At 72.4% G+C, this 57,203-nt stretch carries 47 protein-coding genes and 3 pseudogenes (1 of these 50 running past the window's edge); 30 read left to right on the top strand and 20 right to left on the bottom strand.

All coding sequences use genetic code 11. The features are described 5' to 3' along the window. A protein-coding gene (locus ACFSL4_RS06515) for a carbohydrate ABC transporter permease (protein WP_381079475.1) crosses the window boundary here: on the top strand, positions 1-195 show its 3' end. It extends 666 nt beyond the left edge of the window; 195 of the gene's 861 nt are visible here — the last part of the coding sequence; the start codon falls outside the window, past its left edge; it ends in the stop codon at positions 193-195. A gap of 9 nt (positions 196-204) precedes the next feature. After that, positions 205-1,698, top strand: a complete 1,494-nt coding sequence (locus ACFSL4_RS06510) for a glycoside hydrolase family 3 protein (RefSeq protein ID WP_381079473.1) — start codon at positions 205-207, stop codon at positions 1,696-1,698. A gap of 25 nt (positions 1,699-1,723) precedes the next feature. Here ACFSL4_RS06510 and nagB read toward each other — a convergent pair whose 3' ends face one another. Then, positions 1,724-2,509, bottom strand: a complete 786-nt coding sequence (nagB, locus tag ACFSL4_RS06505) for a glucosamine-6-phosphate deaminase (RefSeq protein WP_381079471.1) — start codon at positions 2,507-2,509, stop codon at positions 1,724-1,726. 265 nt (positions 2,510-2,774) lie between these two features. Here nagB and ACFSL4_RS06500 point away from each other — a divergent pair. Beyond that, positions 2,775-3,383: pseudogene (locus tag ACFSL4_RS06500) on the top strand (TetR/AcrR family transcriptional regulator); the annotation flags it as partial. Between the two features lie 501 nt (positions 3,384-3,884). Next, entirely contained in the window at positions 3,885-5,360 is a 1,476-nt protein-coding gene (locus ACFSL4_RS06495) for a sensor histidine kinase (protein ID WP_381079469.1), read from the top strand. 192 nt (positions 5,361-5,552) lie between these two features. On the opposite strand, the gene ACFSL4_RS06490 is transcribed toward ACFSL4_RS06495, so the two are convergent. Then, positions 5,553-5,810, bottom strand: a complete 258-nt coding sequence (locus ACFSL4_RS06490; RefSeq protein ID WP_003992873.1) for a WhiB family transcriptional regulator — start codon at positions 5,808-5,810, stop codon at positions 5,553-5,555. 319 nt (positions 5,811-6,129) lie between these two features. Then, positions 6,130-7,098 (bottom strand): diacylglycerol/lipid kinase family protein, encoded by a 969-nt coding sequence (locus ACFSL4_RS06485; protein WP_381079467.1) that lies wholly within the window; start codon positions 7,096-7,098, stop codon positions 6,130-6,132. A 137-nt stretch (positions 7,099-7,235) separates the two neighbouring features. Here ACFSL4_RS06485 and ACFSL4_RS06480 point away from each other — a divergent pair, with 137 nt between their 5' ends. After that, the gene (locus ACFSL4_RS06480) at positions 7,236-7,685 is read left to right on the top strand and encodes a hypothetical protein (protein WP_381079465.1); all 450 of its coding nucleotides are present in this window, start codon (positions 7,236-7,238) and stop codon (positions 7,683-7,685) included. Between the two features lie 65 nt (positions 7,686-7,750). Here the strand turns inward: ACFSL4_RS06480 and ACFSL4_RS06475 are convergent, their stop codons facing one another. From ACFSL4_RS06475 to ACFSL4_RS06465, 3 genes are all read right to left on the bottom strand, one after another. Further along, positions 7,751-8,893, bottom strand: a complete 1,143-nt coding sequence (locus ACFSL4_RS06475) for an RNA polymerase sigma factor SigF (RefSeq protein WP_381079463.1) — start codon at positions 8,891-8,893, stop codon at positions 7,751-7,753. Continuing rightward, positions 8,890-9,303, bottom strand: coding sequence for an ATP-binding protein (locus tag ACFSL4_RS06470; RefSeq protein WP_055492491.1), 414 nt, complete (start codon positions 9,301-9,303; stop codon positions 8,890-8,892). Before ACFSL4_RS06470 ends, ACFSL4_RS06475 begins: the two co-directional genes overlap by 4 nt. A gap of 269 nt (positions 9,304-9,572) precedes the next feature. Further along, a complete protein-coding gene (locus ACFSL4_RS06465; RefSeq protein ID WP_381079461.1) occupies positions 9,573-9,833 on the bottom strand; it encodes a UBP-type zinc finger domain-containing protein in 261 nt (86 codons plus the stop codon). Positions 9,834-9,895: 62 nt separating this feature from the next. On the opposite strand from ACFSL4_RS06465, the gene ACFSL4_RS06460 reads away from it, so the two are divergent. After that, positions 9,896-11,488 (top strand): Na+/H+ antiporter, encoded by a 1,593-nt coding sequence (locus ACFSL4_RS06460; protein WP_381079459.1) that lies wholly within the window; start codon positions 9,896-9,898, stop codon positions 11,486-11,488. 18 nt (positions 11,489-11,506) lie between these two features. Here the strand turns inward: ACFSL4_RS06460 and ACFSL4_RS06455 are convergent, their stop codons facing one another. Both ACFSL4_RS06455 and ACFSL4_RS06450 read right to left on the bottom strand, forming a co-directional pair. Then, a complete protein-coding gene (locus ACFSL4_RS06455) occupies positions 11,507-12,430 on the bottom strand; it encodes a 1-aminocyclopropane-1-carboxylate deaminase/D-cysteine desulfhydrase (protein ID WP_381079457.1) in 924 nt (307 codons plus the stop codon). Between the two features lie 45 nt (positions 12,431-12,475). After that, a pseudogene (locus ACFSL4_RS06450) lies at positions 12,476-12,652 on the bottom strand (N-acetylmuramoyl-L-alanine amidase); the annotation flags it as partial. A gap of 401 nt (positions 12,653-13,053) precedes the next feature. Here ACFSL4_RS06450 and ACFSL4_RS06445 point away from each other — a divergent pair. From ACFSL4_RS06445 to ACFSL4_RS06430, 4 genes are all read left to right on the top strand, one after another. Further along, positions 13,054-14,460 carry a family 2B encapsulin nanocompartment shell protein gene (locus ACFSL4_RS06445; protein WP_381079455.1) on the top strand — a complete coding sequence of 469 codons (1,407 nt, stop codon included), beginning with the start codon at positions 13,054-13,056 and terminating at the stop codon, positions 14,458-14,460. Positions 14,461-14,586: 126 nt separating this feature from the next. Further along, entirely contained in the window at positions 14,587-15,711 is a 1,125-nt protein-coding gene (locus ACFSL4_RS06440) for a family 2 encapsulin nanocompartment cargo protein polyprenyl transferase (RefSeq protein ID WP_381079453.1), read from the top strand. 204 nt (positions 15,712-15,915) lie between these two features. Further along, positions 15,916-16,515 carry a GNAT family N-acetyltransferase gene (locus ACFSL4_RS06435; protein WP_381079451.1) on the top strand — a complete coding sequence of 200 codons (600 nt, stop codon included), beginning with the start codon at positions 15,916-15,918 and terminating at the stop codon, positions 16,513-16,515. Positions 16,516-16,564: 49 nt separating this feature from the next. Further along, positions 16,565-16,828, top strand: coding sequence for a hypothetical protein (locus ACFSL4_RS06430; protein ID WP_381079449.1), 264 nt, complete (start codon positions 16,565-16,567; stop codon positions 16,826-16,828). A gap of 420 nt (positions 16,829-17,248) precedes the next feature. Here the strand turns inward: ACFSL4_RS06430 and ACFSL4_RS06425 are convergent, their stop codons facing one another. The 4 genes from ACFSL4_RS06425 to sodN form a co-directional block, all read right to left on the bottom strand. Beyond that, positions 17,249-17,998 carry a VOC family protein gene (locus ACFSL4_RS06425; RefSeq protein WP_381079447.1) on the bottom strand — a complete coding sequence of 250 codons (750 nt, stop codon included), beginning with the start codon at positions 17,996-17,998 and terminating at the stop codon, positions 17,249-17,251. Between the two features lie 108 nt (positions 17,999-18,106). Further along, the gene (locus ACFSL4_RS06420) at positions 18,107-18,523 is read right to left on the bottom strand and encodes a VOC family protein (protein ID WP_381079445.1); all 417 of its coding nucleotides are present in this window, start codon (positions 18,521-18,523) and stop codon (positions 18,107-18,109) included. Positions 18,524-18,532: 9 nt separating this feature from the next. Continuing rightward, positions 18,533-18,964, bottom strand: a complete 432-nt coding sequence (locus ACFSL4_RS06415; RefSeq protein ID WP_381079443.1) for a helix-turn-helix transcriptional regulator — start codon at positions 18,962-18,964, stop codon at positions 18,533-18,535. Between the two features lie 218 nt (positions 18,965-19,182). Then, entirely contained in the window at positions 19,183-19,578 is a 396-nt protein-coding gene (gene sodN / locus ACFSL4_RS06410) for a superoxide dismutase, Ni (RefSeq protein ID WP_381079441.1), read from the bottom strand. A 145-nt stretch (positions 19,579-19,723) separates the two neighbouring features. Between sodN and sodX the strand changes: the two genes are divergently transcribed. Continuing rightward, positions 19,724-20,158: a nickel-type superoxide dismutase maturation protease gene (sodX, locus tag ACFSL4_RS06405; protein WP_381079557.1), complete on the top strand. Its 435-nt coding sequence runs from the start codon at positions 19,724-19,726 to the stop codon at positions 20,156-20,158. On the opposite strand, the gene ACFSL4_RS06400 is transcribed toward sodX, so the two are convergent. Beyond that, positions 20,041-20,691, bottom strand: coding sequence for a CGNR zinc finger domain-containing protein (locus tag ACFSL4_RS06400; protein ID WP_381079439.1), 651 nt, complete (start codon positions 20,689-20,691; stop codon positions 20,041-20,043). The genes sodX and ACFSL4_RS06400 overlap by 118 nt on opposite strands. A gap of 101 nt (positions 20,692-20,792) precedes the next feature. On the opposite strand from ACFSL4_RS06400, the gene ACFSL4_RS06395 reads away from it, so the two are divergent. Continuing rightward, positions 20,793-21,560, top strand: coding sequence for a methyltransferase domain-containing protein (locus ACFSL4_RS06395; protein WP_381079437.1), 768 nt, complete (start codon positions 20,793-20,795; stop codon positions 21,558-21,560). 147 nt (positions 21,561-21,707) lie between these two features. Here ACFSL4_RS06395 and ACFSL4_RS06390 read toward each other — a convergent pair whose 3' ends face one another. From ACFSL4_RS06390 to ACFSL4_RS06380, 3 genes are read right to left on the bottom strand one after another with little or no spacing between them, the layout of a single operon-like run. Beyond that, entirely contained in the window at positions 21,708-22,460 is a 753-nt protein-coding gene (locus tag ACFSL4_RS06390) for an amino acid ABC transporter ATP-binding protein (protein ID WP_381079555.1), read from the bottom strand. A 50-nt stretch (positions 22,461-22,510) separates the two neighbouring features. Then, positions 22,511-23,449 (bottom strand): amino acid ABC transporter permease, encoded by a 939-nt coding sequence (locus tag ACFSL4_RS06385; RefSeq protein ID WP_381079435.1) that lies wholly within the window; start codon positions 23,447-23,449, stop codon positions 22,511-22,513. Between the two features lie 32 nt (positions 23,450-23,481). Beyond that, positions 23,482-24,441 carry an ABC transporter substrate-binding protein gene (locus tag ACFSL4_RS06380; RefSeq protein ID WP_381079433.1) on the bottom strand — a complete coding sequence of 320 codons (960 nt, stop codon included), beginning with the start codon at positions 24,439-24,441 and terminating at the stop codon, positions 23,482-23,484. Between the two features lie 561 nt (positions 24,442-25,002). Between ACFSL4_RS06380 and ACFSL4_RS06375 the strand changes: the two genes are divergently transcribed. The 4 genes and pseudogenes from ACFSL4_RS06375 to ACFSL4_RS06360 all read left to right on the top strand — a co-directional run. After that, a complete protein-coding gene (locus ACFSL4_RS06375; protein WP_381079431.1) occupies positions 25,003-26,226 on the top strand; it encodes an NAD(P)-dependent malic enzyme in 1,224 nt (407 codons plus the stop codon). A 306-nt stretch (positions 26,227-26,532) separates the two neighbouring features. Continuing rightward, positions 26,533-27,498 carry a zinc-binding dehydrogenase gene (locus ACFSL4_RS06370; protein ID WP_381079429.1) on the top strand — a complete coding sequence of 322 codons (966 nt, stop codon included), beginning with the start codon at positions 26,533-26,535 and terminating at the stop codon, positions 27,496-27,498. A 144-nt stretch (positions 27,499-27,642) separates the two neighbouring features. Continuing rightward, the gene (locus tag ACFSL4_RS06365) at positions 27,643-27,852 is read left to right on the top strand and encodes a helix-turn-helix domain-containing protein (RefSeq protein WP_003997975.1); all 210 of its coding nucleotides are present in this window, start codon (positions 27,643-27,645) and stop codon (positions 27,850-27,852) included. Between the two features lie 6 nt (positions 27,853-27,858). Then, positions 27,859-28,017: pseudogene (locus tag ACFSL4_RS06360) on the top strand (Clp protease N-terminal domain-containing protein); the annotation flags it as partial. Between the two features lie 22 nt (positions 28,018-28,039). Here the strand turns inward: ACFSL4_RS06360 and ACFSL4_RS06355 are convergent. Both ACFSL4_RS06355 and ACFSL4_RS06350 read right to left on the bottom strand, forming a co-directional pair. Further along, complete coding sequence (locus tag ACFSL4_RS06355) at positions 28,040-29,086, bottom strand: PadR family transcriptional regulator (protein WP_381079427.1); 1,047 nt, start codon at positions 29,084-29,086, stop codon at positions 28,040-28,042. Position 29,087: 1 nt separating this feature from the next. Then, positions 29,088-30,050: a DUF4097 family beta strand repeat-containing protein gene (locus ACFSL4_RS06350; protein WP_381079425.1), complete on the bottom strand. Its 963-nt coding sequence runs from the start codon at positions 30,048-30,050 to the stop codon at positions 29,088-29,090. A 233-nt stretch (positions 30,051-30,283) separates the two neighbouring features. Here ACFSL4_RS06350 and ACFSL4_RS06345 point away from each other — a divergent pair, with 233 nt between their 5' ends. Then, positions 30,284-31,120, top strand: a complete 837-nt coding sequence (locus ACFSL4_RS06345) for a hypothetical protein (protein ID WP_381079423.1) — start codon at positions 30,284-30,286, stop codon at positions 31,118-31,120. A gap of 44 nt (positions 31,121-31,164) precedes the next feature. Here ACFSL4_RS06345 and ACFSL4_RS06340 read toward each other — a convergent pair whose 3' ends face one another. Next, complete coding sequence (locus tag ACFSL4_RS06340) at positions 31,165-31,344, bottom strand: DUF6104 family protein (RefSeq protein ID WP_381079421.1); 180 nt, start codon at positions 31,342-31,344, stop codon at positions 31,165-31,167. A 176-nt stretch (positions 31,345-31,520) separates the two neighbouring features. Between ACFSL4_RS06340 and ACFSL4_RS06335 the strand changes: the two genes are divergently transcribed. The 13 genes from ACFSL4_RS06335 (at position 31,521) to fxsT (ACFSL4_RS06275) (ending at position 53,587) form a co-directional block, all read left to right on the top strand. Then, positions 31,521-32,024 (top strand): CU044_2847 family protein, encoded by a 504-nt coding sequence (locus tag ACFSL4_RS06335; RefSeq protein ID WP_381079419.1) that lies wholly within the window; start codon positions 31,521-31,523, stop codon positions 32,022-32,024. After that, on the top strand, positions 32,021-34,285 hold the full coding sequence (locus ACFSL4_RS06330; RefSeq protein ID WP_381079417.1) for a VMAP-C domain-containing protein: 2,265 nt from the start codon (positions 32,021-32,023) through the stop codon (positions 34,283-34,285). The genes ACFSL4_RS06335 and ACFSL4_RS06330 overlap by 4 nt, the downstream gene beginning before the upstream one ends. Positions 34,286-34,540: 255 nt before the next feature. Next, the gene (locus tag ACFSL4_RS06325; protein ID WP_381079415.1) at positions 34,541-35,566 is read left to right on the top strand and encodes an AAA family ATPase; all 1,026 of its coding nucleotides are present in this window, start codon (positions 34,541-34,543) and stop codon (positions 35,564-35,566) included. Positions 35,567-35,573: 7 nt separating this feature from the next. Continuing rightward, a complete protein-coding gene (locus ACFSL4_RS06320; RefSeq protein ID WP_381079413.1) occupies positions 35,574-39,062 on the top strand; it encodes an SAV_2336 N-terminal domain-related protein in 3,489 nt (1,162 codons plus the stop codon). Between the two features lie 29 nt (positions 39,063-39,091). Then, the gene (fxsA, locus tag ACFSL4_RS06315; protein WP_381079411.1) at positions 39,092-39,286 is read left to right on the top strand and encodes an FxSxx-COOH cyclophane-containing RiPP peptide; all 195 of its coding nucleotides are present in this window, start codon (positions 39,092-39,094) and stop codon (positions 39,284-39,286) included. A 181-nt stretch (positions 39,287-39,467) separates the two neighbouring features. After that, on the top strand, positions 39,468-40,664 hold the full coding sequence (locus ACFSL4_RS06310) for an FxsB family cyclophane-forming radical SAM/SPASM peptide maturase (protein ID WP_381079409.1): 1,197 nt from the start codon (positions 39,468-39,470) through the stop codon (positions 40,662-40,664). Further along, the gene (locus ACFSL4_RS06305) at positions 40,661-42,235 is read left to right on the top strand and encodes an aKG-HExxH-type peptide beta-hydroxylase (protein ID WP_381079407.1); all 1,575 of its coding nucleotides are present in this window, start codon (positions 40,661-40,663) and stop codon (positions 42,233-42,235) included. The genes ACFSL4_RS06310 and ACFSL4_RS06305 overlap by 4 nt, the downstream gene beginning before the upstream one ends. A gap of 136 nt (positions 42,236-42,371) precedes the next feature. After that, on the top strand, positions 42,372-45,383 hold the full coding sequence (fxsT, locus tag ACFSL4_RS06300) for an FxSxx-COOH system tetratricopeptide repeat protein (RefSeq protein ID WP_381079405.1): 3,012 nt from the start codon (positions 42,372-42,374) through the stop codon (positions 45,381-45,383). A 105-nt stretch (positions 45,384-45,488) separates the two neighbouring features. After that, complete coding sequence (locus ACFSL4_RS06295; RefSeq protein ID WP_381079403.1) at positions 45,489-45,899, top strand: CU044_2847 family protein; 411 nt, start codon at positions 45,489-45,491, stop codon at positions 45,897-45,899. After that, a complete protein-coding gene (locus ACFSL4_RS06290; protein ID WP_381079401.1) occupies positions 45,896-46,840 on the top strand; it encodes an AAA family ATPase in 945 nt (314 codons plus the stop codon). Before ACFSL4_RS06295 ends, ACFSL4_RS06290 begins: the two co-directional genes overlap by 4 nt. An 18-nt stretch (positions 46,841-46,858) precedes the next feature. Continuing rightward, complete coding sequence (locus tag ACFSL4_RS06285) at positions 46,859-48,775, top strand: magnesium chelatase (protein WP_381079399.1); 1,917 nt, start codon at positions 46,859-46,861, stop codon at positions 48,773-48,775. Next, positions 48,765-50,081, top strand: coding sequence for a CHAT domain-containing protein (locus ACFSL4_RS06280; protein WP_381079397.1), 1,317 nt, complete (start codon positions 48,765-48,767; stop codon positions 50,079-50,081). Before ACFSL4_RS06285 ends, ACFSL4_RS06280 begins: the two co-directional genes overlap by 11 nt. Before the next feature lie 20 nt (positions 50,082-50,101). Then, the gene (gene fxsT, locus ACFSL4_RS06275) at positions 50,102-53,587 is read left to right on the top strand and encodes an FxSxx-COOH system tetratricopeptide repeat protein (RefSeq protein WP_417820253.1); all 3,486 of its coding nucleotides are present in this window, start codon (positions 50,102-50,104) and stop codon (positions 53,585-53,587) included. Positions 53,588-53,678: 91 nt separating this feature from the next. Here fxsT (ACFSL4_RS06275) and ACFSL4_RS06270 read toward each other — a convergent pair. After that, on the bottom strand, positions 53,679-57,203 hold a 3,525-nt coding region (locus ACFSL4_RS06270; RefSeq protein ID WP_381079393.1), incomplete at its 5' end, for a multifunctional oxoglutarate decarboxylase/oxoglutarate dehydrogenase thiamine pyrophosphate-binding subunit/dihydrolipoyllysine-residue succinyltransferase subunit.

Genomic DNA, 57,203 nt, shown 5'->3' with positions numbered 1-57,203 from the left:
TACGCCCTGATGCTGATGAGCCAGCAGAACCAGACCGCGACCGTCTGGCTGGGTAACTTCACCACCAAGCACGGCACCGAGTACGCCCCGATGATGGCCGGTTCCACGATGATGGCGGTGCCGATCGTCGTCCTCTTCCTCCTCGTCCAGCGCAAGATGGCCGCGGGCCTCACCGCGGGCGCCGTGAAGGGATAACGCCACCCGATGACGACATTCGCCAGCGGTACCGAGACCCTCACGCGAGACGCGCTGACGGTCCTCCAGCCCGGCTTCACCGGCACCACCGCCCCCGACTGGCTGCTGCGCCGCCTCGGCGAGGGGCTGGCGTCGGTGGGCCTGTTCGGCCGGAACATCGCCTCGCGCGAACAGCTCGCCGCCCTGACCGCGCAGCTGCGCGCCGAACGCGACGACGTGCTCGTCGCGATCGACGAGGAGGGAGGCGACGTCACGCGCCTGGAGGTGAGGACCGGGTCGTCCTTCCCCGGCAACCACGCCTTGGGCGCGGTGGACGATGCGCAGCTGACCCGCCGGGTGGCGCACGAACTCGGTCGCCGCCTCGCGGAGTGCGGGGTGAACCTGAACTGGGCGCCCTCGGCCGATGTGAACTCCAATCCCGCGAACCCGGTGATCGGCGTACGGTCCTTCGGAGCCGACACCGCGCTGGTGGCCCGGCACACCGCCGCGTACGTCACCGGCCTGCAGTCCGCCGGTGTCGCCGCCTGCACCAAGCACTTCCCGGGGCACGGCGACACCGCCGTGGACTCGCACCACGCGCTGCCGCGCATCGACGCGGGGCCGCCGGTGCTCCAGGAGCGCGAACTGACGCCGTTCCGCGCGGCGATCGCCGCCGGCACGCGCGCGGTGATGAGCGCGCACATCCTGGTGCCGGCCCTGGACCCGGACCTCCCCGCCACGCTGTCCCGGAAGGTGCTGACCGAGCTGCTGCGCGGCGAACTCGGCTACGACGGCCTGATCGTCACCGACGGCATGGAGATGCGGGCGATCGCCGGGACCTACGGCATCGAACGCGGCAGCGTGCTCGCCATCGCGGCCGGCGCGGACGCGATCTGCGTGGGCGGCGGCCTCGCGGACGACGAGACGGTACGGCGGCTGCGGGACGCCCTGGTCACGGCCGTCCGCTCCGGGGAACTGGCCGAGGAGCGGCTCGCGGACGCGGCGGAACGCGTGCGGGTGCTGGCGCGGTGGACGGCCGCGGCGCGGCCGCAGGAAGCCGCACCGCAGCCGGCCGCCGGCACCGACGTCGGCCTGGTCGCGGCCCGGCGCGCACTGACGGTCACCGGCGCGGAGGGCTTCGTCCCGCTCGGCGAACCGCCGTACGTCGCCGCCCTCACCCCCACCGCGAACATCGCGGTGGGCGACGAGACCCCCTGGGGCGTCGCCGCGGAACTGCTCCGCCTGCTGCCCGGCACGGAGACGGGCAGCTTCGCGGGGCAGGAGGCCGGGCGGGCCGCGCTGGACGCCGCTGGTGGGCGGCGGATCGTCGCGGTGGTCCGGGACGAGCACCGCCACGCCTGGATGGCCTCGGCTCTCGACACACTCCTTGCGGAACGCCCCGACACGATCGTGGTCGAGATGGGTGTTCCACAGTCCGCACCCCGCGGCGCCCTGCACATCGCCACGCACGGTGCGGCGCGGGTGTGCGGGCGGGCGGCAGCCGAGGTCCTCGCGGGCGCGTAGCCGGCCGCGAGGACCCGGGCGGACCCTAGATGTCCTGCCAGTCGGGCTTGTGGGCGTAGGTGTGCCGGAAGTAGTCGGCGAGCTTCAGCTCGGCGGCGGCGGCCTCGTCGACGACGACCGTGGCGTGCGGGTGGAGCTGCAGCGCGGAGGCCGGGCACACCGCCGCGACGGGGCCCTCGACCGTCGCGGCGACCGCGTCCGCCTTGCTCTCGCCGGTCGCGAGGAGCACGAGGTGCCGGGCCTCCAGGATGGTTCCGATGCCCTGCGTGATCACATGGTGGGGCACCTGGTCGATGTCGCCGCCGAAGAAGCGCGCATTGTCGATGCGGGTCTGCTCGGTCAGCGTCTTGATCCGAGTCCGGGAGGCGAGCGAGGAGCACGGCTCGTTGAACCCGATATGGCCGTCGGTCCCGATTCCGAGCAGCTGGAGGTCCACGCCGCCGGCCGCGGCCAGCGCCTTGTCGTACGCCTCGCAGGCGGCAGGCACGTCCCGCGCGGTGCCGTCGGGGCCCATGAACGCGTCCATGCCGATGCCGAGCGGCTCCAGCACCTGGCGCCTGAGCACCGAGCGGTACGACTCCGGATGGTCGGCCGGCAGCCCCGCGTATTCGTCGAGCTGAGCGATCCGTGCCCGCGAGGTGTCCACGGCACCGGAGCGCACCCGGGCCGCCAGCGCCTCGTACACGGGCAGCGGGGTCGAGCCGGTGGCCACTCCGAGCAGGGCGTCGGGCGTGCGCCGGAGCAGGTGCGCCATGGCCTCGGCTATGAGCTCGCCACCCGCAGTGGCGTCCGGAACGATGACAACTTCCACGCTGGGCCTGCCGATCTGAAGAGGGGCTCGCCTGGGAACCGAACGGGAGCATGTGGTATAGACCAATCTAGCAGAGGTGGTCCTCCCGGTGGAGTGCCAGGTGCGTGGGCGAACGGCCCGTCGCGTCCACCCGGCCGTGCCGTCCTGCTCGTGCGCACACCCATGGCGATGCCCCTCCGCATTCCCTGGCGATCGATACGGAAAAGAAAAAGAGCGTGGTGCGGGAGGGAGTGTTTTCTCTAGCGGCCGCCATAAAATCCGCCCCATGGTGAACCGCCAGGGGAAGGAAGCCCGGCCGCGGGGCCGGCCCCGCTCCTTCGACCGTGCGACCGCGCTGGAGAAGGCCGTCCTCGCGTTCTGGGAGCACGGCTACGAGGCCACGTCCGTCTCCGACCTCACCCACGCGATGGGTATCGGCGCCCCCAGCCTGTACGCGGCCTTCGGCGACAAGCGGTCGCTGTTCGAGGAGGCCGTCCGCGTCTACGGCGACCGGTACGGCTCCTTCAGTGACCGTGCCCTGGCCGAGGAGCCCACGGCGCGTGGCGCCGTCGAGCGCATACTCCGCGAGGCGGCCGACGTCTACACCGCCCCCGGTCACCCGCACGGCTGCCTCGTCCTCCACGCCGCGACCAACTGCGCGACCCCCGAAGTCGAGGAGTCCCTGCGCGCCCGGCGCAACGCCGCCATCGCGGCCTTCGAGGGCCGTATCAGGGCCGGCATCGCCACGGGAGAGCTGTCCGGGGACGCCGACGCCGGCGCGCTCGCCCGGTGCGTCGGCGCGGTCCTCCAGGGGATGTCCCAGCAGGCGCGCGACGGAGCGAGCCGGGAGGAGCTGGAGGCACTCGCGGACATCGCGATGGCGTTCTGGCCACGAGCCGCAGCCGAAGCGGGCTACGCTTCTGCGGACGGGCCGTCCGTGGCATCCGGTGAAGAGCGGACAACAAACATCCGCCGACACATGGACACACGCGGCCGGACGCTGGAACATGGTCCACGAGGTGTGGTCTAGTCCATCGCGCTCGACAGCTCGACAGACAGGTACATCAAGCAAGGCGTCCGTCTCGCGACGACGAGGAGGACGCGACATACGAGCCTCCGCCTTCCCCGCACAGGAGGGCGGACCGAGGAACCGGTGCTCTCTGCCCTGACTGCCCCGGCTCCTCGACCTTCGGCCGACCGGGACCGCACACCCCACGGCCGTTGCTGCTCCGGGCTGCGGTGCCGGGAGGGTTGAGGGTCCCTCCCAGGCGCCGCGGCCCGCGGGTGTTTCCGGCCCGGTGCGGGGGCGCCGGGCGAAGCCGCCCGAGGTTCCGGGCAACGGCCCCGTTCCCGCTGATTTCGAGCGCTGTCCGAACGCCCAGGTACCCTCGCAGACGTGCCCTCCATGAACGAACTGGTCCACCAGCACACCGCCCTCAGCGACTCCGACCTGGAGTGGCTGCACCTGCTGGTGTCGGAGTGGCAGCTGCTCTCCGACCTCTCCTTCGCCGACCTGGTCCTGTGGGTGCCCACGCGCGACGGCACGCGGTATGTGTCGGTGGCCCAGATGCGCCCCAACACCGGCCCCACCTCGTACCAGGACGACATGGTCGGCCACCTCGTCCCGCGCGGCCGCCGCCCGATGCTGGACGTGGCCTTGGACGAGGGCCGGATCGTGCGGGAGGGAGACCCCGAGTGGCGCGAGGAGGTCCCCGTCCGGGTCGAGTCCATCCCCGTGCGGCGCGAGGGGCGTGTGCTCGGCGTCATCGCGCGCAACACCAACCTGCTGACCGTGCGTACCCCGAGCCGCCTGGAGCTGACCTACCTCCAGAGCGCCTCCGACCTCGCCCAGATGATCGCGGCGGGCGCCTTCCCGTTTCCCGACCAGCAGGTCGACATGGACGCTCTGCCGCGCGTCGGCGACGGGCTGGTCCGGCTGGACGCGGACGGCATCGTCCAGTACGCCTCGCCGAACGCGCTGTCGGCCTACCATCGCCTGGGCCTCGCCGCCGACCTCGTCGGTCAGTACCTGGGCAGGACCACCGCGGAACTGGCACCGTCCCGGGGGCCGGTCGACGAGGCGCTCGCCAAGGTCGCCAGCGGCTGGGCCCCGCGTGAGTTCGAGATCGAGGCCAACGACGGTGTGATCCAGTTCCGCACGATCCCGCTCAAGCCCAAGGGCACGCGCATCGGTTCGCTCGTCCTGCTCCGGGACGTCACCGAACTGCGGCGCCGTGAGCGTGAGTTGATCACCAAGGACGCGACCATCCGGGAGATCCACCACCGGGTGAAGAACAACCTCCAGACGGTCGCCGCCCTGCTCAGGCTGCAGGCCCGGCGCATCGAGTCCGAGCGGGGACGGGAGGCGCTCGAAGAGGCGGTGCGGCGGGTCGGCTCGATCGCCATCGTCCATGAGACGCTGTCCCAGAATCTGGACGAACGCGTGGAGTTCGACGAGATCGCCGACCGGGTGCTCGCAATGGTCGCCGAGATCTCGCCCGGCAAGGTCACCGGCCGGCGCAGCGGCCGCTTCGGCATCCTCGACGCCGAGGTCGCGACCCCGCTGTCCATGGTCCTGACCGAGGTCCTGCAGAACGCCCTCGAACACGGCTTCCGCCCGGGGGACACCGGGACGGTCGAGGTCGCGGCGGTCCGCGGCGGCACCACCAAGGAGGCCCGGCTCCTGGTCACCGTCCAGGACGACGGGGTGGGCCTGCCCGAGGGCTTCGACCCGCGCACCTCGGGCAATCTCGGGCTGCAGATCGTGCGGACCCTGGTGGAGGGCGAGTTGGGCGGCACATTCGACATGGTCCCGGCCGCGGAGGGCGGAACGCGGGTGATCCTGGACATTCCGGTGCAGTCCCACAAGTGAGGCCCGGGGCTCGCAGAAAGGAGCGCGGGCGCACCGCACAGCAATGAGCCCCGGACCACAAGTGGTCCGGGGCTAAAGCTCGTTGCCAGCTGTTGCCAGCGCGGCGGGGGTACTGCGCGCTGCGGCTCGGGGGCGGGAGATGCGTACTCGCTGTACGCGCCGCCAAGCTCAGGCTCGTACGGGGCGGGTGTGTCAGGCGGAGGCCTGACGGGCCCGGTTGCGAGCGGCGCGGCGCTTCATGGCGCGGCGCTCGTCCTCGCTGAGACCACCCCAGACGCCGGAGTCCTGGCCGGACTCGAGCGCCCACTGCAGGCACTGCTCGATAACGGGGCAGCGACGGCAGACGGCCTTGGCTTCCTCGATCTGCAGCAGCGCGGGACCGGTGTTGCCGATGGGGAAGAAGAGCTCAGGGTCTTCCTCGCGGCAAACGGCGTTGTGACGCCAGTCCATGGCTGCTACCTCTCCTTGATATTACGTGCAGATTGCTTGTGAATGTGAACGCTTTCACGAATCCCCCGACAAGTGAAGGGCCTATCGCCAGGCTCGCTGACGTGGTCCTGTGAATTGAGGAGGGGTTCGGGCTCTCTGCGGAGGCCAGTGGTGCGGGCTGTCCCGAGCGCCACGTAGAGACTCGCAAACCTCAGCGGCGGATACAACCCCTTCAAGAAAGTTTTTTTTGATTCCTTGGTGTCGACTAGGTCACAGCCGTACTTCCAAGGGGTGGACCCTGGCCTAAACGTTCGACTGAAAGGACTTTAGCGCCTTCCACTCACACAATCACACGCAGTGCACGGTGTACGCCTGTGAACGTCACGCTTGTGCGCAGTCCGAGGTGGTCGCCGTCCATCTGCAGGGGCAGCCGCACCTTCGAATGCAAGGTGAACCCGGCCAGGTCGTGGAGCGAGACCACATGCTTGCCGTGGGGGCCGCGCTCGGGGGACGAAGTGAGCAACTGTGTGGCATACCGGGCGACCGAGGCCGTCGACATACGGCTCAGCGCCATGACGTCCAGTCCGGTGTCGAACGAGGCCCTGGGTGACGCGTACACCGGACGGTTCCCGAGGAACGTCCATGGCGCCGTGTTGCAGATTATGGACAGCACGAGACCGGTGACCGGCTCCTCGCCGGGCCGGTCCAGGGTGATCGTGCCGTGTCTGCGGTGAGGTTCGTCCAGAAACTGGCGTACCACCTGGCGCAGATACAGCGCATGGGTCGACCGCCTGCCCTGCTCCCGCTGCTGCTCGACCCGGCCCACGACCCCCGCGTCGAATCCGAGCCCGGCGGTGAAGGTGAACCAGCGGGAGGGCACCGCCTCGTCCTCCGTGCCCGGGGTGCCGGCGGCGAGACCGAGGCCGACCGTGCGCTCGCGGTTCTCGCGCAGGGCGTCGAGGATCACGCCGGTGGCCTCCACGGCGTCGTTGGGCAGGCCGAGGGCGCGGGCGAAGACGTTGGTGGAGCCGCCGGGGACGACGGCGAGGCGGGGCAGCCGGTCGGGGTCGGGGCCGCGGTGCAGCAGGCCGTTCACGACCTCGTTGACCGTACCGTCGCCTCCGAGGGCCACGACCAGGTCGATGTCCTCGCTGTCCGCGGCCTGGCGGCCGAGGTCCCGGGCGTGTCCGCGGTACTGCGTGGTCACCGCCTCAAGCTTCATCTCGCTCGCCAGCGCGTGGGTCAAGACGTCACGGGTACGTGCGCTTGTGGTGGTTGCCGCCGGATTGACCACGAGAAGTCCACGCATGGGGTGCAGCGTACCTACTGAGGGGTACCGGACCCAGACCGAGGTAGGGATCGGGTAAGAGACCCGACGGCGGTGTTGGCCGCTGGGACGGTGCCGGGGTCCGCGGCGGCCGCCGGGGCGGGGGCTACCCTTCAGGGGTGAGCGCTGAGCAGAACCCCACCCCTGAGACCTCCGACGCCGAGCCCCGTCCCGCGCGGCTGACCGCCGCGGCGGCGCTGGCCGGCCTGGAGGGGCTCGCCCTGGTCGTGGGCGGCGTCTGGATGTGCGCCCTGGGCCTCACGGGATCCCCGGACGACCGCGGCCAGGCCGTCACCGGCGGCATCACCCTGATCGTGCTCGCGCTGCTGCCCCTGCTGGCCGCGCGCGGCCTGCTGCGGAGGCGCGGCTGGAGCCGGGGGCCCGCCGTGATCACCCAGATCCTGGCCCTGCCGGTGGCCTACAACCTGCTGCAGGCCGACAGCCTGGCGATCCCGGGGGGCATCGCGCTGGCGGCCGTCGCGGTGGCGGCCCTGGTGCTCCTGGTGAATCCGGCGACGACGCGGGCGCTCGGCATCCGGGGCCCCGGGGGCGTACAGGACCAGAAGTAGGCGCGCCGCACGCCGGCGGGGCCTCCGGCCGGGGCGACCGCCATCCCGGTCGCCCGTTGCCGCTCCTACTCCTCGACCAGCAGCTTCTCCCGCAACTGCGCCAGTGTCCGGGCCAGCAGGCGCGACACATGCATCTGTGAGATGCCGACCTCCTGCGCGATCTGGGACTGGGTCATGTTGCCGAAGAAGCGCAGGAGCAGAATCCGCTTCTCGCGCGGGGGAAGGTCCTCCAGCAGCGGCTTGAGCGACTCCCGGTACTCCACGCCCTCCAGCGCCTCGTCCTCGGCGCCGAGCGTGTCGGCGACGGCCGGGGACTCGTCGTCCGTGTCGGGGACGTCCAGGGACAGCGTCGAGTACGCGTTGGCGGACTCCAGGCCCTCCAGGACCTCCTCCTCCGAGATGGCCAGCTTCTGGGCCAGCTCGTGGACCGTCGGGGAGCGGCCGTGCTGCTGGGACAGCTCGGCCGTGGCCGTCGTCAGGGCCAGGCGCAGCTCCTGCAGCCGCCGCGGCACCCGCACGGCCCAGCCCTTGTCGCGGAAGTGGCGCTTGATCTCGCCGACGACCGTCGGTGTCGCGTACGTGGAGAACTCGACACCGCGATCGGGGTCGAAGCGGTCGACCGACTTGATCAGCCCGATGGTGGCGACCTGCGTCAGATCGTCCAGCGGCTCACCCCGGTTGCGGAAGCGGCGCGCGAGGTGCTCGACGAGCGGCAGGTGCATGCGGACCAGCTGGTTGCGCAGCTCCGCGTACTCCGGGCTGCCCTCCCTCAGCTTGCGCAGCTCGACGAACATGGACCGCGCCCCGCTGCGGTCCTGTGGGTCGTGCTGTGCGCCGGCCGGCACACTCTGCTCAGCGTTTCGCTCGTGCTCGCTCATCGTCCCGCCCGTCACCTTTCCCCGCTCGCTCGGCTCCGCGCGAGCGGGGAAGGCCCCACTTCCTCCGGAGGACGTGCTCCGCGAGGCACCGTCCGCATCCCCTCGTCCCCCGTCCCGGACGGAGACCGTCCCGTCCGTGCCGGGCGGTCCCGCCTGCGCGGACGCCACGATCGCCGAGGTGTCGTCCTCCGGGTGCGGACGCGCCTGCTCGGGGATGCCGTCCATGCCGTCGGCCATGCGCCGCGACCCGCCCGGGCCGACGGCGTTCCCGCCGGAAAGTTCCCGTGTGCCGCGCTCTTCGTCCCGCACCGGCCCGTCCCCGTTCGTCACGCCGGCCCGGGTCCCGCGCCGCGCTGTTTGTAGAGACTGATGGACACGGTCTTGTCGTCGGCGACCGCGGAGGAGACCTTGCCGGCCAGGGCCGACAGGACGGTCCAGGCGAAGGTGTCCCGCGAAGGGGCGTGACCGTCCGTGGTCGGCGCCGCGACCGTGACCTCCAGCGAGTCGTCGATGAGCCGGAAGACGCAGCTGAGCACTGAGCCGGGCACGGCCTGCTGCAGCAGGATCGCGCACGCCTCGTCCACCGCGATACGCAGGTCCTCGATCTCGTCGAGGGTGAAGTCCAAACGGGCCGCGAGACCGGCCGTGGCCGTACGCAGCACCGACAGGTAGGCACCCGCTGCCGGCAGCCGGACTTCCACGAAGTCCTGGGTCGCGGGCTCGCCTGCGATCTGGGACACCCTCACCTCCAAGGTGGTACAAGCTCGTTCGGGGCCGGGGTCGCCCCCGGGGTAACGCCCTACGTGGTTCAGCGGTGACGCTATCGCGCTCCCTCGTGTCCTGTCCTCGGGACCCCGCCCCTTGCTGTCACTCATAGTAAACCCATGGATACGCACAGTGGCTAGAGGTCTGCGGGCCCAATTGGGAAGAGCGCGCGCCGCTTTGACGTACCCAGGCGCCGGACCGTCGAACCGTGCGGGTCCAGGGTCACACGCGTACGGGTCCAGGGTCACACGAGTACATGGTCGACGAAGCACCAGCGCCAGTTCTCCCCCGGCTCGAAAGTGCGCATCACCGGGTGGCCGCTCTCCTTGTGGTGCGCCGTCGCATGGCGCAGGGGCGAGGAGTCGCAGCAGCCCACGTGCCCGCACTCCAGGCACAGCCGCAGCTGTACCGGGTGCGCGCCGACGGCGAGGCACTCCAGGCACCTCTCGCTCCGGGGCTCGGGCTCCGGGTGCGGGAGCACCTCGACGTGCGTGCACTGTTTCATGATTGCCAGGTTACGACGGGTCCGCGGGAAGCTGCGCGAGGACGAGGGGCGGGCGGAAGAGGATGACCATACTGCCACTGTTGTTGCTGGTCGCGGGCAGCGCCGCGGTCGCCGGTGCCGCGCGGCGCATCCCCGTGCCCGCGCCGCTGCTGCTCGTCGCGGCGGGGCTCGCGGTCTCCTACCTGCCCGGGGTGCCCGAGTACGCCCTGGACCCCGAGGTCGTCCTGCCGCTCGTGCTGCCCCCGCTGTTGTACACGGCGGCCACCGACAGCTCGTACCTCGACCTGCGGGCGCAGCTGCGCCCGGTGGCCCTGCTGTCCGTGGGGTACGTGCTGTTCGCGACGCTGGCCGTGGGGTGGGCGGCCTACCTGCTCGTGCCGGGGCTGCCGCTGACCGCGGCACTGGTACTGGGCGCGGTGGTCGCGCCGCCGGACGCCGTCGCGGCGACGGCGGTCGCCCGGCGGGTGGGGCTGCCGTCGCGGATCACCACCATCCTTCAGGGGGAGTCGCTGGTGAACGACGCGACCGCGATCACCGCCTACAAGGTCGCACTGGCGGCGGCGGTCGGTGAGGGCGCGACCTGGGTGGGCGGGGTGCGGGAGTTCCTGCTCGCGGCGGTCGGCGGGGTGGCCGTGGGTCTGCTGCTGATGGTGCCGATCCACTGGCTGCGCACCCATCTGAAGGAGGCGCTGCTGCAGAACACCCTCTCCCTGCTGATCCCGTTCGCCGCGTACGGGATCGCGGAGTGGGCGCACGCCTCCGGGGTGCTCGCCGTGGTCGTCGTCGCCCTCTACCTCGGCCACCACAACTGGCAGGTGGACTTCGCGACCCGGCTCCAGGAGGAGGCGGTGTGGAAGATGGTGGCGTTCCTGCTGGAGTCCGCGGTGTTCGCCCTCATCGGGCTGCAGCTGCCGGTCGTCCTGAAGGGGCTGGGGGAGTACGAGGGCACACGCGCGGCCTGGTACGCGATGGCCGTGTTCCTCGTGGTCGTCGCGTCGCGGTTCGTCTGGGTGTACCCGGCGGCCTTCCTGCCGCGCCTGCTGTCGGCGCGCATCCGGGAGCGGGAGGAAGCCACCTGGAAGGGGCCGTTCGTCATCGGCTGGGCGGGCATGCGGGGTGTGGTCTCGCTCGCGATCGCCTTCTCGATCCCGCGGACCGTGCACGGCGGCGGCGCCTTCCCGCACCGCAACGTGATCCTGTTCCTGACCTTCACCACGGTGATCGGCACGCTGGTCGTGCAGGGACTGAGCCTGCCCCCGCTGATCCGGCTGCTGCGCCTGCCGGGGCGTGACGCCCAGGCCGAGACCCTCGCCGAGGCGAACGCCCAGGCACAGGCGTCCCGGGTCGCCGAGCGCCGCCTCGACGAGCTCCTCGACGACGAGCGCAACACACTGCCGCCCCCGCTGGCGGACCGTCTGCGCACGGTCCTCGAACGCCGCCGCAACGCGGTCTGGGAACGCCTGGGCGCGGTGAACCCGGTTACCGGCGAGACGGCCGACGACACCTACCGCCGGTTGTCCCGCGAGATGATCGGCGCCGAACGGGAGGTGTTCGTGAGACTGCGCGACCACCGCTACATCGACGACGAGATGCTCCGCACACTGCTGAGACGGCTGGACCTGGAGGAGGCGGCGGCCTACCGGGAGACGGCGTGAGGCCGACCGGGGCGGCCGTCAGGGGAACGGCCTCCCGGTGACCACGGCGGCCAGCGCCGTTCCCGGAGGGAACGCCCCCTCCTCGGTCAGGGCGACAAGTCCGTACAGCAGCTTGGCGACATAGAGATGTTCCACCGGCAGGCCGTGGCGGGACTCGAAGTCGGACGCGAAGGCTTCGAGTTCGGGCGTCGTACGGGCGTAGCCGCCGAAGTGGAAGCGGGTGTCCAGACTCCACTCGCCCCGGCGGCCGCCGAAGGCCCGGGCCTGCAGGGCGGCCGTGTCGCGGGCCAGGAAGTCGCCCTTGAGGACCGGGATGCCCAGGGCCCGCTGGTCCGGGGCCAGGCCCGCCGCCAGGCCCGCCAGCGTGCCCCCGGTGCCGCAGGCCACGGCGACCACGTCCGCCCGGCCGCGCAGTTCCTCACCGAGCGCGCGGCAGCCGCGTACGGCGTCGGCGTTGCTGCCGCCCTCCGGCACCACATACGCCTCCTCGGCGTCCGCCGCGCGCAGGACGGCGGCCACGGTCGCCGGGTCCGACCTGCGGCGGTACGTCGATCTGTCGACGAAGTGCAGCCGCATCCCATCGGCGGCACACCGGGCCAGGGACGGGTTGAGCGGGCGGTCGGCAAGTTCCTGGCCGCGGACCACACCGATGGTGTCCAGGCCCAGGAGCCGGCCGGCCGCGGCCGTCGCCCGCAGATGGTTGGAGTACGCGCCGCCGAAGGTGAGCAGCGGGCGGCCGGCCGCGGCGCGCAGGTTCGGGACGAGCTTGCGCCACTTGTTGCCGACCAGGTCCGGATGGATCAGGTCGTCGCGCTTGAGCAGCAGCCGTACACCGTGCCGCGCGAAGCGCCCGTCCTCGACGGCCCGCAACGGCGATGGCAGGCGCGGCGCCAGCGTGGCCGGGTCGAACGCCTCGGGGCGCGGCACATCGGGACGGGTCACGCCCTCATTGTCGGACACCGCGGCGGCGCGCACGCCGGCGGCGGGTCACTTCAGGCGGTCCCGGACCCGGCCCTCCGGCCGGGCCGTCGTGGAGCCCCTCGGGTCCGCCCTGCCCGGCCGCCACTCCCGGTGGCCGGTGACCGAGCGCTCCGTCCAGCGGTGATGGCGGCACACGGCCGCGTTCACCCGCTCGATCGCGTCGAGCCGGCCGGCGGGGCAGGGCTGTGGTGCCGTCAGTCGCCGGCCTCGACGAGGGTGGCACCCTCCGCCCGCAACCGGCCTGGGAACGTGCCCGCGGACACGGGTGGGGCCACGGCCGCCTCCTTCGCGCGCCGCGACGGCCACCGGCCGCGGCCGCCTCCACGACGGGTTGTACCGGCGTCCGATTCGCCCGAACTCCTGTTCGCGCGATGTGTGAGCGGAACCGGCCGACGGAGGATGGTCCGACGATCGGTGCGGCGACGGGGCGGTGGTGGTCCACCCCGGTCCGGCCGCTCGGCGAGCGCCCCAGTCTGCCCGGACCGGCCTTGATCCATTCCCGCTCTTTTGGGTAATGGCACAGGCACGTTCTGTGATGGAAGCTTTCCCGTGCAGGTCAACGCATGATCGGGAGGGGAATACCGATGTCGGTAGGCGAAGACGTCCGCGCGGAGGACAACAGGCCGCAGCAGAGCCTCGGCACCGCGGCCGCGCGGAAGCTGGCCACCACCACCAAGTCCGCGCCCCAGATGCAGGAGATCAGCTCGCGCTGGTTGCTGCGGATGCTGCCGTGGGTGGACGTGCAGGGCGGTACGTACCGAGTGAACCGCCGCCTGACCTACACGGTGGGCGACGGCCGGGTCACCTTCGTGAAGACCGGCGACCAGGTCGCGGTCGTCCCGGCGGAGCTGGCCGAGCTGCCCGCCCTGCGCGCCTACGACGACCCGGAGGTGCTGGAGGAGCTCGCCCGGCGGTGCCAGCAGCGCAGGTTCGCGCCCGGGGACGTTCTCGCCGAGTTCGGCAGCCGGGCCGACGAGGTGTTCCTGCTCGCGCACGGCAAGGTCGAGAAGATCGGCACGGGCCCCTACGGGGACGACGCGGTGCTCGGCGTCCTGGCCGACGGCGCCTACTTCGGCGACCGGGCCCTGCTCGACCCGGACGCCATCTGGGAGTACACGGCGCGCGCGGTCACCGCCTGTACGGTGCTCACCCTTCCCCGCCGGGACGTCGACCAGGTGGCGGCACGGGCCGGGTCCCTGAGCGAACACCTCCAGAGCCGTCGCTCGGTCCCGGCGCAGCCGGCCAACAGATACGGCGAGAAGGCGATCGAGCTGGCCGCGGGCCACACCGGTGAGCCGGACGTCCCGCACACCTTCGTCGACTACGAGGCCGCGCCCCGCGAGTACGAACTGAGCATCGCCCAGACCGTCCTGCGCATCCACACACGTGTGGCCGACCTCTACAACCAGCCGATGAACCAGACCGAGCACCAGCTCAGGCTGACGACGGAGGCACTGAGGGAACGTCAGGAGCACGAGCTCGTCAACCACCCCGAGTTCGGACTGCTCCACAACTGCGAGTACGACCAGCGGCTCCAGCCGCACGACGGCGTACCGGGCCCGGACGACATGGACGAACTGCTCAGCAGGCGGCGCGGCACCAAGCTGTTCCTCGCGCATCCGCGCGCGATCGCCGCCTTCGGCCGTGAACTCAACAGGCGCGGACTCGTCCCGGAGACCGTCGACATCGGCGGCAACCGCATCCCCACCTGGCGCGGAGTCCCCATCTTCCCCTGCAACAAGATCCCGGTCAGCGAGGCCCGTACGAGCTCGATCATCGCCATGCGGACCGGAGAGGAGGACCAGGGCGTCGTCGGACTCAGGCAGTCCGGCATTCCGGACGAGATCGAGCCGAGCCTGTCCGTGCGCTTCATGGGCATCAACGAGCAGGCCGTCATCAGTTACCTGGTGACGGCCTACTACTCGGCCGCAGTCCTGGTGCCCGACGCGCTGGGGGTCCTGGAGAACGTCGAGATCGGCCGCTGGAGGTGACCCCGCACAGCGGCACGCCGTGTTCCCGCCCGCCGGCGCGGGTACACCCTGGGGGTACGCGCCCAACAGCAGCAAAGGCGTCACCGTCCGCAGACTCTTCGTCCGCAGACTCTTCGAGGCGGTCCCATGGGTGAGTTCACGTCAGAACAGAAGCAGGGCCCGATCCTGGAGGGGCCCAGACCGGCAGTCCCAGGCAGACGCCGGGGCCGGGTCCCTGGCCCGGCGGCACCGCTCGACGGGCACGAGGCCGCGGCGATCCTGGAGCGCACCCGTGCCGCGGTCGACCCGGAGTTGCGCCGGGCCGTCGACTCGCTGCCCGGCTCGATGCGCCGGATCGCGCGGTACCACTTCGGCTGGGAGCACGCGGACGGCACACCGGCCGTCGGAAACGCGGGCAAGGCGATACGTCCCGCGCTCGTCCTGACCGCGGCCCGAGCGCTCGGCGGACGGGGGGTGGCCGCCGTACGGGCCGCCGTGGCCGTCGAACTCGTCCACAACTTCACCCTGCTGCACGACGACGTGATGGACCGGGACACCACCCGCAGACACCGGCCCACCGCCTGGACCGTGTTCGGCGACACCGACGCGATCCTCGCGGGGGACGCGCTGCAGGCACTGGCCCAGCGGCTGCTCGCCGAGGACCCGCACCCGGCGTCGGGTGCGGCCGCCGCCCGGCTCGCGGCCTGCGTGGTCGAACTGTGCGCCGGGCAGCAGGCGGACACGGCCATGGAGCGGCGCGGCCCGCACGAGGTCACCCTGGACGAGGTGCTCGCCATGGCCGAGGCGAAGACGGGCGCACTGCTCGGCTGCGCCTGCGCCCTCGGCGCGCTGTACGCCGGAGCGGACGAGGCGGACGTCGAGGCACTGGACGCGTTCGGCCGCGAGCTGGGGCTCGCCTTCCAGCTCATCGACGATGTGATCGGGATCTGGGGCGACCCGCGCCGCACCGGCAAGCCGGCCGGGGCGGACCTCATGGCCCGCAAGAAGTCACTGCCCGTGGTCGCCGCGCTCGCCGCCGGCACTCCGGCGGCCGCCGACCTGGCCGAGCTCTACCGGAGTCCGTACGACGAGGGGGACCTGGAGCGCACGGTCCTTGCCGTGGAGCGGGCGGGCGGCCGGGCCTGGGCGCAGTCCCAGGCCGACGGCCGGATCGGCCGGGCGATGCGGGAGCTGTTCCGTGCGGTCTCCGACCCCGAGGCGGCGGGCGGTCTGCTGGCCCTGGCGCAGTTCGTGACCCGGCGCAGCACCTGACCGGGCGACAGACCCCGGAGCCCCGGGCCCGCGCGGCTCCTGACCCCGCACGGGCCCGGCGGCTCCGGCCGGGCGGGCCCCGCACATCCCCACCATGTGCGGGTCCCGCCCCTTCCGTACCCGTACCGCCCCCCGGCCGGGCGCGTTCCGGTTAGGCTGCAACCGGCTTACCCGGCACATCAGTTGACGCGAAGGGGCAGGCGGATGGGCGTGGCGATCCGGGCGGCGGACGAGGGCGACCGCGAGCTGGTCGTCCGGCTGCTGGACGAGGCGTTCCAGGACGACCCGGTCAGCAGCTGGATCTTTCCGGGCGAGGAGCACCGGCGCACGACTCACCACCGGCTGATGGCCGCGTTCACCGACACCGTGCTCGCCGAGGGACGCATCGACGTGACGGAGGACGGCACGGCCTGCGCGCTGTGGCTGTCCATGCCCGCCGCCGGGCAGTCCCAGGAGGAGGATGGGGACGAGGAGGCGGTGCGGCTGCGCGAGGCGGTCGACCCGTCGAACGAACGCGTGGAGCGGATCGTCCGGCTGCTCGCGGGGTCCCACCCCGTGGACCGCGCCCACGAATACCTCTGGATGATCGGCGTGGCACCGCGCCACCAGGGCGGCGGTCTGGGCGCCGCTCTCATCCGGCACGTCCTCGACCGCTGCGACCGCGAGCGCCTGCCCGCCTACCTGGACGCGAGCAGCGCCCGCAGCGTCAGGCTCTACGAACGCCTAGGCTTCGCCTCCACGGGACGCACCCTCGACCTCCCGGACGGCCCCAAGATGTGGCCGATGTGGCGCGAGCCGCGCTGATCCCGCAGCCTGGGGCGCGCCGGACCCCGCACCGTCCTACCCTGAAGGCATGGGCGGCAAGGAGCATGTCTGCCCGTCGTGCGGGCAGCCCGTCGGCACGGTCGTGCGGCGCCACAAGACGCTGGGCGCCTTCGTCCCCGTATGGCGCCCAGGACCCTGCCGGGACCCCCGGTGCCCGGGGTACCGGGAGCAGGCGCGTGCAGAGGCACCCCGGAACGATCGCGAGAGGGAACACTCCACGACGTCCGGCACGGCCTCCAACGCCACGTCCGATGGCCCGTCCCACGCCGAAGTCAGGCGTGAGGAGCCCTGAGACGACAGCAATCGAGACCGTGGGCCGACGGCGTGCCCGGACTTCCTCCGCGCCGCGTGTGGCGGCGGGCGGCCGCCATGCGGAGAAGCGTGGGACGCCGTCGTGTAGGACGCGCGGTCCCGCCGTGGGCCGGCGGTCGTGTACGGCGCGGAGCTGCCGCAGCAGGGCGTCTCGGGAAGCCGGCGGGAGGCCGGGCCGCCGTCTGCCCAGGCCGTCTGGCCGCGTCTAGGGGGTGTTTCGAAAGTCCCGCACAGCACCCACGGCGCCGGGGACGCTCCCCCAGGCTCTTCGAGCAGGGGGCACCCGCACTCGCCGCACCGGCCGAAACCCCGAGTACGTCCAGTACGAGGGCTTTCGTCCGGCACGCCGAGAGCACGCACCGGACACCGCGGGCACCGCACAGGACTTTCGAAACACCCCCTAGCCGGGCAGGCCACCGGTCCACGGGTCGCGGCTCGTCAGGCAGTACGTGCCGCCCGCCGGGTCGCGCATCACGGTCCAGTGGGCGCCCTGGGCGACGAAGACGGCGCCCAGCCGCTCCTGACGGGCCCGGGTCGCGTCGATGTCCGCGCACGCGACATCGAGGTGCGCGGAGGAAGGGCGGTCGGCGCCGAGCCGTTGCAGCAGGATGCGCACGGGAAGGGCGGCGGGCGGCCGGATCACGTGGAACTCGGGGAGGGAGCCCGGGTACGACTCCCAGCCGGTGAGGTCGCTCCAGAAGGCCACCTCGGCGTCGAACACGGCCGGCCCGAGGTCGAGGCACACATGGTCGAGCCGGTCGGCCGCGCCACCGGGCTGCTCGACCACCGGCGGCCGCACCGACTCGCCCTTCCAGGGCACCGCGCAGAACAGCCGGCCGCCTGGGGAACGGAGTACGGCCCACCCGGGGTGCTCCACGACGACGTCCGCGCCCAGCCGTCGCGCCGCCGCCACCAGCGCGGGCACGTCCTCGACGGCGAGATCGAGATGAGCGCCGCCCCCGGAGCGGACGGCCTGCGCCTTCAGACACGCGTCGCCCGCCTCCGGTACCAGCGTCACGAACTCGCCGCGCTCGCCCCGGGGCGGGGACAGCTTGGTCCGGGTGACGGCGGTCCAGAAGTCACAGGCCGGGCCGATGTGCTCGGCGGGCCGGTCGACGACGGCGTAGGTCCAGCGGATCGGCCGGCTCATGAGGCGCTCCCTGACAGTCGGTGCACGGCGCTCGCACCGTCTCCTGCCCGGTCGGATCATGCAACGGTGTTTCGCGCCCCGGGCGCACGCGGCCCTGACCCGCGTCCGTCAGGTGCCGCGGCGTTCCGTGAAGCGCAGCAGATTGCCCGCTGGGTCCCGGAAGGCGCAGTCCCGCAGTCCGTACGGCTGGTCCATGGGCTCCTGCACGACGTCCGCGCCGGACGCCCGGACGCGGGCGAAGAGGGCGTCGCAGTCCTCGGTCGAGAAGATGACGCCCCTCAGCATGCCCTTGGCGAGCAGCTCCGCCATCGCCCGGCGGTCGGCGGGGGAGGCGTCCGGGTGCGCGGCCGGGGGTTCCAGGACGATCTCCACGTCCGGCTGGAGCGGTGAGCCGACCGTCACCCAGCGCATACCCTCGAAGCCGACGTCGTTGCGGACCTCCAGGCCCAGGACGTCCCGGTAGAACGCGAGCGCCTTGTCGTGGTCGTCCACGGCGATGAAGCACTGCGAGAGTTTCAGGTCCATGGCGCCACGCTATAGCTGAGCCCGCGGATCCGTCCGGGTATCGCCCGGCCGGCCGCGCCGGGGCCGTGTCAGGCCCTTCGCCACGCACGGCGGTATCGCCGCCCCCTGCTCGTGCGACCGCGCCCGGTAGGCGCTCGGCGTCTCCCCCACCAGCTCCGTGAAGCGCGAGCTGAAGGACCCCAGCGAGGCGAACCCGACGGCGATGCAGACCTCCGTCACCGTCAGATCGCCGCGCCGCAGCAACGCCTTGGCGCGCTCGATACGGCGGGTCATGAGATAGCCGTACGGGGTCTCCCCGTAGGCCGCGCGGAAGCTGCGCTGGAAGTGCCCGGGCGACATCAGCGCGGTGCGCGCCAGCGCCGGCACGTCCAGCGGCCGCGCGTACTCACGGTCCATCCGGTCACGGGCCCGCCGCAGCCGCACCAGGTCGTCCAGCTCCATGCCTTCAGCATCGCACGGGCCACCGACAACGGACTTGGGCCCGCGCCCGCCGCGCTCGCGTGGGAGGGGCCGGTGGAGGGAGCCGGCCGGTTCGTCCAGGACTCGAAGAAGACCGCACCCGGACCGTCAGGGACGCCGTTCTCGGCGGCCTGCGGCCGGGTGCGGTCGGGGAGACACTGCGAGTAAGGCAACTGCAGGTCAAAGGGTATGACGCAGGATCAGGCCTTCTTGGTCTCCCAGAAGATCTTGTCGATCTGGGCGATGTAGTCCAGCGCCTTCTGGCCGGTCGCCGGGTCCTTCGACGCCTTGGCGGCCGACAGGGCCTTCAGGGCGTCGTTGACGAGCTGGTGCAGCTCCGGGTACTTCTCGAAGTGCGGGGCCTTGAAGTAGTCGCTCCACAGCACCGAGACGTGGTGCTTGGCGAGCTCGGCACGCTGCTCCTTGATGACGGTGGCCCGAGCCTGGAAGTGCGCGTCGTCGTTGGCGGCCATCTTCTCCTGGATGGCCTTCACCGACTCCGCCTCGATGCGAGCCTGGGCAGGGTCGTACACACCGCAGGGAAGGTCGCAGTGCGCGCTGACCTTGACCTTGGGGGCAAACAGGCGGGAGAGCATGAAGCTGTCCTTCCTCGTGATCGTCTTCTCAGGTGGGACATTACTCCGTAGGGGACGGGTTTTCGCGAGTGCCCCCATGGGCTTACGTCAAAAGTCCAGGGTGAGACTGGGACTGGTGGAGGATCGGACCGGGGAGGTGCCGGTGATGCCGGAGCTGTCGCAGGAGACCGAGCGCACGAAGACTCTGCTGCCCTTCGGGGCGGCCGAGGTGACGGGACCGTCCATGGTGCCCACGCTGCAGCACGGGGACCGGCTCCTCGTCCAGTACGGGGCGCGTGTCCGACCGGGCGACGTCATCGTGCTGCGGCATCCCTTCCAGCAGGATCTGCTCGTCGTCAAACGCGCCGTGGAGCGGCGCGAGGGCGGCTGGTGGGTGCTCGGCGACAATCCGTACGCGGGCGGGGACAGCACCGACTACGGAACCGTGCCCGAGGAGCTCGTCCTCGGGAAGGTGCGGCTGCGCTACCGGCCGTTGGGGAGCGGCCGGCGCTCCGCGTTCGCGCTGGTGCGCTGGGCGCTGTCCGCCGCCCGGCCGGTGCTGCCCGACCGGGCGGCCTCCAGGCGCTTGCGCGCTCGGTAGGCGGCCACGTTCGCCCGCGTGGCACAGCGGTCCGAGCAGTAGCGCCGGGAGCGGTTGGTCGAGGTGTCGAGGAAGGCGTTGCGGCAGGGAGCGGCCTCGCACAGGCCCAGGCGGTCCACGCCGTATTCGGTGAGGTGGAACGCGAGCCCCATCGCGGCGATCGCCGCGTAGCCCGCGGTCGCGTTCGAGGGGTGGTCCGCCAGGTGCATGTGCCACAGGGGGCGGCCGTCGTCGTCCCGGTGGTCGTGCCCGGAGATCTGCGGGCTCACCGGGAACTCCAGGAGCAGCGAGTTCAGCAGGTCCACCGCGAGCGTCTCGTCGCCCTTGTCCGCCGCCTCGAAGACCGCCCGCAGCCGGGCGCGGACCGAGCGGAAACGGGTCACGTCCGCGTCGGTGGCCCGGCGGGCCGCCGACTGGTTGCCCCCGAAGAGGCCGCGGACGGCATCCACCGAGGTGAGCGAGTCCTTGCCCCGGGCCGGTTCCTCGCTGTTCACGAGGCGCACGGCGTAGTCCGAGTAATAGGCCAGTTCCACTTGTAGTCCTTACTGGAGCGCTCTATGGTCGGAGGTGCGGTCGCGTAACGGCTGATCGTGCTTCCAGGGTATTACGTGGCGTACGTGAGGGAGGGGCGGCGATGACGGACACGCGCACCACGGCGGGGGCCGACTGGCGGGCCTGGCAGGAGAGCTGGGACCGCCAGCAGGAGTGGTACATGCCCGACCGCGAGGAACGCTTCCGGATCATGCTCGACATGGTGGAGGCGTTCGCGGGCACCGAACCCCGCGTGCTCGACCTCGCCTGCGGCACGGGCAGCATCACCGCCCGGCTGCTCGCCCGCTTCCCGGACGCCACCAGCACCGGCGTCGATCTCGACCCCGCCCTGCTCACCATCGCGCGCGGCACGTTCGAGGGCGACGACCGCGTCACGTTCGTCGAGGCCGACCTCAAGGACCCCGACTGGCCCGCGCGCCTGCCGTACGGCGTGTACGACGCGGTGCTCACCGCCACGGCCCTGCACTGGCTGCGCACCGGCCCCCTCGAGGCCCTCTACGGTCGGGTCGCGGACCTGGTCCGCCACGGCGGCGTCTTCATGAACGCCGACCACATGATCGACGACACCACTCCCCGGATCAACGCGGCCGAGAGCACCCTGCGGCGTTCCCGTATGGACCAGGCCATGCGCAAGGGCGCCCGCGACTGGGCCGAGTGGTGGCAGCTGGCCTCCCGGGACCCCGTCCTCGCCGCGCCGACCGCCCGCCGCTTCGAGATCTACGGTGCCCATGCCGACGGCGAGATGCCCTCCGCCGCCTGGCACGCGCGCGTGCTGCGCGCGAAGGGCTTCGCCGAGGCCCGCCCGGTGTGGTGCTCGCCGTCCGACACTCTGCTGCTCGCCCTCAAGTGAGGCCCCGCCGGCCCCGCCGGCCCCGCCGGCCTCGGTGGCCGGGACGAGGCCGAGGAGGACCCGGACACGGGGAGGGGCGGTACGAGGATCCCGTACCGCCCCTTGTCCGGCCGGCCACGGCACCCGTGGCCGGCCGGTGACCCGTCCCTACAGCACCTTGGACAGGAAGGACTGCGTCCGCTCGTGCTGCGGGTTCGTCAGCACGTCCCGCGGGTGGCCGGACTCGACCACCACACCGCCGTCCATGAAGACGAGCGAGTCGCCCACCTCGCGGGCGAAGCCCATCTCGTGGGTGACGACGACCATCGTCATGCCGGACTCGGCGAGGTCGCGCATGACGTCGAGGACGTCACCGACCAGCTCCGGGTCGAGGGCGGAGGTCGGCTCGTCGAACAGCATCAGCTTCGGGTCCATCGCCAAGGCCCGGGCGATGGCCACGCGCTGCTGCTGGCCGCCGGAGAGCTGCGAGGGGTAGTGCCCGGCCCGGTCGGCCAGGCCCACGCGCTCCAGGAGCTGCATCGCGCGCTCCTTGGCCTGCGTCTTGCCCACGCCCTTGACCTGCACCGGCGCCTCGATGACGTTCTCCAGCGCGGTCATGTGCGGGAACAGGTTGAAGCGCTGGAAGACCATGCCGATGTCCCGGCGCTTCATGGCGACCTCGCGGTCGCGCAGCTCGTACAGCTTGTCGCCGTGCTGCCGGTAGCCGACCAGCTGGCCGTCCACGTACAGCCGCCCGGCGTTGATCTTCTCCAGGTGGTTGATGCACCGCAGGAAGGTGGACTTGCCGGAGCCGGAGGGGCCGATGAGGCAGAACACCTCGCCGGGCTTCACCTCCAGGTCGATGCCCTTGAGGACCTCGACCGAGCCGAAGGACTTGTGGACGCCCTCCGCCTTGACCATCGGAACGGACGTGTCCTTCGCGACGGTGTCGCTCTTGGTGGTCTTTCCGGTCATGCCATGCCTCCCTTCGGGCGGCCGAGGGAGGACATGGTGGCCTTCACCTTCTGCCACGGGGTGGGCGGCAGCTGGCGGCTGGAGCCGCGCGCGTAGTACCGCTCGATGTAGTACTGGCCGACGCTGAGGACCGACGTCATGATCAGGTACCAGGCGGCGGCCAGGAAGTACATCTCCACCGGCGCGCCGGAGATCTGGCCGATGTCCTGGGCGTAGCGGAAGAGCTCGGAGAACTGGACGGCCGCCACGAGTGAGGTCGTCTTCAGCATGTTGATCACTTCATTGCCCGTCGGCGGCACGATCACGCGCATCGCCTGCGGAATGACGATCCGGCGCAGCGTCTTGCCGTGGCTCATGCCCAGCGCGTGGGCCGCCTCGGTCTGCCCCTCGTCGACGGCGAGCAGGCCGGCCCGGCAGATCTCCGCCATGTACGCGGCCTCGTTCAGACCGAGTCCGAGCAGCGCCGTCAGCAGCGGCGTCATGAAGTCGGACCAGTAGTCCTTGTAGATCGGCCCGAGGTTGATGTACTCGAAGACCAGGCCCAGGTTGAACCAGAGGAAGAGCTGGACCAGGACCGGGGTGCCGCGGAAGAACCAGATGTAGAACCAGGCGACGGACGAGGTCACCGGGTTCTTCGACAGCCGCATCACGGCGAGGACGATGCCGCCGACGATGCCGATCAGCATGGACAGGACCGTCAGCATGAGGGTCTTGCCCACGCCCGTCATGATGCGGTCGTCAAAGAAGTAGTCCGGCACGGCATGCCAGTTGATCTTGCCCTGGCCGAACGCGTAGACGATCGCGACCAGGACTGCGATCGCGATGACGGCGGACACATACCGCCCGTAGTGCCGGACCGGAATGGCCCTGACGGCCTCCGGTCCGGCCGGGGGAGTGTTCTGCGGGTCCGCCGACTTGTCGATGTCAACAGTCACGGGTGTTGCCTTTCAGTGGCCGCCAGGAGCGGTCACTTGCCGCCGTTGATGACGGACTCCTTCACGGCGCCGTCCGCGGCACCCCACTTGGCGAGGATCTTCTGGTACTCACCGTTCTTGATCACGGCGTTCAGCGCGGCCTGCAGCGCGTCCCGCAGCTGGGTGTTCTGCTTGGCGACCGCGATGCCGTACGGCGCGGCCTCGACCTGCTCGCCGACGAGCTGGAAGTCCTTGCCGCCGCCCGACGTCTTCACCGCGTACGCGGCCACCGGGAAGTCGGAGGACGCCGCGTCGGCGCCGCCGGAGCGCAGACGGGTCTGGGCCTGCTGGTCGTCGTCGAACGCCTCGATGGTGAGCTTCTTGCCGCTCGGGCACTTCTTGGCCTCGGCCTTGGCGAGGTCCTCGGAGACCGTGCCGCGCTCGACCGCGATCTTCTTGCCGCACAGGTCCGACCAGGTCGCGATGCCACCGGTGTCACCCTTGCGGGTGTAGATCGAGACACCCGCGGTGAGGTAGTCGACGAAGTCGACGCCCTCGCCGACCTTCTTGCCGGTGTCGGGGTCGACACCGTCCTGGCGGCTCTTGTTGTCGGTCATCGCGGACATGGCGATGTCGTAGCGCTTCGAGCGCAGACCCGTCAGCAGCGCGTCGAACGTGCCGTTCTCGAACTGGAACTTCACGCCGAGCTGCTTGCCCATGGCGTCCGCCAGGTCGGGGTCCAGGCCGACCGTCTTGCCGGAGTCGTCCTTGAACTCGACGGGGGCGTAGGCGATGTCCGAGCCGACCTTGATGACGCCGGCCTTGCGGATCGATTCGGGGAGCTTGTCCGCCAGCGGGGCGGACGCCTTCGACGCGCCGCCCGAGCCGCTGTCCTTGTCCTTCGTCTGGTCACCGCAACCGGTGAGCAGCAGGGTGCCTGCGACCGCGATGGCGCCGACCGCAGCTATACGGGAGTGCGTGGCGGTCGTACGACGGATGGAGCGTGCGGTCATGGTGGGTTCCTCCGGCAGGATGGGTGGAGTGCCGTACAGGTCGACGAGAACACTCGCCTTCGGGTGTCGCGACCTCGTGTGATTCACGCATCTTGCCATCCGTATTCAAGTATTCAGGGGTGCCCTCATGTCAAAATCGGATAACGGGTGACCCCCGAACCGCCTCCGGTCGGCCGAACAAGGCCGGATCTTGTGCGGTGATACCTCCTTCCAACCGGAAGATCTTCGACGCGTCTCACGATGTGAGCGATCCCCTCCTGGGGTGGGCGAGCCCTCCCGGGGTGAGTGATCTCGCAGGTCGTTTCCGTGATTTGTCCACATTTCCGGCCATGAGTCATCTCACCGGCGTGTGACCTTCACGTTATGGACTCGTCCCGGACGGCATCCGTCCGGTAAGAAGGTTCCTTACACCCCTCATCCGGGGCTCAGGGCGCGTGTGCGGCGCGCCCGTCGCGTATGCACCCGTACACGCATCAGTCATCTGGGTCATGCGCGGTCCCGCCCACACCTCAACCAGGAGTGGTCACCCTCACACCAAGAAGACCTAAGGGGTAGAAGACAGTGGCAGCGGAGATCGTCAATCCTCGCAGCGACAGCAGTACGGATCAGGACGGCGGGGCGGAGCCCCTTGATGCCTTCGATCCGGTGTTCGCACTGCACCGCGGCGGCAAGATGGCCGTGCAGGCCACCGTGCCGGTCCGCGACAAGGACGACCTGTCCCTTGCATACACGCCGGGCGTCGCCCGGGTGTGCACGGCCATCGCTGAACGGCCGGAACTGGTCCACGACTACACGTGGAAGTCGTCCGTGGTCGCCGTCGTGACCGACGGCACCGCGGTGCTCGGCCTCGGGGACATCGGCCCCGAGGCGTCCCTCCCGGTGATGGAGGGCAAGGCGATCCTGTTCAAGCAGTTCGGCGGGGTGGACGCGGTCCCCATCGCCCTGGACTGCACGGGCGTGGACGAGATCGTCGAGACCGTGGTCCGGCTCGCGCCCTCCTTCGGGGGCGTGAACCTGGAGGACATCTCGGCGCCGAGGTGCTTCGAGATCGAGCGCAGGCTCCAGGAGCGCCTGGACATCCCGGTCTTCCACGACGACCAGCACGGTACGGCCGTGGTGACGCTGGCGGCCCTGCGCAACGCGGCCAAGCTGACCGGGCGGACCCTGGGTGATCTGCGCGCGGTCGTCTCCGGTGCGGGCGCGGCCGGCGTCGCCATCACGAAGATGCTGGTCGAGGCGGGGATCGGTGACGTGGCGGTCGCCGACCGCAAGGGCGTCGTGTCCCTCGACCGGGACGATCTGACGCAGGTCAAGCGCGAGCTCGCCGGGTTCACGAACAGGGCGGGCCTCACGGGCTCCCTGGAGCAGGCCCTCGCGGGTGCCGACGTCTTCATCGGCGTCTCCGGCGGTACGGTCGCGGAGGAGGCTGTGGCGTCCATGGCGAAGGACGCCTTCGTCTTCGCGATGGCCAACCCGAACCCCGAGGTGCAGCCGGACGTCGCGCACAAGTACGCCGCCGTGGTGGCGACGGGGCGGTCCGACTACCCGAACCAGATCAACAACGTGCTGGCCTTCCCCGGGATCTTCGCGGGGGCCCTGCAGGTGCGGGCCTCCCGGATCACCGAAGGGATGAAGCTCGCGGCGGCCGACGCGCTGGCCGCGGTCGTCGGGGACGACCTGGCGGCCGATTATGTGATCCCCTCGCCCTTCGACGAGCGGGTCGCGCCGGCGGTGACGGCCGCGGTGGCCGCCGCGGCGCGGGCCGAGGGCGTCGCACGTCAGTAATCGCGTCGCACGGCGGTAATCGCTCCACGGGGCGGGCGGGTGGCCAACACCCGCCCGCCCGTCTGCGTCGGTGGCCGTCAGGCGTCGGTTGCGCCGGTGGTCCCGCGGGCGCGCGGGTCGTGGGCGGGCCGCGGCCCGCCCACGAGGTGGCGTCCGGGCGGCGGTCCGGGCCACGGCGAGGGCTGGTGTCCGGGCTGCGGCGCGCTGGTGCCTCCGGGGCAATGGGGGCCGGGTGCCGCCGGGCGGGACGCGTGTCACAGCGGGCTTTGGTTCCGTCCACCGGGCGCGGAGCCTATCGTCAAGGTCATGTTCGCTGCCTACGCCGCCCGCATCGACCGCGACCAGCCCCTCACCGGCCTCGAGTTGGGGGAGCGCCCGGCCCCCGAGCGGAGGCCCGGCTGGACGACCGTGAACGTCAGGGCCGCCTCCCTCAACCACCATGACCTCTGGTCCCTCCGGGGCGTCGGTCTCCCCGAGGACAAGCTCCCCATGATCCTCGGCTGCGACGCGGCCGGTGTCGACGAGGACGGCAACGAGGTCGTCCTCCACTCCGTCATCGGCCAGACCGGCCACGGCGTCGGCCCGGACGAGCCCCGGTCGATCCTCACCGAGCGCTACCAGGGGACCTTCGCCGAACAGGTCTCCGTGCCCGCGTGGAACCTCCTGCCCAAGCCCAAGGAGCTGTCCTTCGAGGAGGCGGCCTGTCTGCCGACCGCCTGGCTGACCGCGTACCGCATGCTCTTCACCAACGCCGGTGTACGCCCCGGCGACTCCGTCCTGGTCCAGGGCGCCGGCGGCGGTGTCGCGACGGCCGCGATCGTGCTCGGCAAGGCGGCCGGTCTGCGGGTCTTCGCCACCAGCCGCGACGAGGCCAAGCGGAAGCGGGCGCTGGAACTGGGCGCCGTGGAGGCCCTGGAGTCCGGGGCGCGGCTGCCGCAGCGGGTGGACGCCGTGATCGAGACCGTCGGGGCCGCCACCTGGTCCCACTCCGTGAAGTCCCTGCGGCCCGGCGGCACGGTCGTGATCTCGGGTGCGACCAGCGGTGACCGTCCCTCCCATGCGGAACTCACCCGCATCTTCTTCCTGGAACTGAAGGTCGTCGGCTCCACCATGGGCTCCAAGGACGAGCTGGAGGACCTGCTCTCCTTCTGCGCCGCGGCCGGCGTGCGTCCTGTCATCGACGAGGTCCTTCCCCTCGACCGGGCCCGTGAGGGCTTCGAGAGGCTGGAGGCCGGTGACCAGTTCGGCAAGATCGTGCTGACCGCGGGCTGACGTCCCCTCGCACCGGCGTATCCCTCGCCCTGACGGCGGGCTCGACAACCTCGTCGAGCCCGCCGTTCGCATGTCCGCGGGGGATCCGCAGCCGGCTTGTCAACCATGGTTGACGCCCGGGTGGTGTCAATGTAAGTTGACGGCATGACGGAGGCAACGGATCTCGCCGAACGGGCGGGCGATCGCGATCCACGGGTCGGTCTGCGGGCCGTCGCCGCGCTGCGAAGGCTGCTGGAGCAGCTGGAGGCGGTGCAGGTGCGCAGTGCGCGCAACCAGGGCTGGTCGTGGCAGGAGATCGCCGCGGAACTCGGCGTCAGCAGGCAGGCCGTGCACAAGAAGTACGGGAGGCGGTGATGCACGGCCCTCGCCCACGGGGACCGGCGCATCGGCGACGAGCACCTGCTCCTCGCCCTGACCGCCCGCCCCGGTGTCCCCTTCGAGGTCCTCGCCGACCACGGCGTCACCTACGCGGCGGTGGAGCGTGTGCTGTGGGGCGGCGGAGAGGTGAGGGCCGGCTGACCCTCACGGCGGGCCGCCGATGTCAATCCTTCCGTGACCGCAGTGTCGCCCCGATGTGCGCCGCCGCCGTGGACAGGTGGCGACGGGCGTCGCGGAGCTGGTCCTCCGTCACCCCGTGGTCCCGGGCCGCGTCGCGGATGTCGTCGCGGAAGCGGTCCAGAAGCCGGTCGAGGGCGCGGGCCGGGTCGCCCGGGAACTCCTCGTGCGCCCAGGAGGGTTCGTACGTCCCGGGGAAGTCCTCAGGGGTCGTGGCGTACTCGGGCGCCGCCGTCTTCGCCGTGTCCGCCGTCCCCGCGCGTCCGAAGCCGAAGTCCTTCCCGAACTCCTTGCCGAAGTCCCCGAACTCCTTGGCCAGTTCGGTCAGCCCTTCCCGTACGCCCGTCGGCCAGTCGCCGTGCGCGAAGTGGTCCTGCACCTGCTCCTGAACCCGTCGCGCCATGCGCTGCAGCTCCTCCTGCGCCTGGGCGCGGACCCGCTCCTGGGCCTCCCTGGCCTGGCGGCGCGCCCGCTGGGCCTCCTCGCGGGCCCGCCGGCTCTCGTCCTTGGCGCGCCGGGCCTGCTCCTTCCACTCCTGCTTGACGCGGCGCATCTCCTCCTTGGCGACGCGCCATGCCTCCTTCTCGGACTGGTCGCCGTGCCGCGCGTACTCCGCGTGCCCGCCATCGTGGTCCTTGGCGCCGCGCCGGGCCTCGGAGACCGCGGCCCGCATCTCGCGGCGCAGGTCGCCCGCCGCACCGCGGACGTCCGCACGGATCTCGGCGGCCAGTTCGGCGACCGATTCACGGATCTCCAGCTCCAGGTCGGCCAGTTCACCGCTGCGGTCGGCCAGTTCGGCGCGGCCCGCGTCGGTGATCGCATAGACCTTCCGGCCGCCTTCGGTGGTGTGCGTGACCAGGCCCTCGGCCTCCAGCTTGGCCAGCCGCGGGTAGACGGTGCCGGCGGACGGTGCGTACAGCCCCTGGAAACGCTCCTCCAGCAGCCTTATCACCTCGTAGCCGTGACGCGGCGCCTCGTCGAGCAGCTTCAGCAGGTAGAGCCGCAGTCGTCCATGGGCGAAGACGGGAGGCATGTCAGAGCCCCTTCTGCTCGGTCGGACCGCCGGTCGTGCCATCCGGGGAACGGTCTGACGGTATTGCGGTGCCGGGTGACGCGTGCGCGGGCGCCGCGTCATCGACCGTCGGCGGTGCCGCGTCCCGTCGGCCGGCCGCCTCCCACGGCCCGTCCTCCGCGGGCGGGCGGCGGAGCAGGACGATCGAGCCGGACGCCGTGGTCGCCTTCACCCGGCCGTTGCCCCCGCCGAGGCGGCCCGTGACCTTCTTGGCGCCCCACTGGCCGGTCACCCGGAGGTCGTCGAAGGCGTTGGACACCGTACCGCTCGCCGTGTTCGCCTCGACCTCGGCGTCCGCCGGCTGGGGGAGGCGGATGGCGATCTCGCCCGAGACGTTCGTCAGGCGGGCGTCGGTGGGGCCGCACGCGGGATCGAGGTCCAGGATGATCGAGCCGCTCACCGAGTCGGCCTTCACGAAGGGGCAGGCGCCCTCGATGACCGTGAGGTCCCCGGAGACGGAGTTGAGCCGCAGCTCTCCGGTGACGCGCTGAGTCTCCACGTTCCCCGACACCGTGGTGACGTGGACCCGGCCGGAGAGGCCGACCAGGGTCGTCTCGCCGGTGACGCCCTTCACCTCGGCGCCGCCGTCGATCCCGGAGACCACGGCGTTCGCGCCGATCACGCCCACCTCCACGCGGGCGGAGGACGGCACGGCCAGCGAGATCACCGCGCTGCGGCGCCAGCCCTTGCGGTCGAGCCACTTGAAGAAGCCCTTCCAGGGGAGGTCGTCGTACACCACGGTGAGGGTGCCGTCCTTGTGCGTCACGGTCAGTGGCGGACCCTCGATCTCCGAGATCTCCAGGCGTGCGGAACCCTCGTCGGTGCCCACGACGTTCACCGTCCCGTTGACGGTGCGTACGTGGAGTGCCGTCACGGGCGTGTCGAAGGTGAGCTTCCCCGGTTCTGCGACGGACCACTCGGACATCGTGCTGACCTCCTCGGCCGGTGCGGACGCGGCGTGCGCGACGGACGACACCGCAGACGGACGCGGGGGCGGGCGTGGTGGGTGCGACGGTGCCGACGGGCGCCGAGGGGGATCACCGACGCGCCATATCGCGTCTTCTGTCTTTCACGATATATCGCGGCTATGGAAAGTCAAGACACCCGTTCTGGGGAGCCTGTAAGGGAAAAGCCGACAAAACCGCCTAACGTGGGGCCATGCCGACGGAAGACCGCGCCACCGGACCCGCCCCCGGCGCGCTGCTGTTGTGCCGGTCGGATCCCGCTTCCGTCGCACCCGCCGCCCGGCTGCTCCGCGAACCGATGGTGCTCACCCCGGCGGGCCGCCCGTGGAGCGTGCTGGTTCCCGAGGGCCGGCCCTGGCTGGACGGCGGCGAACCCGTCGACCGGGTCCTGACCGGCTGGGCCGCCGCGCTCGCGGTGGGCGCCCCCTGGCCCGTCCTCGCCCTGTGGTGGGACACGGACCGCGCCGGTTACACCCTCGCCGCCGGCTTCCGCCGCCCCGTGGGCTACGTATGGCTCGCCAACGGCACCCCGGCCGGCGAGGACGAGGCCATGCACACCTTCGCCACCCGCCTGGGCCTCGACCCCGTCCTGGACATGCAGGAACTCGACCGCCTGACCGAGCCCGCCGCGGAGGCCGACGCGCGGGCCCGACTCCACGGACTCCTCACCGTCCTCACGCGTGCCGGAGTCACGCTGCCGACGGGCCTGGTACCCGGCGAACCGGCGGACCGCCTGTGCGCGGCGGCCCGCACCCGGCCCGACGCCCAGGAGATCGAGTGGCCGGTCCGGCAGCCCGCGCCCCCCACGCGACGCGCCACGGCGACGGGTAGGCACCGCCCCGCCTCCTGGCTCCCGTGGGCCGGCACCGAGAAGGCCCGCGTCCTGGCCCTGGCCCAGGTGGCGGCCGGCCTGCCGCTCACGGCGTGGGGCCTGCGCCGCCGCAGCGGCGGCTGGCTGGCGGCCGGGCTGCTGCTTCTCGCGCACGGCACGCTGGGTCTGCTGTACGACCTGGGCCGCCCGCGCGACTGACGGCGGGGCCGCCGTCCCCGGGTCCGCCCGTCCGACGCCCGCCGCTACTCCTCGTCTTCGTCGTCCAGCCGTGCCAGCCACGTGGCCAGCCGCTCCACCGGCACCTCGAAGTCCGGATTGAGGTCGACGAACGTCCGGAGCTGGTCGGCGAGCCACTCGAAGGTGAACTCCTCCTCGCCGCGCCGCTTCTCCAGTTCCTCGATGCCGCGGTCGGTGAAGTACATCGGTGGTGCTCCGTCGGGTTGGTGAACGGGTAGGGGACGACAAGAAGAAGGATAGGCGTGAGCCCGGCAATCCTGTGGGGCGCGCGGGACTCTCGCGCGGTCACCGCCACGCCCGCTAGCCTGCGCACCGTCGGGCAGGACCACGGGGGTCCGGGGGACGGGGAACGGGGGATGCCATGACGCACGAGCCGACGCGCATCGCGCGCATCGAGATGCCGGACGGAACGCCGGTGTGGGCCCGGATATCCGGGGCGGAGGAGCTCGCCGTGCCGTCCGGGGAGCTGTCGTACACCGACACGGGGTTCGCCGACCGGGTGGAGGCGCGGGTCGAGAGCCTCCACTCCGTGGTGACGAGCGTGGCGCGTTCCCTGGCGGGGCCGCTGCGCGCGGTGCGGCCCGACGAGGTCAGCGTCGAGTTCGGCATCGAGTTGACCGCGAAGGCGGGCAAGGTGGTCGGGCTGCTGGCGGACGGCGGGGCCAAGGCCGGTATCACGGTCACCCTCACCTGGCAGGGCGGCCCCCCGATCCCCGGCACGCCCGGGGGCACCGCCTCCGATGCGACGGCCGAACCGCCGCGGCAGGCACCGCACGACCCGGCGGGCGACCCTGGCGCGGGTGCGCCCCCGGGCGCTCGGGGGCACGGTGGTGCCGACGACGCCGGCGGCGGGGGCGGGACATGACGGACGGGCACGCCCGGGGCGCGTCGAGCGCCGACGACGCGGCCCACCGTGCGCTGCGTGAACTCGTCATGGCGGCCACCGTGCGCATCCATCGCGCGGGGGTCGGGTATGCCCTCGACGAGCCGGGCACATTCCTCGGCAGCGGATTCTTCGTCGCGCCGAACTGGGTCCTGACCTGCGCGCATGTGGCAGAGGGCGGGGAGGGGGGTGAGATTGTCGTGGTCTACGAGACCGGGCCGGGGCGCGGGGGGTCCGCCGTGGCCGGGGCCGTCGCGGCCACGGTCCCGGAACATCCGGGCGCGGCCGTGCGCGGCACCTGGCCGGCGCCGGACCTCGCGCTCGTCCAGCTCCGCGAACCCGTCGCGCACGACTGTGTCTACGTCTCCGAGCGGCCCGCCGCCTACTTCGGCGAGGGCCGGGTGTTCTACGCCGGGTGGACCGTGATGGGCGGCCGGTTACAGGTTCTCGACGGGCCCCTGTCCGTGCAGGGCACCCTGGGCGGATGGTCCTCGGGCGTGCAGATGCGCCTCGGCCACAACGACCTCCCGCCCGGGGTCTCCGGCGGGCCCGTCATCGACCCGGTCCGCGGCGAGGTGATCGGCGTCCTGAAGTCGCGCTCGGACCAGGGCAGCGGCGGCACCTCCACGGGAATCGAGCAGTTACGGGCCCTGTCGGTGCCCCAGGGCGAGGTTCGCAGCGAGCACGGCGACCTGTACCAGGCCGTCTTCCACGCCCACGACCGCTACCACCGCGACCGGCAGCGCCACCCCGACTCCGACCGGCCCACCTGGGCCGATGTGCAGAGCCGGCTCGGGGCACGGCCCGGTCGCACGCTCAGCCCCGACGAGCGCATCCAGCTGCTGGGCCGGCTCGCGGAGCTGCCGCCCCCGGCGAGCACCCGCAGCCTCCTCGACATCCTGGAGTCCCTGCCAGACCTGCGGGCCGCGCTCCCGCAGCCGGCACCGCGCGGCTGGCGCGACGGCCTGGGCGCGCTGTACGAGGGCGCGCGCCAGGACGGCGCGCTGGAACTCGTCCTCGACTACGCGATGCGGGTCATGTCCGCAGAGCGTCCTTTCGACGCGCCCGGCACCCAGGACGCGGAGCAGGCCCTGTGGGAGTGGGTGCGGCACAGCGCGGAGGGCCTGGGCCAGCGGTACCGCCGCAGCCTCGCCCAGCAGCGGATCGAGCTGCTGCGGCCACGGCACCGTCCCGGGCCGGGCAGGCCGGTTTCCGGCAGCGGCCGGCACGATCCGGTGGATCTCGTGCCCGGCGTGGCCTCCTGGACGTCCGCGGTCCCGGCCGGTCCCGTCCCGGCCGGTCCCCCGGACGGCCCTGCGCCCGGATCCGAACCGTCCCTGGTCCACGACCGCGCGCAGGGGGAGCACGCGAGGGCGCACACCACGGACGGTGCGTCCGGTCCGTCCACGCTGCTCGAACTCGTGCAGCGGGGCTGGGAGCCGGACCGCTGCGACTGGCGGATCTCCGTGGCCCGTCCCGACGGCGAGGTCGTCCGCCTCGACGAGGCCGAGCGTCTGCCGCTGGGCGAGCTGCCCAGGCCGCTGGCCGGTCCGCTCGCGGAGGCGTTCCGCCAGTGCGACCGCCCCGGACGGCCCGCCGTGCTGCAGGTCGCGCTGCCCGGTGCGCTGCTCGGACTTGCCGTGGACGCCTGGCAGCTGGTGCCGGACGGGGTCCCGCTCGGTGCCGAACGCCCCGTCGTCGTGCGCTGTGCCGACCGCGACCAGCCGCCCGGCGTGGACGAGTTCGGGTTCCCCGCCCTGGACGCGCTCGCGGCCGACGAGGAGCAGCGGGAGCGGCGGGCCCGCTGGCGCTGGGTCCACGCCCACGACGCGCAGGCCGAAGTCCTCGACTGCGACGACGGATTGCGGATACCCGTACCGCCGATGGACCGGCTGCGGGGCCTGCCGCACGGCGCGGTACCGATCCTGTGCCGCTACGGCGACCAGCGGTTCGAGGACGACGCCGTCGCCCTGGCGCGAATCGTGCGCGGTGGCTTCGGAGTCGCGCTGTGGCGCCGCTGGCACGGCCGACGGGACGCCGTGTGCGGGGAGTTCCACCGCGGGGCGGGTGACACGGTCGCGGGGGCGGGCAGCGCCGAGCGGCTGCCGGAGCTGGTGCACGAGCTGCGGGCGGGGCTGCGCGCGGGCCGGGCGGAGACGTACTGGGCCGACGGCATCGCCTTGCTGTACGACGATCCGCACCGGCCCCTGCCGGGGAGCGGCGATCTGCTGGAGGCACCGTGAAGCGACCGGACCGAAGGCCGTTGCGAAGGCCGTTGCGAAGGCCGTTGCGAAGGCCGTTGCGAAGGCCGTTGCGAAGGCCGTGTCGAAGGCCGTGTCGAAGGCTGCGCCAACGACCGGCGCAAAGGTCGGCGCAACGGCCGTGTCGGGGGCCGTGCCCGAGGCCGTACCGCGCCCTTATCAGGCTTCCTGCGGATCGATACCGTGATGCACGTTCGACGGCTGCCCTGGCGGACGAGTGACGACGAGGACCGGATCATGACCGAATCCAGCGAGTGGCTCATCTACCGAGGCGCCGGCGAACCCCACGACGGGATCGAGCGGCTGCCCGCGCCTCCGCCGTGGCGGGACTTCACGGGCCGTGACGCCGCGCCGGGCGGCGGCGACGGGTCCGAGGACCGCAGGCTGGGCGCGTACCGGCATCTGGCCGAGCTGCACCGGCCCGGCGCCGAGGAACTGGAGATGATCAACGCGGCGCTGTACCTGCGCCGCCCGCTGCTCGTGACCGGCAGCCCCGGTGCGGGCAAGAGCACCCTGGCCCACTCGGTCGCCTACGAGCTGGGCCTGGGCAACGTACTGCGCTGGTCCATCGTCAGCCGCTCCACGCTTCAGGACGGTCTGTACCACTACGATGCCATCGCCCGGCTGCAGGACGTCCAGATCGCGGCCCAGGGTGGATACGGCAACGCGGCCGGCTCGCCCGGCGCGGTGGAGAGCATCGGCAGCTACATCCGGCTCGGTCCGCTCGGTACTGCTCTGCTGCCCTCCGACGCGCCGCGGGTGCTGCTCATCGACGAACTCGACAAGAGCGACATCGACCTGCCCAACGATCTGCTCAACGTGCTGGAGGAGGGCGAGTTCCCGATACCCGAGCTCGAACGCCTCGCCGACCGGTTGCCGGACGGCGAGGCCGAGGTGCTGACCGCCGACGGCACCAAGGTGCGCGTGCGCGACGGAAGGGTGCGCTGCCGGGCCTTCCCCTTCGTGGTCCTGACGAGCAATGGGGAACGCGACTTCCCCGCCCCACTGATGCGCCGGTGCATCCACCTGCAGCTGGACCGGCCCGACCACGCGAGGCTCGCCACGTTCGTCCGAGCGCATCTGGGCGACGAGGCCGCCCGCGCGGGCGACGATCTGATCACCCGTTTCCTGGAGCGGTCGCGCAGCGAACTCCTCGCGGCCGACCAGTTGCTGAACGCCATCTATCTGACCGACGCGGCCGCTCCGCCGAGCCGCGACCGCCTGGCCGACCTGCTCATCCAGCGACTCGACCGCCCGAGGTGACGCGCTGATGCCCGACGCGACGGCGCGCCACGGCCCCGGCCTCCCCGGCGAAGGTCCCGGCCCCGGCCTCCCCGGCGAAGGAACCGGCCCCGGCGGCCCGGTCCCGCCCGGTCCCCTCCCGCCCGGTCCCCTCCCGCCCGACCGCGACCCGATCGCCGAACTCGTGGTCCGGCTGCGGGAGATCGGGCTCGACCCGGACGCCGAGGACCTGTGCGACGCCCTGTGGCTGGCCCACTGGACGCGTCCCGCCCCGTCCCGGGGGACCGGGGAGGACGAACCGCGGCAGCAGGTCCCGCCCGCCGTGCCGCCCGAACTCCGGGGCGGGCTGCCTGCGTCCGGCACCCCGGTGGCCGACCCGTCCCGCACCGAGCCGTCCCCTGCGGAGCCCTTGCCGCACGGGGCGGAGGGCGACCGGCGTGTCGCCCTGTACCCCGTGCCGCAGCACGGTGGGCAGCGGGCCGGGGGGCAGGGCAGGACGGCGGCGCTGCCGGTCGGGGTGCCCGTCGCCCCCGCGCTCCCCGCCCCACTCGAACTCCAGCGCGCATTACGGCCGTTGCAGGGGTACCGGAGCGCCGCGCCCCCGCTCAGGTCGGTGCTCGACGAGACGGCGACGGCGGAGCTGAGCGCCCGGGCCGGGGGACTGGTGCTGCCCGTCTTCGTCGCCGTGACCCGGGCCGACGCACGCCTCCAACTCGTGATGGACGCCTCGTCGTCGATGCGGGTGTGGGACCGGATGTTCGCCGAACTGGAGCAGGTCTTCGCGCAGTTGGGAGCCTTCTGGGACATCCAGGTGAGCCATCTGCACCAGGGCCCCGACGGCCGGCCGGCCGTCAGCCGCAGTCCCGAGCCCCACACCGCCCCGCTGCACTCCGCCGACCGGCTGAGCGATCCGACGGGACGCCGTATCACCCTCCTCGTCAGCGACTGCGCGGGCCCCTTGTGGCGCAGCGGCCACGCCCACCGGCTCCTGCACCATCTGTCCCGGCAGGCCCCCGCGGCCGTGCTGCAGCCGCTGCCGCAGCGCATGTGGAGCCGCACCCGGCTTCCGGTCACCTACGGGGAGCTGACTCGTGGCGAGACCCTGGGCGGCGCCGCCGCGCTCCGGGTGCGCACCACGGCCGGTCCGTCCCCCGAGGCCCGGCGCGGTGCCGTCCCGGTACCGGTGCTGCCGCCCGATCCGGTCGCCCTCGGCGCCTGGGCGCGGCTGCTGTCCGGGGCGGGCCCGGTGGCCGGCGCCGTCGGCTGGGTGCTCTCCGACCAGCCGCCCGCGCCCGCCGCGCGCCCCGGCCGCCGCCCGTCCGCCCTCGAACTGGTCAGCCGGTTCCGCTCCACGGCATCCCCGGCCGCGGGCAGGCTCGCCGGCTACCTCGCCGCGGCGCCGCTGTGCCTGCCGGTGATGCAGCTGGTGCAGCGGACCATGCTGCCCGACTCCGGGCCCTCCGAACTCGCCGAGGTCCTGCTGAGCGGCCTGGTGTCGCGCGCCAGGGAGGACTACGGGAGCGACGGCCTCCAGTGGTTCGAGTTCGCGCCCGGTGTCCAGGAGTCGCTGCTGTCACCGCTGGGCCGGGATGAGGCCATCCTGGTCCTCAAGTACTGCTCGGAGTACATCGAGCAGCGCTTCGGCAAGGGCGGTCCCAACTTCCCGGCCCTCGCCCTGGCACAACTGGGCGACGGCGGCCCGGGACACCCCTACGCGCCCGGTGCAGGCTACCCGGGGGACAACGGGGACAACGGGGACAACGGGGACAACGGGGACAACGGGGACAGCGGGGACAGCGGCGGCGCCGCCCTCGTCCCGCAGCCCTTCGCCGAGGTCGCCGCGCGCGTCCTGGAGCGCTTCATGCCCCTGCCCCGGCAGTTCGCCCTCTACGGCCGCCGGGACGGCCCGGACCCCGGCACGGGGCATCCCACGCATGCCGCGGTCCTGCGGGCCCGTTCCCTGGTCGAGCGGTTCGACCAGGAGGGCATGGTGCAGGACCTCATCGACGCCGTGCAGTTGCTGCGGGGTGCCACGGAGCACGAGCAGGCCGCCGGCGCCGACCCGGAACTGTGGGGCGAGTACGCGCACTGCGTGCTCAGGCTGTGGGAGGTGCTGGGCGGCGCGGAACTGCTCCGGGAGGCCGAGGCGGCCGCGGACCGGGCCGTGGCGCACCCCCGCGCGCTGCGCGAGCGGGCGGTGCTCGCCCGGGTGCTGCGTGCCGCCGCCACCGACCGCAGGCGCCACGGCGACCAGCGCGGCGCACTGGAGCTGCTGCGGCGCGCCGACCGCGAGTACGCCGTGGCCTGTGCTGCTCCCGGCCTGGACGAGAAGGAGTCCCTGAAGCTCACTCTGGAGCGTGTGGGCGCACTGGAGTCGCAGTGGCGTCTCGGCGGCGACAGCGCGCTGCTGCAGGGGGCGGTCGGCATGCTGGAGGCGTTCGCCGACGCCTGGCCCGACCGGCGCCGCCGGCCGCCCGAACTGCCGCTCGCCCACGGCCGGATCCTGCTGCGCCTGTCCGGCGCCACCGTGGACCCCGAGCAGGCCCGCCTTTACGCGGAACAGGGGGCGCAGTCACTGCGGAACGCACTGGAGACCGCCGGGGAGGCGCGCCCGGGGGCATCCGCGGAGAGCGCGCGTGACCGGGTCCGCGTCCTCCTCGACCTGGTCGACGCGCTGCTGCGGTCGGGAGGCGTCCTGGACGACGCCCAGGCACGTGTGGACGAGGGGCTGGCCCTGACCAGGGAGCAGGGCCTGCGCGCCGCCCTTCTGGTGCGCGCGGGACGCATCAGCGAGGCCCGCTATGCCGAGACGGGCGACCCGCGTGAACTCCAGGCGGCCGCGGACCGGTTCGCGCAGGCGGCCCGGCGCATGTCGCGGGACGCGCCCGCGCACGCAGATGTGCTCGCCGAGTGGGGCGAGGTGCTGCTGCGCAGGGCGGTGCTGGAGACGGGCCCCCGCTCCCAGGAGCCGCTGTTCCGGGCGATCCGGGTGCTGCGGGAGTGCCGCACGCAGACCCCGGCCGGCAGCCCGCACCTGGCGCACCGCGTGTTGCTGCTGGGCCGGGCGCTGATGCTGCGCTACCGGGCCCGGGGGGACCGGGTCGACCTGCGCGAGGCCGAACACCTCTTCGGGCTCGCCGCGGCGGAGGCGGACGATCCGCTCCTGGCTGCCCGCTGCCGGCTGGAGGCGGGCCAGGTCCGGTTCGAGGCGTACCAGAGCCTGGGGCGCCCCTCGCGCCTGGACGAGGCCGTCGACGCGTTCCGGGCCGCCGCCGAGGCGGCCCGTGAGGCGGAGGCGGAGGCGGAAACGGACCGCCGTCGTCAGGAGGCCGTGGAACTGGGCGCGCAGGCGCACCACTGGCGGGGTATGTCCTACGAGGCGGCAACGCGTCCGCGTGCGGCCCGTGAGGCGTACCGGGCCGCACGGGCGGAGTGGTCGAGGCTGCCGGACGGCAGCGTGACCACGGGCGAGCCGACGGCACGGCAGACGGCTCAGCGGCTGGCGGAGCTGGAGTAGCGGGGCGGATTCGGGAGAGAGGATGTGGGATGGGCGTACGGGATGAGGCCGCTTCCGGGGTGGGGCCGGACCGCGCCGGGGAGCCGCTGCCGGACCTGCTGGGGCTGGACCTCGAGGAGTTGAGGACGATGCGGCATCCGGTGCTGCGCGAGGTGCTGGCCGATCTGCGGGAGCGGGCGGCACGGCCGAGCGAGATGCTGTGGGGGTTCAACAACGCCTTCTGAGCCGGCGGGACCGTAGGTCCAGGGATATCACTTTCGGTCGAATTCATTGCTCAACCGGTCAACTCCGAACGTCGCCCGTTTGTGTTCCCGGATGGGCAGGCATGTGCTCCCCTACGGGTGGGGGCCGTGCCGCGGTGGTCGTACCACCGGAGCACGAGCCGTACGGCATGGGGGTGCTGGAGTGTCGCCACAGGCCGCTCCCGGGCGGATCCCCGAAGGGCCCTTCCCCTTCCGGCAGTTCATCGTGAAGGTGCACGGCCGCTGCAACCTCGCCTGCCGGTACTGCTACCTGTACGAAGGCCCCGACCACGGCTGGCGCGACCGGCCCGCCGCCGCCACGGCCGACGTCCTCGACCGCACCGCACACCGCATCGCCGAACATGCCCGCGGCCACGGCCTGACGGCGGTGTCCCTGGTCCTGCACGGCGGTGAACCGCTCCTGGCGGGCGCGGACACGCTGGGCCGCTTCACCGGCCTCGTACGCGACCGGGTCCCGGCCGGCTGCGTCGTCCACCCGACCGTGCAGACCAACGCCACCCTGCTCACGGGGCGGCGCATGTCCGCGCTCGCCCGGCACGGCATCCGCGTCGGCATCAGCCTCGACGGGGGACTCGCCGCCCACAACGCACGACGCGTCGACCGGTCCGGCCGCCCCTCCTGGCCGGCCGCCTCGCGCGGGGCGCGCCTGGTCGCGGACCGGTTCCCGCAGTCGTACGCCGGAATCCTCACGGTGGTCGACCCGGCACTCGACCCGCTGGAGACCTACGACTCCCTGCTCGCCCTGCGTCCGCCGGCCCTGGACCTGCTGCTGCCGCACGGGAACTGGTCGGCCCCGCCACCGCACCTGGACGGCACCGGCACCCCCTACGGCGACTGGCTGTGCGCCGTCTTCGACCGCTGGTGGGGGGCGGGGCGGCGGGAGACCCGGGTGCGGATCTTCGAGGAGTGCCTCGCGCTGCTGCTGGGACTGCCCGCCGCCACGGAGTCACTGGGCCTCGCGCCCTTCGACGCGGTGGTGATCGAGACGGACGGGTCCATCGAGCAGGTCGACTCCCTCAAGTCGGCGTACGCGGGGGCCGCGGAGACGGGCCTGGACGTCTTCCGGCACGGCTTCGACGGGGCCCTGCGCCATCCCGGCGTGGCGGCCCGGCAGGCGGGCGCCGCCGCACTGGCGGCGGAATGCCGGGCCTGCCCCTTGCTCACCGTCTGCGGCGGCGGCCACTACGCCCACCGCTACCGAGCCGGACACGGCTTCGTGAATCCCTCCGTGTACTGCGCCGACCTGCAACGACTCATCCGCCATGTGGCGAAGCGGCTCGCCGGCCAAGCAGCGCCGGCACTCCGGGCGCCCGTCCCATGGGAAGGGAGCACCCCGTGATACTTCCGGCGGTCCCCGACCGGGCCCTCGCCGAGCTCGGCCGTACCGAAGGCGGCCCCGACACGCTGGCGCTCCTGGTACGCGACCAGGACACCCGGCGGCTGCTGATGCTGCGCGCCGTTCTCGACGCCGTCGACGGGGCGGCCACGGCACTGTGCCCGGCCGCGGCCCGGCGGCGGGTGGCGGAGGACTGGGCGCTGCTGGCCGAGGCGGACCGGGCGGGGCCCCGGGAGGGCGACGGGCCGAGGCCGCACGGGGGCACGACCGGGGGCACGGGCGGGGGCGCGGGCGTGGGTGCGGGCGCCGGGGGCGGGCAGTTCCACGCGCCCGGCCCCGCGGACCTCCCCGGCGGGCCCGCGGACACCCGCCGTCGCTCGCCCGCTCGCGCACGGCTCCTGCATCCGCTGGTCGGCCCCTGGGCCACACGCTGCCTGCGCGGCCTGGACACGGAGACGGAACCGCCGACGCGGGAGCGCACATGGGAACTGCGGCGCGACCTCGCCCACCTGAGCGCACTCGCGGCGGCGGCCGCGGCCCGTGCCGGGATCTCCTTCACGGTGCGGCTGACGGCGCGCGACGGGGCGCTCACCCTGCCGTCCCTGGGGGCGCTGCACACCGTGGAGTCCGGGGACGCCCCGGTCGAGGTCCGCCACCGGCGCGGTCACCTGACGCTGCGCCAGCGGGGCGGCGCCGACGTCGTGGTCCACCTGGAAGACGGCATCGGCGCCTGGTCGGGGGCCCCCTCCTGGACGCCCGCGTACGCGCTGCCCGGTCTGGTGCCGGGCAGCGCGCCGATGCCCCTGGACGACACCGACCCGTACCGCACCGTGCCCGGCGGGCCGCGCTACCGGGAGATGAGCCCGGCGGCGACACCGGACGACGGGGAACGCAAGCGGTGGGTGCAGGCGTGGATGGGAACCGCCGGAGCCCTGCTGCTGGGCGGAGAACAGCGGGTCATGGAGACCGCCGGCCTGCTTCGGTGCCTGGTACCGCTGGCCGCGCCGCCCGCCTCGCCCGCGGGCAGCGACGGCGGCGGGTACTGCAGCGCCACCAGGCGCGAAGCGTTCGGCGCCGTGCTCAGCAGTCCCCCGCCGACGCCGCCCGCCTTCGCCGCGACCCTGGTCCACGAGATCCAGCACACCAAACTCGCGGCGCTCGCCCAGATGGTGACGTTGCATCACGCGAGCCCGGACGAGCGGTACTTCGCTCCATGGCGTCCCGACCCGCGCCCCTACGACGGCCTGCTGCAGGGCACGTACTCGCATCTGGCCCTGGCGGACTACTTCCAGCGCTGCGCCCGTGCCGCACCCGGCCGGACCGAACAGGAGAGCGCATGGGCGCTGTACGCCCGCTACAAGGAGCAAGTGGGTGCCGCGCTGCCCACGCTGGTCGCATCGGCCGACCTGACCGACCGGGGGCGCGCCTTCGTGGACCAGATGGTCGCCACGTACGAGCGGATCGCCGCCTTCCCGGCCCCCCGGGGGCACGCGGCGCGTGCGGCCGCCTATGTGAAGGCCGCCCGCACCCTGTGGCTGCAACGGCACGGGCCGTTGCGCCGGACGCGTGAATGAGGTTGCCGGAACGGGTGAGGCCCGCCGCGCCCGTGGGAAAGGATGCCAACCGCGGAGCGCAAGTATGGAGCAGACCAGTCCGTGCCTATGCGGCACCGCGCCCAGGTTCTACTATGACGCACGGGGAGGCCGCTGCATGTCTGGAGCTCGTACGCCGGTCGGATCAGCCGAGAAAGGGGCCGCGAAGCAGACCGTCACGATCAGCTTCGCCGGGTTCAACCGGGCCTGGGCGGCCTGGATCGGTGACCGGCTGGAGCGCCGCGGGCTCCGCGTCGTGTATCTGCGCTGGGACTCCCCGGCCGAGATCCCGCTGGAAGACCTCCTCCGCGACCTCAAACTCTCCGAGGGACGCGTCCTCATCATCGTCAGCGAGTGGTACTTCCAGCTCGGGCCACGCTCCCACGACGAGTGGAACGCGGCCCTGCGCACGGTCGTGGCACCCGACCCCGCCCGGTTCGCCGCCGTCTCGGTCACCACAGCGCCGGTGCCCACGGCCGCCGCCGTGCTCGCCCCGACGGACCTGACCAACATGGGTGCCGACGAGGCCGAGCGGCGCCTGCTCGACCGGCTGGACCTGCCGATCGACCCGCTGCCCGAATCCGCGAACGGCGCACGGCGCGGGCCGCGTTTCCCCGCCGCCATGCCGGAGGTCTGGGGCGGTGTCCCGCGCCGCAACACACGCTTCACGGGCAGGGAGCCCCTGCTGAACGACGCCTACCACCTCCTCCAGGGCGCCGAGCCGGGCGCGGGCGTGGTGACGATGCACGGCATGTCGGGCGTGGGCAAGACTCAGCTCGCCGCCGAGTACGTGTACCGGTTCGGCTCCGAGTACGACGTGGTGTGGTGGGTCAACGCCGAGAACAGGGTCAGTTACCGCCGCCTCCTCGCCGAACTCGCCCCGAGACTGGGGCTGGAGACGGGCCAGGAGTACGGCGAACGCCTGCGTGCCGTCCGTGACTCGCTGCGTCGCGGTGTCCCCTTCGCGCGCTGGCTGCTGGTCCTGGACGGCGCGGACGAGCCGGACCAGATCTGGGACCTGGTGCCGACGGGCCCCGGCCACGTACTGATCACCTCACGGAACCCGGAGTGGAGCGAGCACAACAGCAGACTGCTGGAAGTGCCCGTCTACGAGCGCTACGAGTCCGTGGCCTTCATCCGCCGTCGCGCACCGCGGCTCACCGAGGCCGAGGCCGACCAGCTCGCGGAGGCCCTGGAGGACCTGCCGCTGCTGCTGGACCAGACGGCCGGCTGGCTCAACGACTCGGACCTGTCGGTCGAGGAGTACATCGGACTGCTGGAGGGCGGCATCGACCAGGACGTGGTCAAGGTATCGGCGGACTTCCCGCTCGCCTTCCAGACGGCGTGGTCGATACTGCTGAACAAGCTGCGTGAGACGGTCCCGGAGTCCGTGGACCTGCTGCGTCTGTGCACGTTCTTCGCGCCCGGCTTCATTCCCGTGCGGCTCCTGAAGGAGATGCCGCACGACGAACTGCCCGAACAGATCGCCGGACTGCTCAACGACCCGCTGCTGTGGAACAAGGCGATCAACCAGCTGCGCCAGTACTCCGTGGTCCGCCTGGAGTCCCACGACACGACCTCCGACGACACGGCGGCCTCGGGCGAGTCGTTGTACCTGCACCGCATGGTGCACCAGATCGTCCGCAAGGACATGCCGGACGAGGACCGCGAGGAGTTCATCGAGGTCGTGCGCAGGGCGCTGGCGGCAGCGGACCCGCGCAGGCCGACGGACCCGGAGCTGTGGCCCGCGTACGCGGAGATCGTGCCGCACCTCGACTACGCGGAGGTGCTCAACAGCACCGACTCGACCGTGCAGCGTCTGGTCTTCAACTGCCTTCGCTACATGTTCTTCTCGGGCGAGTACCAGGCCGGGATCAAACTCGGTGAACGCGCCCTGGACACCTGGCGGTCGCTGCTGGGGCAGACGCACCCCCGGATCTGGGAGCTGACCTACCACTACGCCAACCTGCTGCGCGCGGTCGGCGAATACGGCCGTACGGAGGCCATCGAACGCGTCGCGGTCGATCACCTGAGAGAGGAGCGAGGTCCGCAGGACCTGGAGCATCTTCGCGCGGCCGGAGGGCTCGCCGCCGACCTGCGCGGCCTGGGCCGCTACAACGAGGCATTCGAACTGTCCCAATGGATCCTGGCGGCGTATCGCGAACTCCTGGGCGAACAGGACTCACGCACCCTCAACGCCCAGAACAACCTCGGCGCCACACTGGTGCTGCTGGGCCGCTACGAAGAGGCTCTCGGCCTGGACAGGCAGACCATGGAAGCGCGGCGTCTCCTGCTGCGGGCACGCCATCCGTGGACCCTCTATTCGGAGTTCGCCTACGCGACCGATCTGCGCCTGCTGGGCCGCTACCCGGCAGCCGAGTCGATCCAGGCGAAGAACGTGAAAGAGCTCCTCAACGTGATGGGGTCCAACAACCCGTACACGCTCAAGGCCCAGCACAACCTTGCGTTGTGTCACTACCGCAGTGGCGACCGTGAGAAGGCGGGCCCGCTCCTGGCCCGTGTGCTGGAGCGGGCGGAGCGCGTCTTCGGCGAAACGGATCCGAACACGCTCATTTTCGTCACCAGTCAGAGCTGCTTCGCCCGGGAGAACGGTGACATCGACCAAGCCCGTGAGCTCAGCGAGGCCGTCGTCGCCCGTTACGAGATGATGCTGGGCGATGGGCATCCCTTCGTCGCCGGTGTCCGGGCCAACCACGCTCTGGTCCTGCGCGGTGTGGGCGAACGCGAGCACGCCCACGCCCTCATCGAGCAGTCCCTGGCCGACATGACCGCGGCCGTGGGCGAGAGCCATCCCTGGACCCTGGGCTGCGCCATCAACGCCTCGGCCCTGCGCAGCCTCGTCGGTGACCCCGAGTCGTCGGCCGAGCTGAGCAAGGCGACGGTCGCGCGGGCGAGCGAGGTCCTGGGCCGTACGCACCCCATGACGCTCTCCGCGCGCATCGCCCATGCCGCCGACCTCCGGGCGCTGCGCGACCGGAGGCAGGCTGAGAAGGTCGAACAGGAGGCGCTGTCGGATCTGGCGGCGACGCTGGGCTCGCAGCATGTCCACACGGTCTCGGCCCGCGCCCGCAACCGCCCGTACTGGGACTTCGAACCCCAGACGGTCTGACCGAACCGCAGCCGTGCCCGGTCCGCATAACCCCCGACGCACCGGGGAAGGACCCATGTCTCTCAACATGGCCGCAATGCATGGGAGTTGACTCAAGGGGGACGCGTGGTGATCTTAGTGGGGCCCGTCCCGGCGGGAGCGGACGGGCCCATTCCCATCGAGGTGGCAGCGGACCTCGGGCCGGATTCCTCACCCGACGGCCTCGACCTCGTGTACGGCGACGAGGAGACCAGGGACACGGCCGCCCACCGAGTCGTCCAGGTCGCCCGGGACGCCTACACCGACGGGCTGGACCTCGCCCGGCGCTGCGCGGCCCAGGCGGTACGGCGTTTCGGGGAGCTCCAGGAGGGCGTCCGGCCGGACGAGATAGAGATGCAGCTCTCCATCAAGGTCGACGCGGGTGTGGCGGCCCTGGTCAAGAGCGGGGCGGAGGCACAGCTCCAGATCACCTTCAGGTGGCGGACGGCCGCCGCGCCGGGGGATCCGGCGCCGGGCCCGGAAGGCGCCGTCTCGTGAGCCGCGCCACCGGAGAGGTGCACATCCTGCCGTACAGCCGTGTCGTGGGCCAGGAGGAGCTGAAGCTGGCGCTGGAACTCAACCATGTCGTGCCCCGCATCGGCGGCGTGCTCATGGCCGGCGCCCGGGGCACCGCCAAGTCCACCCTCGTACGGGCGTTCGCCCTGATGGCCCATGACGAGCTGCCCGTCACCCTTCCCATCAACGCCACCGACGACCGCGTCCTGGGCGGCTGGGAACTGGATGCCCTCATCCGGGGCGAGCCGCGGCCCCAGCCGGGTCTCCTGGAGGACGCCGACGAGAAGGGTCTGCTGTACATCGACGAGGTGAATCTGCTGGACGACCACCTCGTCAACATCATCCTCGACGTCGTCTCGACCGGAGTGCTGTCCGTGCAGCGTGAAGGTCTCGCCACCGCCAGGCACCTGTCCTTCGGGCTCGTCGGCACCATGAACCCCGAAGAGGGCGGTCTGCGGCCCCAGCTGCTCGACCGCTTCGGGCTGATGGTCACCGCCGGGCGGCTGGACGTCGAGGCGCGCCACCGCATGATCCGCACGGTGCTGGACTTCGAGGAGGAACTGGCGGGGGAGGAGTCCGGCTGGCTCGCGGCGGCCGCTCGGGAGGACCGCCGGACGCGTACGCGGCTGGAGACCGCCCGGGACCGCGCACCGCGGGTTCATGTGCCCGACGAGGTCGTCCGGTTGTGCGCCGAGGCGGCCGAGCGGGTGGACGCCGTGGGCCAGCGCGGCGAGATCGTGGCCACGCTGGCGGCCCGGGCCCTCGCCGCGCTGGAAGGCGCGGACCAGGTGGAGCGCGTCCACCTGCGGCGGGTGCTGCCCATGGCGCTTCGGCATCGGCGGCCGGAGACCGCCCACGGCGGCACCTTCGACTGGGGGCCGGACGAGCAGACCCGCATCAGGGATCTCTTCGAACCCCTCTGACCCGCCTGGTTACGCATCGTGGCATCCGATCTGCCGAAGGGCCTCGCCGTGTCCGAACCCAGCGCGCCCGAGGAACCCGACGACCTCGCCCGGCGGCTGGCCCGCGCCCTGGTCTGCGCGGCGGCCGAACCCGCCCTGCCCGGGGTACTGCTCTTCGACCTCGATCCCCGGCTCATGGACTCCGTGGCACAGCTGTTCACCCGGATCGTCGCCGGCTCGGGGGTCCTGGACCGCTCCGGGCCCGAGCAGGTCCCCCTCATGCTGGGCGCCATCACCCGTGACGAGGACCTCTGGGTCCGGCCGCGGCTCCGGCGCGAACCCGACGGCATCGTGTTCCGCGTCGAGCCGGGCCCGCTCGTCGGGGCGGACGGCCGTCCCGGTCCGCCACCGGTGGTCGTGGTCCCCGACCTGGCCCGGCTGAGCGTCGCGGGGATGCGTGCGGCGGTCCAGCTCCTCGGCGCGGACGTCGCCGTGGTCGAGCACTCCGGTCTGCGTCAGGTGGCCCGTCCCCGGGCCCGCTGGCTGGCGGCCTGTCGTTCGGCCGACGCGGGACGGCTCAGTCCGCACCTGCTGGACAGGTTCGCCGTCCGGCTGCAGGCCGCCGCCCTGCGGCTGCCTCCGGCCGACCACCTGCTGGCGACCCTGCCGGCCGGCTGGCGCACCGCCGCCGCGCAGGGCGTTCCGGTCGCCCGGGTCACCGACGAAGTCCTCACACGCGTACCGGAGTTCCTCGGGCCGGACGCCGGCGTCCGCAGGGAACTCGCGCTGGCGAGGCTGGCCCGCACCCTGGCGGCACTGGACGGCGCACCCGCGGCCTTGGCCCGCCACTGCGACGCCGCCGCCCTGCTCATGGGGCTGACCGCGGCGGACGCACCGCACCCCGGCGACGGGGACTCCGGTGCGGCGGATCCCTCGCCCTTCGCCCAGCGCCCCCGCCCGGCATCCCGCCCCGTTCCACGGCGCGGGGACGGCGCACCGCCCGGCGACCGGCCACGCCCCGAGGACGGCGAGCCGCTCCTGGAGAGCGAGCCGCCCGAAGGAATCGGCACGGGCGAGGGCCGGGCCCCCGTGGTGCCGGCCACCCCGTACCCCGAGGACGAGGCGGAGGTGCTGCGTGACTTCGCCCCCTTGCGCAACCCCTGGCAGCGCAGGCGGGGAGCCGCCTCCGCGCGCGGAGTCGCGGTGGGGACTCGGCGGGCGAGGGACCTGCGCGACCTGGCCCATGTGCGCACCGTGCGGGAGGCCGCCGTGCACCAACGCGTCAGGGGAAACCGGCGGTTCACGGTGTCGCCCGTCGACCTGCACAGTTACGTCCGCGCCGGCACCCCCGAACGCATGCTGGTCCTGGTCTTGGACCACACCTGCCGACCCGGCGACTGGGACTGGCAGGACGCGCTCACGCCGTTCCTCCAGTGGGCGTACACCGGGCGGGCCGCGGCCCAGGTCATCGAGGTCGGCAGCGCTCAGGCCCGGGACGAACTGCGGGCCGAGTCCTTCGCCGTGCGCAGCGTTCTCGACCCCAGGGTGCTCGCCGCGCTCTACCGCCCGGCCGGCCGGGCCACACCGCTCGCGCACGGCATCGAACAGGCCGCCCAGGCGCTGCGCCGTGCCTTCCGGCAGCACGGGAGCGCCCTGGCGGAGGCGTGGCTGGTCGTGGTCACGGACGGGCGCGGCAATGTCCCGCTGCGGGCCAGTCACACCGGCCGGCTGAGCGCACCGGTGGCCGCGGTGGGCGTCGAGGACACCTTCGAAGCCGCGGCACGCATCGGCGCCATCGACCGGACCAGGCTGCACGTCGCCGTCGTGGACGCGGCCCGGGAGCCCTACGGGGACCTGCCGTTCACGCTGGCCGAGACCTTGGGCGGGAGCGTCGTCGAGGGACGGCCCGTCCAGCGGACCCGAACCGCCGACGAGGGGGCCGCCGGTGAACGGTGACCCGCAGCGCGCCGCCCGCTGGCTGACCGGGGCAGCCACCGTCATGCGTCGCGGTGCCCTGCCCGGCCTGAGGCCCGCCGCCCGCCGCGAACCCGCCTCCCTGGGGCAGTTGCGCCGCTCGCACGAACCGCCCTCCGGTCTCGGGGGCAGCGAGGTCCGCCCGGTGGCCCGCCTCGACGAGGGTTTCGCGGTGCTCCGCGTGGCGAGGGCCGAGTCGGGGGACGGGCAGGAGGCGTACGCGCTCCACGGCTGGTGCGGCGAGCTCACCCTGACCTGCTCGGCCGGCCCCACCCGCCTCGTTGCACCGGCCGTCAGCCTCGGCAACGTCAGCGGCGACGGCGAGTACCCGTCGGAGATCCTGCGGGGCATCCAGCTCTGGTCCGGCAACCAGCCGGAACTCGCCCGCTGGATCAACCGGATCCGGGCCCGGCACGGTGACACGCTGCGGCTCGTGGTCTGGGACGACACGGGATACGAGCTTCCCTGGGAACTGTTCTGGGTGCCGGCCGACACCGAACGCGGCCTGGAGGGCGGACCGCTGGGCGCGCGGCTGGTCCTGGTCCGCTGGACCACCGTGCACGACGCCGGCCAGGACCTGCCGCGCGAGAGAGGCGAGTGCCACGGGCGGGTGCTCAGCTACCTCCACAAGGACATGGCCGGCGACGGACGGGTCTTCGCGCGGTACGCCCACCAGTCGCACAAGGAGATGACGCCCTTCCTCGCGGCGCTCGACACACCCGTCGACCACACCGGTCTCGTCTACATGGGCTGCCACGGCACCTACGGCCCCACCGTCCCGCGCCTGTCGCTCGGCGACCGCACCTGGGCCGAGTTCAACGGCCAGCCCATGGGGGTGCTGGACGTGGACCGCGCCCTCGTCTGCCTCAACGCCTGCCACTCGGGGCGCTTCGTGAGCAACAGGGCCCAGGGGGAGTACGCCCTGCGCGGTTTCGCCGAGCTGTTCCTGCGCAAGGGGGCGGGCGGCTGCATCGTCACCGCGGGGAAGGTCGGAGACCACGAGGCACGCAAGCTGGTGCGCCGTCTGGTGCACGAGGTGGCCACGCACCCCCGGCAGCCCGTCGCCGAGACCCTGCGGTCGTTCCGGGCCCGGGCGGTGGACGACTTCGGCTCCCTGACGGCCATCCCGACCACGCGCAACGACGACGGACAGGTCGACCGGGTGGGCCAGAAACGGGTGCTGCGCCTCCTGTACGCCTTCATGTTCCACTACTACGGGCATCCGCTCACCACGCTGCGCCTGGCGACGCAGGACGGGCAGAGCGCCGGGGAAGGGGCCGGACGGTGAACGGAGACCAGCACCCCCTGATGATCGAACCCGAGGTGGCGTGGCCCCGCGAGGCCGAGACGGAATGCGACTACCTGGTCACCGTCGACCTGCGCGGCCCTCTCCCGGGACCGGACGGCGCACCCGGGGACTGGCCGTACTCCGTCGAGGAGTTCACCTTCACCGTCGCGCTCGACGGGTCTCCCTCCTTCGTGTGCACGGCGCTCGACGAACCGAGTGTCGTCCTGCACCGATTCGGCGGCACGTACGGGGCGGCGCGCTTCCGCGTGTCGACGACCGGGGAGACGGGCCCGGCATCCCTGTGGCTGACCATCAGCAACCAGTGGGGCTTGCCCGTCCGCAAGGCGGAACTGCGCTCCGAGATCCGGGAGCGGCAGCCGGGGCGGGCTCCCGCCGCGAAGCTGGTGGACGTCGTGCGGGAACGGACGACCGCCGCGACGAGGCGGCCGGCACCGTCTGCCGCCCCCGTGCACCCGCGGCCCCAGCCGCCCGGCGGGCGGAGCGGTCCGGAGCGAAGCGGTCCGCCCGCCCCGCTCCCGGTGCGCCGGCCGCTGCGCACCGGCCCCCAGACGGTCACGATCAGCCACGCCGGATTCAACCGGGCCTGGGCGGCCTGGATCGGGGACCGACTGAAGCGGCACGGTCATCGTGTCGTCGACCAGCGCTGGGATCCGCCTGGCGGGGCGCCCTTGGCGGACCTCCTCGGAGAACTGCTGCACGCGCCCGGCCCGGTACTGCTGGTGCTGGGTGAGAGGTACTTCGGGGCGGGGGCGAGGTCCCCCGAGGAGTGGAACGCGGCCCTGTACGAGGTGGCCGTCCCGAACGCGGACCGTTTCGCCGCCGTGTCGCTGACGCCCTCCGGACTGCCGGAGGCCGCGGCGGCCCTGGGCCCGGCCGGTCTGTACGACCTGTCCGAGTCCGAGGCCGAGCAGCGGGTCCTGGAGGTTCTCGGGCTGCCCTCCGGCCCCCCGCGGGAGTCCGGCGACGGCGCCCATCGCGATGGCCCCCGCTTCCCGGCGCAGACCCCGCGGGTGTGGGGCGGGACACCGCGCCGCAATCCCGGCTTCATGGGCCGTGACGCGCTCCTGGGGGAGACCCGCCGCCTTCTGGAGCGCGAGCGGGGAATCGTGACCCTTCAGGGCATGCCGGGAGTGGGCAAGACCCAGCTCGCCGCCGAGTACGTGTACCGGTTCGGCTCCGAGTACGACGTGGTGTGGTGGGTGAGCGCGGACGACCGGACCTCCGCGCGGCAGCAGCTCGCCGAACTGGCCCCGGCGCTGGGGCTGTCCACGGGCGCGGAGTACGGGGAACGGCTGCGGGCCGTGCGGGAGGCACTCGGCCGCGGGGAGCCCTACGCGCGCTGGCTGCTGATCCTCGACGGCGCCGACGAGCCGGACGAGATCGAGGACCTGGTGCCGGAGGGAGAGGGCCATGTCCTGATCACGTCCCGCAATCCGGTGTGGCGGCGCCACGGCAGCGCACTGCTCGAAGTGCCGGTCTACGACCGTGCCGAATCGGTCGCCTTCGTTCGCCGCCGGGCACCGCGGCTGACGGATGCCGAAGCCGGGCGGCTGGCCGAGGCCCTGGAGGACCTGCCGCTCCTGCTGGACCAGAACGCGGCCTGGCTGCAGGACTCCGGCATGTCCGTCGACGAGTACCTGGACCTCCTGAGCGCCGGTCCGGGTCTGACGGGCACGACGGTGTCGGCCGACTTCCCGCTCACCTTCCGCACCGCTCTGTCCATCCTGGTGAACAGGCTGGGCGAGAGCTGCCCGGAGTCCGTCGTACTGCTGCGCCTGTGCACCTTCTTCGCACCTGGCTCCGTGCCCGTGCACCTGCTCCGCGAGATGCCCGCCGACGACCTGCCCGAGTCCGTGTCGGGACTTCTGAGCGATCCCCGCGTGTGGGGCAGGGCGATCGGCCAGTTGCGCCAGTACTCCGTAGCCCGCCTGGAATCCACCGAGTCGAGCCCCTCCACGGGACACATCTCACTGCACCGGATGGTGCATCAGGCCGTCCGCACCGACATGCCCGACGAGGAGCGGGGGGTGTTCGCGGGCGTGGTGCGCCGCGCTCTCGCCGCCGCCGATCCGCGGCGGCCCGCCGACCCGGACGCCTGGCCCCGCTACGGCGAGATCGTCCCGCACCTGGAGTACGCGGACGTGCTCGGCAGCACCGACCCGGTCGTCTCCACCCTGGTCCTGAACTGTCTGCGCCACCTGTACCTTTCGGGCGAGTACGGCACTGGCGTCCGGTTCGCCGAGCAGGCGCTGACCGCCTGGCAGGAGCGCTTGGGCGCCCACGCCGAGCTGCTGTGGGACCTCGGCCACCACTACGCCAACCTCCTCAGGGCGTGCGGTGACTACGAGCACAGCGAAGCCGTCAGCCGTACGGCGGTGGAGCAGTACCTGGCGGTGAGCGGCCGCCGGAACCTCGGGTATCTCCGTGCGGTCGGCGGCCTCGCCGCGGACCTGAGGGCACTGGCCCGTTACGAGGAGGCCCTCGCCCTCTCCCAGGAGGTCGTGGAGGGCTACGAGGAACTCCTCGGGACGGCCGAGCCGCGCACACTGTCGGCCCGGAACAACACGGCGGTGTCGCTGCGGCTGCTCGGCCGGTACAGCGATGCCCTCACCATCGACCGGCGGACACTGCAGGACCGCCGACGGATACTGGGGGCCCGGGACGTGTGGGCTCTCTTCTCGGCGATCTACTGCGCCACGGACCTGCGCCTCCTGGGCCGCTACTCCGAGGCCGCACAGCTTCAGGAGCAGAACCTGGCCCTGCACCAGGAGGTGCTGGGCCCCACCCACCCGCAGACCCTGCGGGCCGAGCACAACTTCGCCCTGTGCCTGTATCGCGGCGGCGACCGGGAACGGGCCGGGCCGCTCTTCGCCCGCGTGCTGCGCCGCGCGGAGCGGGTCCTGGGCGACACGGACCCGCTCACCCTGCTTCTCGCCACCAGCCAGAGCTGCTTCGCCCGTGACCACGGCAGCCTCGACGATGCCCGTCTGATCAGCGAGTCCGTCGGCGCCCGCTACGAACGGCTGCTGGGGCCTGCACACCCGTACACCGCCGGAGCCCGCGCCAACCACGCCCTCGTCCTGCTCCGGCTCGGCGCGCCGGAGCAGGCCCGTGTCCTTGCCGAACGCGCCCTGGCGGACCTGACGGCCGCGGTGGGGGAGCACCACCCCTGGACCCTCGGCTGCGCCGTCAACGCCGCAGCGCTGCGCACCGCCGTCGGCGACCCCGAATCCGGGGCCGCCCTCAGCCGGCGGACGGCCGCCGGCGCCGGCGACCGGCTCGGTGGCCGGCATCCCCTGACGTTGTGCGCACGCATCGCGCTCGCCGCCGATCTCGGGCAGCTGCGCCGGCACCGGGAAGCGGAGCAGATCGAGTCGGAGGCCCTGGCCGCGCTGACCGCTGTCCTCGGAGCGCGGCACCCGCAGACCGTCGCGGCGCGGAAGCGGGTGCGCCCGTACTGGGACTTCGAGCCGCAGACGACCTGAGACCCCGCGACGCCCCGGGCACGCCGAAAGGGCCCGGCCCGGGGAAACCCCGGACCGGGCCCTTTCGGTTCTGCCGATCCTGCCCGGAGGCTTACGCCTCGAACACCTCGCGCACCAGCTGCTGCTGCTCCGCCTGGTGCCGCTTCGCGGAACCGACGGCCGGGGAGGAGCTGTGCGGGCGGGAGATCCGGCGCAGGCGCTCGCCCGCCGGGATGTCCGCGCCGACCGCCAGGTCCAGGTGGTCGATGAGGTTCAGGGCGATGAACGGCCAGGCGCCCTGGTTCGCAGGCTCCTCCTGGGCCCACAGGTACTTCTCGGCGTTCGGGTACTTCTTGATCTCCGCCTGGAGCTCGGCGCCCGCCAGCGGGTACAGGCGTTCGAGGCGGATGATCGCGGTGTCCGTCACGCCGCGCTTGCGGCGCTCGGCGTCGAGGTCGTAGTAGACCTTGCCGGCCGTGAAGACGACCTTGCGGACCGCGGCCGGGTCCACCGACGCGTCGCCGATGACCGGGCGGAACCGGCCCGTCGTGAACTCCTCCGCCTTCGACGCGGCGGCCTTCAGACGCAGCATCGACTTCGGTGTGAAGACCACCAGCGGCTTGTGGTGCGGGTTGTGCACCTGCCACCGCAGGAGGTGGAAGTAGTTCGACGGGAGGGTCGGCATCGCGACCGTCATGTTGTTCTGGGCGCAGAGCTGGAGGAAGCGCTCCGGGCGCGCGGACGAGTGGTCCGGGCCCTGGCCCTCGTAGCCGTGCGGCAGCAGCAGCGTCACACCGCTCGTCTGGCCCCACTTCTGCTCCGCCGACGACACGAACTCGTCCACGACCGTCTGGGCGCCGTTGACGAAGTCGCCGAACTGGGCCTCCCACATCACGAGCGCGTTCGGGCGGGCCAGCGAGTAGCCGTACTCGAAGCCCATCGCCGCGTACTCGGACAGCAGCGAGTCGTAGACGTTGTAGCGGGCCTGCTCGTCGGAGAGGTACTGCAGCGGCGTGTAGTCCTCGCCCGTCTGGCGGTCGATGATGACCGCGTGGCGCTGGCCGAACGTGCCGCGGCGGGAGTCCTGGCCGGAGAGCCGGACCGGGACGCCCTCCAGGAGCAGCGAACCGATCGCGAGGGTCTCGCCCATGCCCCAGTCGATCGTGCCCTCCTCGACCATCGCCGCCCGGCGCTGCAGCTGCGGCAGCAGGCGCGGGTGGACGGTGATGTGGTCGGGGACGTTGACCTGGGACTCGGCGATCCGCTTGACGACCTCGGCGGACACGGCGGTGTCCACCTGCACCGGGAAGCCGTCCTGCGGCTCCTGCGCCGTGGACGCGGCCGGCTGCGACGTGGCCTCGCGGACCTCCGTGAAGACCTTCTCCAGCTGGCCCTGGTAGTCCTGCAGCGCCTGCTCGGCCTCCTCCAGGGTGATGTCGCCCCGGCCGATCAGCGACTCGGTGTACAGCTTGCGCACCGAGCGCTTCTTGTCGATCAGGTCGTACATCAGCGGCTGGGTGAAGGCCGGGTTGTCCGACTCGTTGTGCCCGCGGCGGCGGTAGCAGATGAGGTCGATCACCACGTCCTTGTTGAACGCCTGGCGGAACTCGAAGGCCAGGCGCGCGACGCGCACCACCGCCTCCGGGTCGTCGCCGTTCACGTGGAAGATCGGGGCCTCGATCATGCGGGCCACGTCCGTGGCGTACATCGAGGAGCGGGACGACTCCGGGGCCGCCGTGAAACCGACCTGGTTGTTGATGACGATGTGGACCGAGCCGCCCGTGCGGTAGCCGCGCAGTTGCGACATGTTCAGGGTCTCGGCCACCACGCCCTGGCCCGCGAAGGCCGCGTCGCCGTGGATCGCCACCGGCAGCACCGTGAAGTCCGTGCCGCCCTTGTTGATGATGTCCTGCTTGGCGCGCGCCACGCCCTCCAGGACCGGGTCGACGGCCTCCAGGTGGGAGGGGTTCGCGACCAGGCTCACCTTGATCTGCTCGCCGTCCAGGCCCGTGAAGGTGCCCTCGGCGCCCAGGTGGTACTTCACGTCGCCGGAGCCGTGCATCGACTTCGGGTCGAGGTTGCCCTCGAACTCGCGGAAGATCTGCGCGTACGACTTGCCGACGATGTTGGCCAGGACGTTCAGGCGGCCGCGGTGGGCCATGCCGATGACGACCTCGTCCAGGCGGGACTCGGCCGCGCTGTCGATCACCGCGTCCAGCAGCGGGATGACGGACTCGCCGCCCTCCAGGGAGAAGCGCTTCTGGCCGACGTACTTCGTCTGCAGGAAGGTCTCGAACGCCTCCGCCGCGTTCAGCCGGCGCAGGATGCGCAGTTGCTCCTCGCGCTCCGGCTTGGAGTGCGGGCGCTCCACGCGGTCCTGGATCCACTTGCGCTGCTTGGGGTCCTGGATGTGCATGTACTCGATGCCGGTGGTGCGGCAGTACGAGTCGCGCAGCACGCCGAGGATGTCGCGCAGCCTCATCATCGACTTGCCGGCGAAGCCGCCGACCGCGAACTCGCGCTCCAGGTCCCACAGGGTGAGGCCGTGCTCGACGATGTCCAGGTCGGGGTGCTTGCGCTGGCGGTACTCCAGCGGGTCGGTGTCGGCCATGACGTGGCCGCGGACCCGGTAGGAGTGGATCAGCTCGAAGACGCGGGCGGCCTTGGTGACGTCGTCGTCGTGCGAGGCGTCGATGTCCCTGAGCCAGCGGACCGGCTCGTACGGGATGCGCAGGGCCTCGAAGATGTCGTCGTAGAAGCGGTTCTCGCCGAGGAGGAGGTTCGCGACGACGCGCAGGAACTCGCCGGAGGCGGCGCCCTGGATCACCCGGTGGTCGTAGGTCGACGTGAGCGTCATGACCTTCGAGACGCCGAGCTTGTTCAGCGTGTCCTGGGAGGTGCCCTGGAACTCCGCCGGGTAGTCCATCGAGCCCACGCCCATGATCACCGACTGGCCGGGCATCAGGCGCGGGACCGAGTGGACCGTGCCGAGACCGCCGGGGTTGGTGAGGGAGACCGTCACCCCGGAGAAGTCGTCCATCGTGAGCTTGCCGTCGCGGGCGCGGCGGACGATGTCCTCGTAGGCCTGCCAGAACTCGAAGAAGTTGAGCGTCTCGGCCTTCTTGATCGCCGCGACGACGAGCTGGCGGTCGCCGTTCGGCTTCACCAGGTCGATCGCCAGGCCGAGGTTGACGTGCTCCGGCTTGACGAGGGTCGGCTTGCCGCCCTTCTCCGCGAACGACCAGTTCATCGACGGCATGGCCTTGATGGCCTGGACCATCGCGTAGCCGATCAGGTGCGTGAAGGAGATCTTCCCGCCCCGGGCGCGCTTGAGGTGGTTGTTGATGACGATGCGGTTGTCGAACAGCAGCTTCACCGGGACCGCGCGCACGGACGTGGCCGTGGGGATCTCCAGGGAGGCGTTCATGTTCTTCGCGACGGCGGCGGCGGGACCACGCAGCGTCACGGCCTCGGCACCCTTGGGGGCCTCGGCGGCGGGCTCGTCCTTCTTGGGCGCGGAGGGCGCCGCGGCGGGCTTCGCGGCGGCAGGTGCGACCGGGGCGGTCGCGGCGGCGGGCTGCGGGCTGGCGGGTGCCTGGGCGGCCGGTGGCGTTATGCCGGATGTGCTCGCCGCGTC

Source organism: Streptomyces caeni (assembly GCF_042678285.1).
GTDB lineage: Bacteria > Actinomycetota > Actinomycetes > Streptomycetales > Streptomycetaceae > Streptomyces > Streptomyces caeni.
The sequence above is the reverse complement of the archived record's forward strand: the minus strand, read 5'-3'. Positions and strand labels throughout refer to the sequence as shown.

What these genes read in the sequence shown, in the direction of transcription:
- ACFSL4_RS06325 (WP_381079415.1), top strand. Translation starts at nt 34,541, where the DNA reads ATGACCGAATCCAGCGAGTGGCTCATCTACCGAGGCGCCGGCGAACCC.
- ACFSL4_RS06485 (WP_381079467.1), bottom strand. Translation starts at nt 7,098, where the DNA reads ATGCGTGGACTTCTCGTGGTCAATCCGGCGGCAACCACCACAAGCGCA.
- ACFSL4_RS06365 (WP_003997975.1), top strand. Translation starts at nt 27,643, where the DNA reads ATGACGGAGGCAACGGATCTCGCCGAACGGGCGGGCGATCGCGATCCA.
- ACFSL4_RS06345 (WP_381079423.1), top strand. Translation starts at nt 30,284, where the DNA reads ATGCCGACGGAAGACCGCGCCACCGGACCCGCCCCCGGCGCGCTGCTG.
- ACFSL4_RS06340 (WP_381079421.1), bottom strand. Translation starts at nt 31,344, where the DNA reads ATGTACTTCACCGACCGCGGCATCGAGGAACTGGAGAAGCGGCGCGGC.
- ACFSL4_RS06440 (WP_381079453.1), top strand. Translation starts at nt 14,587, where the DNA reads ATGGGTGAGTTCACGTCAGAACAGAAGCAGGGCCCGATCCTGGAGGGG.
- ACFSL4_RS06335 (WP_381079419.1), top strand. Translation starts at nt 31,521, where the DNA reads ATGACGCACGAGCCGACGCGCATCGCGCGCATCGAGATGCCGGACGGA.
- ACFSL4_RS06320 (WP_381079413.1), top strand. Translation starts at nt 35,574, where the DNA reads ATGCCCGACGCGACGGCGCGCCACGGCCCCGGCCTCCCCGGCGAAGGT.
- fxsT (WP_417820253.1), top strand. Translation starts at nt 50,102, where the DNA reads ATGATCGAACCCGAGGTGGCGTGGCCCCGCGAGGCCGAGACGGAATGC.
- ACFSL4_RS06370 (WP_381079429.1), top strand. Translation starts at nt 26,533, where the DNA reads ATGTTCGCTGCCTACGCCGCCCGCATCGACCGCGACCAGCCCCTCACC.
- ACFSL4_RS06425 (WP_381079447.1), bottom strand. Translation starts at nt 17,998, where the DNA reads ATGAGCCGGCCGATCCGCTGGACCTACGCCGTCGTCGACCGGCCCGCC.
- sodX (WP_381079557.1), top strand. Translation starts at nt 19,724, where the DNA reads ATGCCGGAGCTGTCGCAGGAGACCGAGCGCACGAAGACTCTGCTGCCC.
- ACFSL4_RS06460 (WP_381079459.1), top strand. Translation starts at nt 9,896, where the DNA reads ATGACCATACTGCCACTGTTGTTGCTGGTCGCGGGCAGCGCCGCGGTC.
- ACFSL4_RS06355 (WP_381079427.1), bottom strand. Translation starts at nt 29,086, where the DNA reads ATGCCTCCCGTCTTCGCCCATGGACGACTGCGGCTCTACCTGCTGAAG.
- ACFSL4_RS06330 (WP_381079417.1), top strand. Translation starts at nt 32,021, where the DNA reads ATGACGGACGGGCACGCCCGGGGCGCGTCGAGCGCCGACGACGCGGCC.
- ACFSL4_RS06490 (WP_003992873.1), bottom strand. Translation starts at nt 5,810, where the DNA reads ATGGACTGGCGTCACAACGCCGTTTGCCGCGAGGAAGACCCTGAGCTC.
- ACFSL4_RS06420 (WP_381079445.1), bottom strand. Translation starts at nt 18,523, where the DNA reads ATGGACCTGAAACTCTCGCAGTGCTTCATCGCCGTGGACGACCACGAC.
- ACFSL4_RS06395 (WP_381079437.1), top strand. Translation starts at nt 20,793, where the DNA reads ATGACGGACACGCGCACCACGGCGGGGGCCGACTGGCGGGCCTGGCAG.
- ACFSL4_RS06510 (WP_381079473.1), top strand. Translation starts at nt 205, where the DNA reads ATGACGACATTCGCCAGCGGTACCGAGACCCTCACGCGAGACGCGCTG.
- ACFSL4_RS06390 (WP_381079555.1), bottom strand. Translation starts at nt 22,460, where the DNA reads ATGGTCAAGGCGGAGGGCGTCCACAAGTCCTTCGGCTCGGTCGAGGTC.
- ACFSL4_RS06430 (WP_381079449.1), top strand. Translation starts at nt 16,565, where the DNA reads ATGGGCGGCAAGGAGCATGTCTGCCCGTCGTGCGGGCAGCCCGTCGGC.
- fxsT (WP_381079405.1), top strand. Translation starts at nt 42,372, where the DNA reads ATGTCTGGAGCTCGTACGCCGGTCGGATCAGCCGAGAAAGGGGCCGCG.
- ACFSL4_RS06415 (WP_381079443.1), bottom strand. Translation starts at nt 18,964, where the DNA reads ATGGAGCTGGACGACCTGGTGCGGCTGCGGCGGGCCCGTGACCGGATG.
- fxsA (WP_381079411.1), top strand. Translation starts at nt 39,092, where the DNA reads ATGGGCGTACGGGATGAGGCCGCTTCCGGGGTGGGGCCGGACCGCGCC.
- ACFSL4_RS06465 (WP_381079461.1), bottom strand. Translation starts at nt 9,833, where the DNA reads ATGAAACAGTGCACGCACGTCGAGGTGCTCCCGCACCCGGAGCCCGAG.
- ACFSL4_RS06380 (WP_381079433.1), bottom strand. Translation starts at nt 24,441, where the DNA reads ATGACCGCACGCTCCATCCGTCGTACGACCGCCACGCACTCCCGTATA.
- ACFSL4_RS06350 (WP_381079425.1), bottom strand. Translation starts at nt 30,050, where the DNA reads ATGTCCGAGTGGTCCGTCGCAGAACCGGGGAAGCTCACCTTCGACACG.
- ACFSL4_RS06445 (WP_381079455.1), top strand. Translation starts at nt 13,054, where the DNA reads ATGTCGGTAGGCGAAGACGTCCGCGCGGAGGACAACAGGCCGCAGCAG.
- sodN (WP_381079441.1), bottom strand. Translation starts at nt 19,578, where the DNA reads ATGCTCTCCCGCCTGTTTGCCCCCAAGGTCAAGGTCAGCGCGCACTGC.
- ACFSL4_RS06435 (WP_381079451.1), top strand. Translation starts at nt 15,916, where the DNA reads ATGGGCGTGGCGATCCGGGCGGCGGACGAGGGCGACCGCGAGCTGGTC.